This window comes from Stenotrophomonas sp. 24(2023) (genome assembly GCF_030913365.1).
GTDB lineage: Bacteria > Pseudomonadota > Gammaproteobacteria > Xanthomonadales > Xanthomonadaceae > Stenotrophomonas.
This window is the reverse complement of the sequence record NZ_CP133160.1, coordinates 1,759,314-1,816,984: the sequence shown is the minus strand read 5'-3', so window position 1 is coordinate 1,816,984 and position 57,671 is coordinate 1,759,314. Positions and strand designations below refer to the sequence as shown.

At 67.8% G+C, this 57,671-nt stretch carries 43 protein-coding genes, 2 rRNA genes and 1 riboswitch (2 of these 46 cut by a window edge); of the genes, 32 read left to right on the top strand and 13 right to left on the bottom strand.

The window, feature by feature from the left end:
• Both Q9R17_RS07995 and rrf read left to right on the top strand, forming a co-directional pair.
• Positions 1-2,653 (top strand): 23S ribosomal RNA (locus Q9R17_RS07995); it begins 225 nt to the left of the window's first position.
• Positions 2,654-2,779: 126 nt separating this feature from the next.
• Positions 2,780-2,894, top strand: a 5S ribosomal RNA gene (gene rrf, locus Q9R17_RS07990).
• A gap of 405 nt (positions 2,895-3,299) precedes the next feature.
• Here the strand turns inward: rrf and Q9R17_RS07985 are convergent.
• The 3 genes from Q9R17_RS07985 to hemH form a co-directional block, all read right to left on the bottom strand.
• Positions 3,300-5,381, bottom strand: a complete 2,082-nt coding sequence (locus tag Q9R17_RS07985) for a methyl-accepting chemotaxis protein (RefSeq protein WP_308157887.1) — start codon at positions 5,379-5,381, stop codon at positions 3,300-3,302.
• Between the two features lie 283 nt (positions 5,382-5,664).
• Positions 5,665-6,516, bottom strand: a complete 852-nt coding sequence (locus tag Q9R17_RS07980) for an alpha/beta hydrolase (RefSeq protein ID WP_308157886.1) — start codon at positions 6,514-6,516, stop codon at positions 5,665-5,667.
• Positions 6,513-7,475: a ferrochelatase gene (gene hemH / locus Q9R17_RS07975; RefSeq protein ID WP_308157885.1), complete on the bottom strand. Its 963-nt coding sequence runs from the start codon at positions 7,473-7,475 to the stop codon at positions 6,513-6,515. Before hemH ends, Q9R17_RS07980 begins: the two co-directional genes overlap by 4 nt.
• A gap of 165 nt (positions 7,476-7,640) precedes the next feature.
• On the opposite strand from hemH, the gene Q9R17_RS07970 reads away from it, so the two are divergent.
• From Q9R17_RS07970 to tatC, 4 genes are all read left to right on the top strand, one after another.
• Positions 7,641-8,516 (top strand): YSC84-related protein, encoded by an 876-nt coding sequence (locus Q9R17_RS07970; RefSeq protein ID WP_308157884.1) that lies wholly within the window; start codon positions 7,641-7,643, stop codon positions 8,514-8,516.
• A 76-nt stretch (positions 8,517-8,592) separates the two neighbouring features.
• Positions 8,593-8,820 carry a Sec-independent protein translocase subunit TatA gene (tatA, locus tag Q9R17_RS07965; protein WP_308157883.1) on the top strand — a complete coding sequence of 76 codons (228 nt, stop codon included), beginning with the start codon at positions 8,593-8,595 and terminating at the stop codon, positions 8,818-8,820.
• 14 nt (positions 8,821-8,834) lie between these two features.
• A complete protein-coding gene (gene tatB, locus Q9R17_RS07960; protein WP_308157882.1) occupies positions 8,835-9,275 on the top strand; it encodes a Sec-independent protein translocase protein TatB in 441 nt (146 codons plus the stop codon).
• Complete coding sequence (tatC, locus tag Q9R17_RS07955) at positions 9,272-10,036, top strand: twin-arginine translocase subunit TatC (protein ID WP_308157881.1); 765 nt, start codon at positions 9,272-9,274, stop codon at positions 10,034-10,036. Before tatB ends, tatC begins: the two co-directional genes overlap by 4 nt.
• Before the next feature lie 115 nt (positions 10,037-10,151).
• Here tatC and Q9R17_RS07950 read toward each other — a convergent pair whose 3' ends face one another.
• The 3 genes from Q9R17_RS07950 to Q9R17_RS07940 are packed head-to-tail and all read right to left on the bottom strand — an operon-like array spanning position 10,152 to position 13,653.
• Complete coding sequence (locus Q9R17_RS07950; RefSeq protein ID WP_308157880.1) at positions 10,152-11,054, bottom strand: BPSS1780 family membrane protein; 903 nt, start codon at positions 11,052-11,054, stop codon at positions 10,152-10,154.
• Positions 11,055-11,102: 48 nt separating this feature from the next.
• Positions 11,103-11,849 (bottom strand): glutamine amidotransferase, encoded by a 747-nt coding sequence (locus Q9R17_RS07945; RefSeq protein ID WP_308157879.1) that lies wholly within the window; start codon positions 11,847-11,849, stop codon positions 11,103-11,105.
• Positions 11,821-13,653, bottom strand: coding sequence for a GspE/PulE family protein (locus Q9R17_RS07940; protein ID WP_308157878.1), 1,833 nt, complete (start codon positions 13,651-13,653; stop codon positions 11,821-11,823). Before Q9R17_RS07940 ends, Q9R17_RS07945 begins: the two co-directional genes overlap by 29 nt.
• Before the next feature lie 84 nt (positions 13,654-13,737).
• Between Q9R17_RS07940 and glyQ the strand changes: the two genes are divergently transcribed.
• The 4 genes from glyQ (at position 13,738) to Q9R17_RS07920 (ending at position 22,812) form a co-directional block, all read left to right on the top strand.
• Positions 13,738-14,649, top strand: coding sequence for a glycine--tRNA ligase subunit alpha (gene glyQ / locus Q9R17_RS07935; RefSeq protein ID WP_308157877.1), 912 nt, complete (start codon positions 13,738-13,740; stop codon positions 14,647-14,649).
• A 72-nt stretch (positions 14,650-14,721) separates the two neighbouring features.
• Complete coding sequence (glyS, locus tag Q9R17_RS07930; RefSeq protein ID WP_308157876.1) at positions 14,722-16,893, top strand: glycine--tRNA ligase subunit beta; 2,172 nt, start codon at positions 14,722-14,724, stop codon at positions 16,891-16,893.
• A 286-nt stretch (positions 16,894-17,179) separates the two neighbouring features.
• On the top strand, positions 17,180-18,964 hold the full coding sequence (locus tag Q9R17_RS07925; RefSeq protein ID WP_308157875.1) for an autotransporter assembly complex family protein: 1,785 nt from the start codon (positions 17,180-17,182) through the stop codon (positions 18,962-18,964).
• A complete protein-coding gene (locus Q9R17_RS07920) occupies positions 18,961-22,812 on the top strand; it encodes a translocation/assembly module TamB domain-containing protein (RefSeq protein ID WP_308157874.1) in 3,852 nt (1,283 codons plus the stop codon). The genes Q9R17_RS07925 and Q9R17_RS07920 overlap by 4 nt, the downstream gene beginning before the upstream one ends.
• Positions 22,813-22,849: 37 nt before the next feature.
• On the opposite strand, the gene Q9R17_RS07915 is transcribed toward Q9R17_RS07920, so the two are convergent.
• Both Q9R17_RS07915 and Q9R17_RS07910 read right to left on the bottom strand, forming a co-directional pair.
• Positions 22,850-24,328: a molecular chaperone DnaJ gene (locus Q9R17_RS07915; protein ID WP_308157873.1), complete on the bottom strand. Its 1,479-nt coding sequence runs from the start codon at positions 24,326-24,328 to the stop codon at positions 22,850-22,852.
• On the bottom strand, positions 24,325-26,013 hold the full coding sequence (locus tag Q9R17_RS07910) for a molecular chaperone HscC (protein WP_308157872.1): 1,689 nt from the start codon (positions 26,011-26,013) through the stop codon (positions 24,325-24,327). Before Q9R17_RS07910 ends, Q9R17_RS07915 begins: the two co-directional genes overlap by 4 nt.
• A gap of 141 nt (positions 26,014-26,154) precedes the next feature.
• Between Q9R17_RS07910 and Q9R17_RS07905 the strand changes: the two genes are divergently transcribed.
• Positions 26,155-28,302: a S46 family peptidase gene (locus Q9R17_RS07905; protein WP_308157871.1), complete on the top strand. Its 2,148-nt coding sequence runs from the start codon at positions 26,155-26,157 to the stop codon at positions 28,300-28,302.
• Between the two features lie 135 nt (positions 28,303-28,437).
• A complete protein-coding gene (locus tag Q9R17_RS07900; protein WP_308157870.1) occupies positions 28,438-31,896 on the top strand; it encodes a PAS domain-containing hybrid sensor histidine kinase/response regulator in 3,459 nt (1,152 codons plus the stop codon).
• A 54-nt stretch (positions 31,897-31,950) separates the two neighbouring features.
• On the opposite strand, the gene Q9R17_RS07895 is transcribed toward Q9R17_RS07900, so the two are convergent.
• The 3 genes from Q9R17_RS07895 to acs form a co-directional block, all read right to left on the bottom strand.
• On the bottom strand, positions 31,951-32,526 hold the full coding sequence (locus Q9R17_RS07895) for a manganese efflux pump MntP family protein (protein WP_308157869.1): 576 nt from the start codon (positions 32,524-32,526) through the stop codon (positions 31,951-31,953).
• Between the two features lie 9 nt (positions 32,527-32,535).
• A riboswitch (yybP-ykoY riboswitch) is annotated at positions 32,536-32,703 on the bottom strand.
• 171 nt (positions 32,704-32,874) lie between these two features.
• Positions 32,875-33,540 (bottom strand): response regulator transcription factor, encoded by a 666-nt coding sequence (locus Q9R17_RS07890; RefSeq protein ID WP_308157868.1) that lies wholly within the window; start codon positions 33,538-33,540, stop codon positions 32,875-32,877.
• A gap of 72 nt (positions 33,541-33,612) precedes the next feature.
• Positions 33,613-35,556, bottom strand: coding sequence for an acetate--CoA ligase (gene acs / locus Q9R17_RS07885; RefSeq protein WP_308157867.1), 1,944 nt, complete (start codon positions 35,554-35,556; stop codon positions 33,613-33,615).
• Between the two features lie 291 nt (positions 35,557-35,847).
• Between acs and Q9R17_RS07880 the strand changes: the two genes are divergently transcribed.
• The 4 genes from Q9R17_RS07880 to xth all read left to right on the top strand — a co-directional run bounded on the left by Q9R17_RS07880 (position 35,848) and on the right by xth (position 41,515).
• Positions 35,848-37,269, top strand: coding sequence for a DcaP family trimeric outer membrane transporter (locus tag Q9R17_RS07880; RefSeq protein WP_308157866.1), 1,422 nt, complete (start codon positions 35,848-35,850; stop codon positions 37,267-37,269).
• A 93-nt stretch (positions 37,270-37,362) separates the two neighbouring features.
• Positions 37,363-39,027: an MFS transporter gene (locus Q9R17_RS07875; protein ID WP_308157865.1), complete on the top strand. Its 1,665-nt coding sequence runs from the start codon at positions 37,363-37,365 to the stop codon at positions 39,025-39,027.
• 151 nt (positions 39,028-39,178) lie between these two features.
• Positions 39,179-40,588 carry a coniferyl aldehyde dehydrogenase gene (locus Q9R17_RS07870; protein WP_308157864.1) on the top strand — a complete coding sequence of 470 codons (1,410 nt, stop codon included), beginning with the start codon at positions 39,179-39,181 and terminating at the stop codon, positions 40,586-40,588.
• Positions 40,589-40,747: 159 nt separating this feature from the next.
• Entirely contained in the window at positions 40,748-41,515 is a 768-nt protein-coding gene (gene xth / locus Q9R17_RS07865; RefSeq protein ID WP_308157863.1) for an exodeoxyribonuclease III, read from the top strand.
• Positions 41,516-41,552: 37 nt separating this feature from the next.
• On the opposite strand, the gene Q9R17_RS07860 is transcribed toward xth, so the two are convergent.
• Positions 41,553-41,804 (bottom strand): GlsB/YeaQ/YmgE family stress response membrane protein, encoded by a 252-nt coding sequence (locus Q9R17_RS07860; protein WP_308157862.1) that lies wholly within the window; start codon positions 41,802-41,804, stop codon positions 41,553-41,555.
• Positions 41,805-41,885: 81 nt separating this feature from the next.
• Here Q9R17_RS07860 and Q9R17_RS07855 point away from each other — a divergent pair, with 81 nt between their 5' ends.
• The 12 genes from Q9R17_RS07855 to Q9R17_RS07800 all read left to right on the top strand — a co-directional run bounded on the left by Q9R17_RS07855 (position 41,886) and on the right by Q9R17_RS07800 (position 55,087).
• Positions 41,886-42,485 (top strand): 4'-phosphopantetheinyl transferase superfamily protein, encoded by a 600-nt coding sequence (locus tag Q9R17_RS07855; protein WP_308157861.1) that lies wholly within the window; start codon positions 41,886-41,888, stop codon positions 42,483-42,485.
• 49 nt (positions 42,486-42,534) lie between these two features.
• Positions 42,535-43,173 (top strand): 16S rRNA (guanine(527)-N(7))-methyltransferase RsmG, encoded by a 639-nt coding sequence (rsmG, locus tag Q9R17_RS07850; RefSeq protein ID WP_308157860.1) that lies wholly within the window; start codon positions 42,535-42,537, stop codon positions 43,171-43,173.
• A gap of 112 nt (positions 43,174-43,285) precedes the next feature.
• A complete protein-coding gene (locus Q9R17_RS07845) occupies positions 43,286-44,083 on the top strand; it encodes a ParA family protein (protein ID WP_308157859.1) in 798 nt (265 codons plus the stop codon).
• Complete coding sequence (locus tag Q9R17_RS07840) at positions 44,083-45,000, top strand: ParB/RepB/Spo0J family partition protein (RefSeq protein ID WP_308157858.1); 918 nt, start codon at positions 44,083-44,085, stop codon at positions 44,998-45,000. The genes Q9R17_RS07845 and Q9R17_RS07840 overlap by 1 nt, the downstream gene beginning before the upstream one ends.
• Positions 45,001-45,085: 85 nt before the next feature.
• Positions 45,086-46,051: an NAD-dependent epimerase/dehydratase family protein gene (locus Q9R17_RS07835; RefSeq protein ID WP_308157857.1), complete on the top strand. Its 966-nt coding sequence runs from the start codon at positions 45,086-45,088 to the stop codon at positions 46,049-46,051.
• Positions 46,052-46,139: 88 nt separating this feature from the next.
• Positions 46,140-46,862, top strand: coding sequence for a glycosyltransferase (locus Q9R17_RS07830; RefSeq protein WP_308157856.1), 723 nt, complete (start codon positions 46,140-46,142; stop codon positions 46,860-46,862).
• Positions 46,862-47,209, top strand: a complete 348-nt coding sequence (locus Q9R17_RS07825; protein ID WP_308157855.1) for a lipid-A-disaccharide synthase N-terminal domain-containing protein — start codon at positions 46,862-46,864, stop codon at positions 47,207-47,209. The genes Q9R17_RS07830 and Q9R17_RS07825 overlap by 1 nt, the downstream gene beginning before the upstream one ends.
• 143 nt (positions 47,210-47,352) lie before the next feature.
• Positions 47,353-49,125 (top strand): DUF885 family protein, encoded by a 1,773-nt coding sequence (locus tag Q9R17_RS07820; RefSeq protein ID WP_308157854.1) that lies wholly within the window; start codon positions 47,353-47,355, stop codon positions 49,123-49,125.
• Positions 49,126-49,221: 96 nt separating this feature from the next.
• Positions 49,222-49,599 carry a hypothetical protein gene (locus tag Q9R17_RS07815; protein ID WP_308157853.1) on the top strand — a complete coding sequence of 126 codons (378 nt, stop codon included), beginning with the start codon at positions 49,222-49,224 and terminating at the stop codon, positions 49,597-49,599.
• A gap of 61 nt (positions 49,600-49,660) precedes the next feature.
• Complete coding sequence (locus Q9R17_RS07810) at positions 49,661-50,932, top strand: TolC family protein (RefSeq protein ID WP_308157852.1); 1,272 nt, start codon at positions 49,661-49,663, stop codon at positions 50,930-50,932.
• Positions 50,929-51,900 carry an efflux RND transporter periplasmic adaptor subunit gene (locus Q9R17_RS07805; protein ID WP_308157851.1) on the top strand — a complete coding sequence of 324 codons (972 nt, stop codon included), beginning with the start codon at positions 50,929-50,931 and terminating at the stop codon, positions 51,898-51,900. The genes Q9R17_RS07810 and Q9R17_RS07805 overlap by 4 nt, the downstream gene beginning before the upstream one ends.
• 19 nt (positions 51,901-51,919) lie before the next feature.
• Complete coding sequence (locus Q9R17_RS07800) at positions 51,920-55,087, top strand: CusA/CzcA family heavy metal efflux RND transporter (protein WP_308158309.1); 3,168 nt, start codon at positions 51,920-51,922, stop codon at positions 55,085-55,087.
• Between the two features lie 53 nt (positions 55,088-55,140).
• Here Q9R17_RS07800 and Q9R17_RS07795 read toward each other — a convergent pair whose 3' ends face one another.
• The gene (locus Q9R17_RS07795) at positions 55,141-55,530 is read right to left on the bottom strand and encodes a RidA family protein (RefSeq protein ID WP_308157850.1); all 390 of its coding nucleotides are present in this window, start codon (positions 55,528-55,530) and stop codon (positions 55,141-55,143) included.
• A 130-nt stretch (positions 55,531-55,660) separates the two neighbouring features.
• Between Q9R17_RS07795 and Q9R17_RS07790 the strand changes: the two genes are divergently transcribed.
• The 4 genes from Q9R17_RS07790 to cls all read left to right on the top strand — a co-directional run.
• On the top strand, positions 55,661-56,569 hold the full coding sequence (locus tag Q9R17_RS07790) for a LysR family transcriptional regulator (protein ID WP_308157849.1): 909 nt from the start codon (positions 55,661-55,663) through the stop codon (positions 56,567-56,569).
• A gap of 216 nt (positions 56,570-56,785) precedes the next feature.
• Positions 56,786-57,022 (top strand): 50S ribosomal protein L28, encoded by a 237-nt coding sequence (gene rpmB, locus Q9R17_RS07785; protein WP_005411638.1) that lies wholly within the window; start codon positions 56,786-56,788, stop codon positions 57,020-57,022.
• A 10-nt stretch (positions 57,023-57,032) separates the two neighbouring features.
• Entirely contained in the window at positions 57,033-57,200 is a 168-nt protein-coding gene (gene rpmG / locus Q9R17_RS07780; RefSeq protein ID WP_169411268.1) for a 50S ribosomal protein L33, read from the top strand.
• 157 nt (positions 57,201-57,357) lie between these two features.
• Positions 57,358-57,671, top strand: partial view of a cardiolipin synthase gene (cls, locus tag Q9R17_RS07775; RefSeq protein ID WP_308158308.1) — the 5' portion only. The gene runs 1,105 nt beyond the window's last position; 314 of the gene's 1,419 nt are visible here — the first part of the coding sequence; the start codon lies at positions 57,358-57,360; the stop codon falls past the right edge of the window.

Genomic DNA, 57,671 nt, shown 5'->3' with positions numbered 1-57,671 from the left:
AGATTCCGTCAGTAGCGACGAGCGAACGCGGACTAGCCCTTAAGCTGGATTGGTTCTAGGAAAACACTCTGGAAAGAGTGGCCATAGAAGGTGATAGCCCTGTATCTGAAAGGGCCATTCCAGTGAAGACGAGTAGGGCGGGGCACGTGAAACCCTGTCTGAACATGGGGGGACCATCCTCCAAGGCTAAATACTACTGACCGACCGATAGTGAACCAGTACCGTGAGGGAAAGGCGAAAAGAACCCCGGAGAGGGGAGTGAAATAGAACCTGAAACCGTGTGCGTACAAGCAGTAGGAGCCCGCAAGGGTGACTGCGTACCTTTTGTATAATGGGTCAGCGACTTACTGTTCGTGGCAAGCTTAACCGTATAGGGGAGGCGAAGGGAAACCGAGTCTGATAAGGGCGCATAGTCGCGGGCAGTAGACCCGAAACCGGGTGATCTAGTCATGCCCAGGGTGAAGGTGCGGTAACACGCACTGGAGGCCCGAACCCACTCCCGTTGCAAAGGTAGGGGATGAGGTGTGATTAGGAGTGAAAAGCTAATCGAACCCGGAGATAGCTGGTTCTCCTCGAAAGCTATTTAGGTAGCGCCTCATATGTATCCTCTCGGGGGTAGAGCACTGTTATGGCTAGGGGGTCATCGCGACTTACCAAACCATTGCAAACTCCGAATACCGAGACGGACTGTATGGGAGACACACGGCGGGTGCTAACGTCCGTCGTGAAAAGGGAAACAACCCAGACCCACAGCTAAGGTCCCAAATTTTGTGCTAAGTGGAAAACCATGTGGAAAGGCACAGACAGCCAGGAGGTTGGCTTAGAAGCAGCCACCCTTTAAAGAAAGCGTAATAGCTCACTGGTCGAGTCGGTCTGCGGGGAAGATTTAACGGGGCTAAGCACAGAACCGAAGCTTGGGGTGCATAACTTTGTTATGCGCGGTAGAGGAGCGTTCCGTAAGCCGTTGAAGGTGGATTGAGAAGTCTGCTGGAGGTATCGGAAGTGCGAATGCTGACATGAGTAACGATAATGCGGGTGAAAAACCCGCACGCCGAAAGCCCAAGGTTTCCTTGCGCAACGTTAATCGGCGCAGGGTGAGTCGGCCCCTAAGGCGAGGACGAAAGTCGTAGTCGATGGGAAGCAGGTTAATATTCCTGCACCTCGCGTAAGTGCGATGGAGGGACGGAGAAGGTTAGGTGTACCAGGCGTTGGTTGTCCTGGGGAAAGGCGGTAGGTTTGGATCTTTGGCAAATCCGGGATCCTTTAAGACCGAGCACCGAGACGAGCCTTTATGGCGAAGTCACTGATACCACGCTTCCAGGAAAAGCTCCTAAGCTTCAGCTTACGCAGACCGTACCGTAAACCGACACAGGTGGGTAGGATGAGAATTCTCAGGCGCTTGAGAGAACTCGGGTGAAGGAACTAGGCAACATGGCACCGTAACTTCGGGAGAAGGTGCACCCTTGATGGTGGCTCATGCGAGCACAAGCTATCGAGGGTCGCAGTAACCAGGCCGCTGCGACTGTTTATCAAAAACACAGCACTCTGCAAACACGAAAGTGGACGTATAGGGTGTGACGCCTGCCCGGTGCTGGAAGGTTAATTGATGGGGTCAGCCGCAAGGCGAAGCTCTTGATCGAAGCCCCAGTAAACGGCGGCCGTAACTATAACGGTCCTAAGGTAGCGAAATTCCTTGTCGGGTAAGTTCCGACCTGCACGAATGGCGTAACGACAGCGGCGCTGTCTCCACCCGAGACTCAGTGAAATTGAAATCGCTGTGAAGATGCAGCGTTCCCGTGGCAAGACGGAAAGACCCCGTGAACCTTTACTATAGCTTTACACTGAACGTTGAGTTCGTCTGTGTAGGATAGGTGGGAGGCTATGAAACTGTGGCGCTAGCTGCAGTGGAGCCATCCTTGAAATACCACCCTGTCGTGCTTGACGTTCTAACCTGGGCCCATTATCTGGGTCGGGGACCGTGTATGGTGGGTAGTTTGACTGGGGCGGTCTCCTCCTAAAGAGTAACGGAGGAGCTCGAAGGTACGCTCAGCGCGGTCGGACATCGCGCACTGTGTGCAAAGGCATAAGCGTGCTTGACTGCAAGATCGACGGATCAAGCAGGTAGGAAACTAGGACTTAGTGATCCGGTGGTTCTGTATGGAAGGGCCATCGCTCAACGGATAAAAGGTACTCCGGGGATAACAGGCTGATACCGCCCAAGAGTTCATATCGACGGCGGTGTTTGGCACCTCGATGTCGGCTCATCACATCCTGGGGCTGTAGTCGGTCCCAAGGGTATGGCTGTTCGCCATTTAAAGTGGTACGCGAGCTGGGTTCAGAACGTCGTGAGACAGTTCGGTCCCTATCTGCCATGGGCGTTGGAGATTTGAGAGGGGCTGCTCCTAGTACGAGAGGACCGGAGTGGACGAACCTCTGGTGTTCCGGTTGTCACGCCAGTGGCATTGCCGGGTAGCTATGTTCGGAAGCGATAACCGCTGAAAGCATCTAAGCGGGAAGCGCGCCTCAAGATGAGATCTCCCGGGGCACAAGCCCCCTAAAGGAACCATGTAGACTACGTGGTTGATAGGTCAGGTGTGTAAGTGCAGCAATGCATTGAGCTAACTGATACTAATGATCCGTGCGGCTTGACCATATAACCTCAAGTTGCCTTGGCTTTACGACAGCGTCGTAAGAGCATCCAAGTGCACGCTACGTCACAAGAACTATGCGAGGCTGGCGCCTTGTCCCATCGGGACGAGTGCGACTCTCCAAAAGCCTCCCTGGTGAAATTAGCGCTGTGGCCCCACCCGATCCCATCCCGAACTCGGAAGTGAAACGCAGCTGCGCCGATGGTAGTGTGGCTCAAGCCATGCGAGAGTAGGTCATCGCCAGGGTTTTCACCCAAAAACCCCGCTGCTCACGCAGCGGGGTTTTTCTTTGCCTGCCGAATATGGACACACCGCAGCCAGGCATGGCCTGGCACTACCGGTAACCGGCGCATCGCTATATCCCCCGCATGTGGATACGGGTGCCGGAATGTGGTCGGGTAGATCCACGCCATGCGTGGATGCGTGGATGCGTGGCGTGGGCCCCCGCATGATCGGCACACCGCAGCCAGGCATGGCCTGGCGCTACCCGTAACCGGCGCATCGGTAGCATGCGTGGAGACGGGGTGCACGGACCAATGCGGCATGCCGGCAACCCCACGCCACGCGTGCCTACCTGGTGCCTGCCACGACGCAAAAAAAGAACGCCGCGCTGCGCGCGGCGTTCTGATCCGGCAGCGATGGCAGGCGCGATCAGCGGTGCTGGAACACCGCGACGGCCTCCGTCAGCTGCCCCGCATGGCCCTGCAGTTCGCGGGCTGCCGCCGTGGCCTCTTCCACCAGCGCAGCGTTCTGCTGTGTCGCCTGATCCATCTGCACCACCGTCTGATTGATCAGTTCGATGCCACTGGCCTGTTGCTGTGACGCCGCAGAAATCTCCCCCATCAGGCGCGTCACATCCCCCACCCCTTCGACAATGACCCCCATGCGTTCGCCCGCGTCGGCCACCAGTTGCGCCCCCTCGCCGACCTGCGCGCTGGCGTTGTCGATCAGGCCCTTGATCTCCTTGGCGGCGCTGGCCGAACGCTGTGCCAGGGTGCGCACTTCGCTGGCCACCACGGCAAAGCCGCGGCCCTGCTCGCCGGCGCGTGCCGCTTCCACGGCGGCATTCAGTGCCAGGATGTTGGTCTGGAAGGCGATGCCATCGATCACCGTGGTGATGTCGCCGATACGGCGCGAGGCCGCCTCGATGGACTGCATGGTCTGCACCACCCGCTGCATGGCGGTGTTGCCATCGCTGGCCGCCTGCTGGGTCGCATCGGCCAGGCCGCTGGCCTGGCGCGCATGCGCGGCGTTCTGACGGACCGTGGCGGTGAGCTCCTCCATCGACGCAGCCGTCTCCTGCAGATGCGCCGCCTGCCGTTCGCTGCGTTCGGACAGTGCGCTGTTGCCGGCGGCGATTTCCTGCGCGGCGGTGTCGATGGCCTGCGCGCACTGCTGGATGTGCCCGACCATGCGCGCCAACTGCGCAGCGGTGGTGTTGGCGTCGCGCTGCATGTCGGCGAACGCGCCCTGGTAATCCCCCTGCATGCGCTGGTCGAGTTCACCATTGGCCAGGGCCGCCAGCATCCGCCGGGCTTCTTCCACGGTACCGCCGAACGTGGACAGCAGCTGGTTGATGCCGCCGGTCAGGCCGTCCAGGAAGCTGGCGCCCTCGGCCGCCTGCAGGCGCTGCTGCAGGTCACCCCGGGAAGCGGCTTCGACGATGCCGGCCACGGCGTTTTCCAGCTGCAGTTCCTCGGTGCGGTCGTGCCATTCCACCGCAAAGCCCAACCGCTGGCCCTGGCTGCCGAAGACCGGTGTCACCACCTGCGCGAAATGCACCTCGCCGATGCGGACCTTGCCATGGTGGGCACCCTGCAGGGTGTCGAGGATGCCGCGGATGCGGTCGGGATGGGCATGGAAGCGATGGATGCTGCTGCCCACCAGACGGTCGGCATCGAAATCCGGGAAGGCCTGGCGCAGCGTTGCCTGCTGATGCCGCAGCAGGGCCACCACCGAGCGGTTCACGTAGCGGATCACATGGTCGGTGTCGGCAATCATCATCGCCGTGCGCGAGGCATCCAGTGCCTGGCGGATCTGCGCGTTCTCCTGGTGGGTGTCCTGCTCGCGTTCGCGCTGCGCCTGCACGTGGCGCGCGGTATCGGCCAGGGCATGGGCCAGCGTGCCACGCACATGGCCGCCCGCATCGACGTGGCTGTCCAGCGCGCCGCCGGTGGCGATCGCCCGCGCCAGCGCCGCCAGGCGGCGTGGGCCCTGGCCCAGCATCTCGGTCTGCTGGTGCAGGCGCCGTGCGCCGCGTACCAGCAGTACCGCCAGTACCAGCAGCAGCACGACCGGCAGCAGGGATGCCACGACGACGGGCGAGAACGCGGCATGCGCGCACGCCGCGGCCATGCCCACGATGGCGGCCGCGTACAGTGGGCGGGGATCGCGGTAGCCCAGCAGCGCCGCCAGCAGCACGGTCACGGCCAGGGCCGGCGACTGCCCGGCGATCGCGCTCAGGGCGGCGACCTGCAGGCCCAGCAGCCCACCCTGGACAGTCCCCGTCCAGGCGCTGCCGGCCTGCCGCCAGGCCAGCAGCGCGGCCGGCAACAGCGGCACGCCCACCACGGCCAACAGCCACGGAGCGCGCTGGCCGGACAGGCCCAGTGCTAGGCCGGCAACAGCCAGCAGCACGCTGGCCAGCAGGGCGACACGATCGGCACGCCCTGCCAGTTGGCGCAGGTAGGGCAGGGGCGTGCGGTCAAGGGAAGGGGCGGGCACGGCGGACATCGGCAACTCCTGGATCAACGAGCGGGCACGACCGCACGCAGCAGCGGACCTGCCGGGGCTGCGTGGCATCGAAACGGGCAATGGGGGAGGGGACGCAAGCGGTCCCGAAGAAGCGGTGCACCGGTCCCCTTCCTGGGGCCACGGTGTGATGCAGCGGACATGCGGTCTTCCTTGCCTGGCCTGGAACGGGCAGGGCAGCCAACAGCCACCCCGGCGGCGCGCAGGGCACCCCGCTACTCGGTTATCGGCCGCAGGCGGGCAGGATGAAGGTCCGCGGCCGCGCTCAGGCGGCGGGGGTGTCCAGGAAGGGCCGGATGACGGCGGCGACTTCGGCCGGGCCTTCCATGTGCAGATGATGGTTGCCGGGGAACACGGCCACGCGGCCATCGCGCAGATGGCGCAGTCGCTCGCTGCGCAGGGGTTCGGGGTAGTACGGCTGTGCGGGCGTGGCGTAGATCACCTGCACCGGGCAGGCGATGGCCTGCAGCAGGTTGTCGATCTGCGCTTCGCTGAGGCGGATGGCGGTGGGCAGCATCAGGCGCGGATCGCTGCACCAGCGGTAGCCGCCGTCCACCGGTTCCACACCGCGTTCGACCAGCAGGCGGGCGCTGGCCTCGCTGAGCTGGTTGGCCATCATGCGTGCACGGATCGGCGCGGCCAGGTCGGGGAACACGCGCAGTTGCTTGCGCGCCAGTGCACGGCTGGACTGCACGTGGTCGCGCAGGCGCTGCGCGGTTTCTTCTTCCGGGCCGCGCAGGCCACCGAGGGCTTCGATCGCGATCAGGCGCTCGATGCGATCGGAGACCGCCGCGGTCAGGCTGGCGATGCCGGCACCCATCGAATGGCCGAGCAGGGTGAAGCGCTCCCAGCCCAGCGCGTCGGCCACATCAAGCACATGGCAGATCGCCGCTTGCGTGGTGTAGCTGGCGCCGGCGGGCAGGTGTGCGCTGTGGCCGTGGCCGGGCAGGTCCAGCAGTACCAGGTCCGGGCCGGGCAGGTGCGGCGCCAGCGGAACGAAGCTGGCGGCATTGTCCAGCCAGCCGTGCAGCGCCAGCACGCGGGGCCCCGGACCCGGCCGGCGCAGGCCGCAGGCCCGGGCACCGGCCACCTGCAGTTCAAACGGCTGCAGGCTCATGTCAGGCTGGCGACGGCCAGCCGCGCCAGTGCGCGCGCATGTTCCGGGTCGGCATTCAGGCAGGGGATGTAATGCATGCTGGCGCCGCGTTCGGCCAGCGTTTCGGTGAAACCGAGGGCCACTTCTTCCAGCGTTTCCAGACAGTCGGTGGCGAAACCGGGGCAGACCACGTCGATCCGCTTTACGCCGGCCTCGGCCAGCGCCCACAGGCTGGGCTCGGCATAGGGCTGCAGCCAGCGTTCGCGGCCGAACCGCGACTGGTAGCCCAGCTGCCAGTCCTGTTGGCCCAGGCCGAGCGCCGCGGCGATCGCCTGCGCACTGGCTTCGCAGCGCTGCGGGTACGGATCACCGGCATCGGCCAGCCGCTGGGGAATGCCGTGGAAGGAAAACACCAGCCTGTCGCCGCGGCCATGCTGCTGCCAGTAACGGCGGATCGAATCGGCCACCGCGCTGACCCAGTCCGGGTCGGTCGCGTAATCACGGACCAGGGTGACGGTCACCTGCGGATGGCGCATCTGCCAGTCGCGCACGCGGTCCTCGACCGATGCGGTGGTGGTGGTGGAGTACTGCGGGTACAGCGGCAGCACCACGATCCGGCGCACCCCCTCGGCCGCCAGGCGGTCCAGTTCGGCGGCCAATGCCGGCTGGCCATAGCGCATGGCCGGGCGCACGATCATTTCCGGCACCAGCGTCTGCATGGCCTGCGCCAGCTGGCGCGTATGCACCATCAGCGGCGAGCCGTCGGGCAGCCACACCTGGGCGTACTTGGCGGCCGAGCGGCCGCTGCGCAGCGGCAGGATCAGCCCGCGCAGCAGGGGCTGCCAGAGCAGGGCCGGAATCGAGACCACGCGGGGGTCGGACAGGAATTCAGCCAGATAACGACGCACGGCCGGAGCCGTTGGCGTGTCGGGCGTGCCCAGGTTGACCGCGAGCACAGCGGTATCAGGTGCGTCGAGCATGGCGGCCATTGTCGCCGATCCCATGGCATGACGGCGATGCCGTTCTGAATAGGGGCCATCGTCTGCACCTATCCGAACAGGCGATGCTCATTGGCGATTCATGCCAACGCTACTAATTTCAGTCACTTGCTATATCTTCCTATGGACTGACATCTGGAGCCTGACATGCGTCGCCCGATCTTTGCCCTGCTGATCGCCGCCAGCCTGCTGTCCAGCCAGGCCATGGCCGGACCCCAGGAAGACCAGCGCGCCCGCAACGCGGTACGCGTGCTGGCCGAAATCCAGGGCATTCCCGAGCAGGGAATCCCCGACAAGCTGCTCGACGAAGGCCGCGCGGTCATCGTCATTCCCGACACGATCAAGGCCGGTCTGGTCATCGGCGGCCGCCGCGGCCATGGCCTGATGTCGGTCCGCATGGCCAACGGCGAGTGGTCCAACCCGGTGTTCATCAAGCTTACCGGCGGCAGCATCGGCTTCCAGGCCGGTGTGCAGTCGTCCGACGTGGTGCTGGTGTTCCGCAACGACCGCAGCCTGGACAATCTGGTCAACGGCAAGTTCACCCTGGGCGCCGATGCCGGCGTGGCCGCCGGCCCGGTGGGCCGCAACGCCGCGGCCGCCACCGATGGTCAGCTGAAGGCCGAAATCTGGTCCTGGTCGCGTGCCCGTGGCCTGTTCGCCGGTGTCGCCCTGGACGGCGCCGTCCTGCAGATCGACGATGCCGCCAACCTTGATGCCTACGGCAGCAACACCACGCCGCGGATGATCTTCGAAGGCCGTGCCCCGGGCACCCCGTCGATGGACGTGGTGGCCTTCCGTGACCGCCTGGAAGAGGCGACCTACGCCGCGCGCAACAGCCGCGGCGGCACGCCGGCCCCGGCCGCGCGCCAGAGCGCTCCGGCGCCTGTTCAGGCGCCGCCGCCGGCCGCCGAGGCCACCACCGCGCCGCTGCAGGCCGCGCCGCAGGGCCAGCCGGCGCAGCAGCAGGGCTTCCAGCCGGTGGGTGAAGGCGAGGTCCGGACCGAGCAGCTGGGCGGGAACTGACTTCCGACATGCGCGCCGGTACAGCACCGGTGCGCTATGCTCGACAGCCTGACCACTACGTAACGCGAGCGATCCCATGGGCAGTTTCAGCATCTGGCATTGGTTGGTCGTCCTGGCCATCGTCCTGCTGGTGTTCGGCACCAAGCGACTGACCAGCGGCGCCAAGGACCTCGGCTCGGCGGTGAAGGAATTCAAGAAGGGCATGCGCGACGACGACAAGCCCGCCGCGCAGCTGGGCGATGAATCGCGCAGCCAGGATGCCGCGCGCAGCACGCAGGACGAGCACGACCGCAACCCGCGCTGATTGGAGCGGGTGCGGTGTTCGATATTGGTTTCAGCGAACTGCTGGTCATTGCCGTGGTCGCCCTGGTGGTGCTCGGCCCCGAGCGCCTGCCCAAGGCGGCGCGCTTTGCCGGGCTGTGGGTGCGCCGCGCGCGCAACCAGTGGGATTCGGTCAAACAGGAACTGGAACGCGAACTGCAGGCCGAGGAATTGAAGCGGCAGATGCAGGACGTGCGCCAGGGCATGCAGGATACCGAGGCACAGCTGCGCGCCAGCGGCGAAGCCGTGCGCCGGGAGATGCAGCGTGCCGATGCGCACGGCCAGGCGCTGGCCGAGGACGTGCGCGCACCGGCAGCGGCCGAGGCCCCGCCGCACACGACGGCCCCGCATGACACCCCGCTGGCCACCGGCCCGTTGCCGCCCGGCGCCGAGGCGCCACCACCGGCCCCGACGACCCCCACGGAGCGCCAGCCATGAGCGGGCATGATTTCGGCGAAAGCTCGCTGGTGGAACACCTGATTGAACTGCGCGCACGGCTGGTGCGCGCGCTGCTGGGCCTGGGCGTGGTGCTGCTGGCGCTGCTGCCGTTCACCCAGAAGCTGTACACGCTGCTGGCCGAACCGCTGATCTCGCAGCTGCCCAACGGGCAGACGATGATCGCCACCAATCCGGCCGGCGCGTTCTTCGCGCCGTTGAAGCTGACCTTCTTCGTGGCCCTGTTCGTGGCCGTGCCGTGGTTGCTGTACCAGCTGTGGGCGTTCGTGGCACCGGGCCTGTACGCGCGCGAGAAGCGCCTGGCCGTGCCGCTGCTGGTGTCCTCGGTGCTGCTGTTCTACCTGGGCTGTGCATTCGCTTACTTCCTGGTACTGCCGGCGGTCTTCCATTTCCTGACCACCTTCCGCCCCGAGGTGATCGCGATCACGCCGGATGCGAACGCCTACCTGGATTTCGTGCTGGCGATCTTCTTCGCCTTCGGTGGCAGCTTCGAACTGCCGGTGGCGATGGTGATCCTGGTGCTGCTGGGCTGGGTGACGCCACAGCAGTTCAAGGAAGGCCGTGGCTATGCGATCGTCGGCATCTTCATCCTGGCGGCCGTGCTGACGCCGCCGGATGTGGTGTCGCAGCTGATGCTGGCGATCCCGATGTGCCTGCTCTACGAGCTGGGCATCCATGCGGCGCGCTGGCTGGTGCCGTCCTCGGCTGCCAGGCCGGTCGCGCACCACGACGGCCAGGACTGACGCGCCTGTAGATCCACGCCATGCGTGGATGATGGGCTGGTGGCGCAGCCAGGCATGGCCTGGCTCTACCTTGGGGCGAGTGATGCCTGTAGATCCACGCCATGCGTGGATGGGGTCAGGCGTGGAAGATGTCGCTGCGGCCGCTTTCCGGCAGCTCCGGGGCGCGCCCGCGGTGGGCGAACATCTGCTTCCAGGCCGCGTAGACCGCGCCGACATACAACGGCATGAACACCGTGTAGGTGATCAGCTGCCCGAGGAAGGCGGCCACGACCGGGCCACCGACCAGGATGGCCACGCCGGTGACCAGGGTCAGGCCCAGGTAGGTGAAGAAGCCGGTGATGAGGCCAAGCACGGTGAACACCAGCACCGCGCCGATGTTTTCCATGCAGCCCTGCAGGCTCAGGCGCAGGGCATGCATGCCGCTCTGGCGGTCGAACACCACCAGCGCCGGCTGGGTGAACATGGCCATGATCAGCGCGACCATGGTGCACATCACCAGCACCACCCACAGCAGGATGCGCTTGACCGGCAGGTCGGCCATCAAGGTCATGGCCTCGTCCTGGCTCATCGGCTGGCCGCTCTGCGCCAGCACCTGCATCTTGTTCCAGACGTTGCCGAAGGCCGCAAAACCGGCCTGGCCGATCATCGTGTACAGCAGTGCGCCCAACAGGATGATGGCCAGCAGGTAGATGGCCATCGGCACCAGCAGGTGGCTGACGCGGTGGTTGCGGATCGGCTGCAGCAGGTGTGCGGGCAGGCCCTGGCGGCCATGGTCGATTTCACCGATGGCGTAGAGCATGCCGCCGAACAGCAGGGGCGTGATGGCCAGTGACAGCACCTGCACCACCAGGCCCATGAAGGTGGGAAGCACCACGGCCAGCAGGGTGGCCAGCCAGGTGACCATCAGCCCGACCAGGCCGAGCCGGGCCAGCTGCAGCGGCGCACGGCCGTACATGGTGAAGGTGTCGAGCAGCCATTGGGCGCCCGCCGTGGCCGGCAGCTTGCGAATCTCTTTCATGGACATCCGAAGGGGACAGGGGGAGGGCACGCGGCCCGCTCCGGCGGATTATCCCTGTTTTGCGGCGTCTGCACCTGAAGCAAGCCGGGCCTGGCGCACGAAACGCCGCAGCAGCTGCCGGGCCAGCGGTGCGGCGCTGACCGCACGCTCCACGCTGCGCGCGCAGCCGCCGTGGCGGCCGATGCAGTCCGCGCGTGCACGCACGTAGCCGCGCATGTGGTGGGTGGCGAATTCGGGGTGGAACTGCACGCCCCAGGCCTGCCGGCCCCAGCGGAAGGCATGGCAGGCATCGAGCGAGGAACGGGCCAGCACGGCGGCCCCGTCCGGTGCGCGCAGCACGGTCTGCAGGTGGGTGGCATGGGCGGGGAAATGGTCGGGCAGGCCACCGAACAGCGGGTCTTCGGCCGCGGCCGGGTCCAGCGACAGCTCGATCGTGCCCGACTCACGCCCGGCCGGGTTGTAGGCCACCTCGCCGCCCAGCGCGTGGGCCAGCAGCTGGTGGCCGTAGCAGATGCCGAACACCGGCACGCCGGCATGCACGGTTTCGCGCAGCCAGGCGGCGCTGCGTTCGCTCCAGTCCGCGCGGTCGGTGACGAAGGCGGCCGAGCCGGTCACCAGCACGCCGGCAAAGCCGGTGGCATCGGGCAGCGCATCGCCATGCTCGACATCCACCACCACGGTCTGGGCTTCCTCCAGCCCGGCGGCCACGCGGATCCAGTGCGGGAAGCGCCCGTAGCGGCGCAGCGACTGCACGGGGCGGCCGGTTTCAAGGATCAGGAAGGGCGCTGGATTCATCCGGAGGGGGAAGGACAGACAGGACTTCCTCGATTGTAGTCAGCCCCAGCGCCACCTTTTCAAGCCCGGCCTGGCGCAGGGTTCGCAGCCCTTCAGCCCGCGCGGCGCGGCTGAAACCGGCCAGGTCCATGTCCGCGCGGATCTGCCCGCGCAGCCGCGAACCCAATGGCAGCAGCTCATACAGGCCGACGCGGCCGAGGAAACCGGTGCGCCGGCACTCCAGGCAGCCCACCGGCCGACAGGGCGTGGCGGCATCTGGATATGCCCCATCGCTATCAGCCAGCACCGCCCAATCGGCCGCGCCGAGGGGGTGCGGCTGCTTGCAGTGCGGGCACAGCGTACGCACCAGGCGCTGGGCCAGGATGCCGTTGAGGGTCGAGGCCAGCAGGTAGTGCGGTACCCCCAGGTCGAGCAGGCGGGTAATGGCCGAGGGGGCGTCGTTGGTATGCAGGGTGGACAGCACCAGGTGCCCGGTCAGCGAGGCCTGCACCGCCATCTGCGCGGTTTCCAGGTCGCGGATCTCGCCGATCATGATGATGTCCGGGTCCTGCCGCAGCAGGGTGCGCACACCACTGGCGAAATCCAGGTCGATGTTGGCCTGCACCTGCATCTGGTTGAATTCCGGCGCGATCATTTCGATCGGGTCTTCCACCGTGCACACGTTCACGTCCGGCGTGGCCAGGCGCTTGAGGGTGGAATATAGCGTGGTCGTCTTGCCCGAGCCGGTCGGCCCGGTGACCAGCACGATGCCGTGCGGGCGCTCGACCAGGGCATTCCAGCCGGCCGCCTCCTGCGGGCTGAAACCGAGCTGGTCGATGCTCTTGAAGGCGGCATCCGGGTCGAAGATGCGCATCACGCACTTCTCGCCGAAGGCGGTGGGCATGGTCGACAGGCGCATCTCGACCTCGCGGCCGCCCGGCGAGCGGGTCTTGATGCGGCCATCCTGCGGGCGCCGGCGCTCGGCCAGGTCCATGCGGCCGAGCACCTTGATGCGGCTGACCACGGCGGTCATCACCGCCGGCGGTACCTCGAACACCTTGTGCAGTACCCCGTCGATGCGGAAACGCATGCGCCCCATGTCGCGGCGCGGCTCCAGGTGGATGTCCGAGGCGCGCTGTTCGTAGGCGTACTGCAGCAGCCAGTCGACGATGTGGACGATATGGTGGTCATCGGCGTTGACGTCGCCGGCGCGGCCCAGTTCCACCAGCTGCTCGAAGCTGGGCAGGGTGCCGCTGGGTTCGCCACGGACATCGCCCCGGGCGCCGCGCACCGAGCGGGTGACGCCGTAGAACTCCATCGTGTAGCGGTGCAGGTCCAGCGGGTTGACCATCGCCAGCTCGATCACCCGCCGGGTCAGGTGCTGCAGGTCGCGTCGCCATTCCTGTGCCAGCGGCTCGCTGGTGGCCACCAGCACGCGCTCGCTGTCCACCGCCAGCGGCAGGAAGCGGTGGCGGCGCGCATAGGCGTGCGAGGCCAGCGCGGTCACCGCCGGTACGTCCACGCGGGTCGGGTCGATGCGCAGGTAGCGGGTGGCGGTGCGTGCGGCCAGCCATTCGGTCAGCCGCTCCAGGCCCAGTTCGCCGCCGTCGCTGGCGGCCAGCTTGAGGTTGGCCAGCAGCACCAGCGGGTGCACCTCGCTGGCATTGCGTGCGCCCTGGGCGGAAAACCGCACCCGCTCGCGCTCATGCGCGGCCACCAGGCCATCGGCCATCAAGGCGGCGGCAACCTGTTCGAAATGCAGGCGGCCCGGTGGCAATGACACCCCCTGGCCAGCGTCCGGCGTGGCCGGCAGCCGATGTTCCATCCGCCTGCTCCTCCCGGGTACGGAATGCCCCGCAGGTCGGTCGCTATACTAGCGCACCCCCTTTGCCGGCCAAGAATCGTCCGAATGTCCGCGACCCCGACCGTTCCGATCACCTTCCAGGGCCTGATCCAGACCCTGAACCAGTACTGGGCGCAGCAGGGCTGCGTGCTGATCCAGCCGCTCGACCTGGAAGTGGGCGCCGGTACCTTCCACCCGGCCACCTTCCTGCGTGCGATCGGTCCGGAAACCTGGAACGCGGCCTACGTGCAGCCCTCGCGCCGTCCCACCGACGGCCGCTACGGCGAAAACCCCAACCGCCTGCAGCGCTACTACCAGTACCAGGTGGCGATGAAGCCGGCGCCGGACAACATCCAGCAGCTGTACCTGGATTCGCTCAAGGCACTGGGCATCGACCCGCTGGTGCACGACCTGCGCTTTGTCGAGGACAACTGGGAATCCCCGACCCTGGGCGCCTGGGGCCTGGGCTGGGAAGTCTGGCTCAACGGCATGGAAGTGACCCAGTTCACCTACTTCCAGCAGGCCGGTGGCCTGGAATGCCGCCCGGTGCTGGGCGAGATCACCTACGGTCTCGAGCGCCTGTGCATGTACCTGCAGAACTGCGACAACGTCTACGACCTGGTGTGGACCTACGGCCCGGATGGCCAGCCGGTCACCTACGGCGACGTCTACCACCAGAACGAGGTGGAGCAGAGCACCTACAACTTCGAGCATGCCGACGTGGCCGAGCTGTTCCACCGCTTCGATGCCTGCGAGCGCGAGGCGCAGAAGCTGGTGGAAGTGAACCTGCCGCTGCCGGCCTACGAACAGGTGATGAAGGCCAGCCATACCTTCAACCTGCTCGATGCGCGCCGCGCGATCAGCGTGACCGAGCGCCAGCGCTACATCCTGCGCGTGCGCGCGCTGGCCCAGGCGGTGGCCAAGGCCTACTACGAGCAGCGCGAGAAGCTGGGCTTCCCCGGCGCGAAGAAGGCCTGACGGCCGCTTTCCACCATCACTTCGGGGCGCCGGCCGCGTTGCGCGCTGCGCCCCCACCACAGGATCGAACCGATGAGCCAACTGTCCCCCCTGCTGATCGAACTGGGCACCGAGGAGCTGCCGGTCAAGGCGCTGCCGGGCCTGGCCCAGGCGTTCTTCGACGGTGTCGTCGAGGGCCTGCGCACGCGCGGCATTGCCCTGGAACTGGGCGATGCGCGCCCGCTGTCGACCCCGCGCCGGCTGGCCGTGCTGCTGCCGGGCGTGGGCCTGGAACAGCCCGAGCAGCGCAGTGAAGTGCTGGGCCCGTACCTGAACATCGCGCTGGACGCCGAAGGCCAACCGACCAAGGCCCTGCAGGGCTTTGCGGCCAAGGCCGGGATCGACTGGACCGCGCTGGAAAAGACCACCGACAACAAGGGCGAGCGCTTCGTGCACCGCGCCGTGACCCCGGGTGCGCGCACCGCAGCGCTGCTGCCGGAGATCCTGCGTGAGGCCATCGCGGCCATGCCCATTCCCAAGCCGATGCGCTGGGGTGACCACAGCTGGGGCTTCGCCCGCCCGGCGCACTGGCTGGTGCTGCTGCACGGCCAGGACATCGTCGAGGCCGAACTGTTCGGCCTGAAGGCCGACCGCATGAGCCGCGGCCACCGCTTCCACCACGACAAGACCGTGTGGCTGAGCCAGCCGCAGGACTACGTCGAATCGCTGCGCGCGGCCAAGGTGCTGGTCGACCCGACCGAGCGCCGCGCGCGCATCGTGGCCGAGGTGCAGGCCGCCGCCGCCCAGGCCGGTGGCAGCGCCCGCATCACCGATGACAACCTGGAGCAGGTGGTGAACCTGGTCGAATGGCCCTCGGCGGTGCTGTGCAGCTTCGAGCGCGCGTTCCTGGCCGTGCCGCAGGAAGCGCTGATCGAGACGATGGAGATCAACCAGAAGTTCTTCCCGGTGCTGGATGACAGCGGCAAGCTGACCGAGAAATTCATCGGCATCGCCAACATCGAATCCAAGGATGTGGCCGAAGTGGCCAAGGGCTATGAGCGCGTGATCCGTCCGCGCTTCGCCGATGCCAAGTTCTTCTTTGACGAAGACCTGAAGCAGGGCCTGGAATCGATGGGCGAGGGCCTGAAGACGGTGACCTACCAGGCCAAGCTGGGCAGCGTGGCCGACAAGGTGGCACGCGTGTCGGCGTTGGCCGAGGTGATCGCGTTGCAGGTCGGTGCCGATCCGGTGCTGGCCAAGCGTGCCGCACAGCTGGCCAAGAACGACCTGCAGTCGCGCATGGTCAACGAGTTCCCGGAACTGCAGGGCATCGCCGGCCGCCACTACGCCGTGGCCGGTGGTGAATCGCCGGAGGTGGCGCTGGCCATTGATGAGGCCTACCAGCCGCGCTTCGGTGGCGATGACATCGCGCTGTCGGCGCTGGGCAAGGTGCTGGCGATCGCTGAACGCGTGGACACGCTGGCCGGTGGGTTCGCCGCCGGCCTGAAGCCGACTGGCAACAAGGACCCGTTCGCCCTGCGCCGCAACGCGCTGGGCCTGGCCCGCACGATCATCGAAAGCGGGTTCGAGCTGGACCTGCGCGCGCTGCTGGATCAAGCGTTTGACCAAGCGCTGCTTGCCCTCACGCGCACTAATGTCGGCAAGATTTCTGACGCTGCAGAGCAAGCGCGGGACGCCGGTGTCAAGGTTGGAAACTCTGTGGTTGGTGGCGCGTCGCTGCCTCGTGCAGTACGTGAGGAGGCTTACGACTTCATCCTGGACCGCCTGAAGGGCTACTACAGCGACAAGGGCGTGCCGGCCACGCACTTCAACGCCGTGGCCGAGCTGAAGCCGGCCTCGCTGTACGACTTCGACCGCCGCCTTGATGCCATCGGCACCTTTGCCGCGCTGCCCGAGGCCGAGGCGCTGGCCGCGGCCAACAAGCGCATCCGCAACATCCTGCGCAAAGCCGAAGGCGACATTCCGGGGCAGATCGATCCGGCGCTGCTGCAGGAAGACGCTGAGCGCGCGCTGGCCGAAGCGGTCACTGCGGCCATCGACGACACCGGCGCCAGCCTGCAGCAGAAGGACTATGTGGCCGTGCTGGCGCGCCTGGCCCGCCTGCGCCCGCAGGTGGACGCCTTCTTCGATGGCGTGATGGTCAATGCCGAAGACCCGGCCCTGCGTGGCAACCGCCTGGCCCTGCTGACCCTGCTCGGCGAACGCCTGGGCAAGGTCGCCGCGATCGAGCACCTGTCCAGCTGACCGGAACGGGGCCGGATCCACGCATGGCGTGGATCTACAGGCACGCCCACGCATGGCATGGATCCAGCGGACCGCGCCCTGCGGGGCCTGCACCCTCGGGTAGTGCCGGGCCATGCCCGGCGCGCGCGCAGCGCGGCACCGGGAAAAGTCGCCGGGCATGGCCCGGCGCTACCGGTATCATGCAGACAACGCGCACACAGGCGCGCATTTTGACTGCCACTTAACAACCGATCGCGAAGAACGGGGTGCATTTCGCATCGTCACGTTCGCTGGGTATGCTGTGGCCATGCAAGCAAAGAAACTCGCCCTCCCCCTGCTGGTTCTGTCGCTGGTTGCCGCCACTGCGGCCCAGGCCCGCGGAACCATCCAGAAGGTGGACATCAAGGGATTGGACAAGGGCGACGACGCCGAGATCATCGAGAACATCCAGGTCTCGCTGTCGCTGTACGACACCGTCGGCAAGGAACAGGGCGAATCACGCCTGGAGTACCTGCTGTCCCAGGCCGAACGGCAGACCCGCCAGGCGCTGGAGCCGTTCGGCTACTACAACCCGGTGATCAAGGTCGAAGCCCCGCGCGAGGGGGAGACCGTGCGGGTGCTGATCCACGTGGACAAGGGCGAGCCGGTGAAGGTGCGCCGCGAGCACATCGACATCACCGGCCCGGCGATGTACGACCAGTACCTGCAGGACGACCTGACCGCGTTCAAGCCGCGCAAGGGCCAGCATTTCGAACATACCCAGTACGAAGCCAGCAAGATCACCATCACCCGGCGCCTGGCCGAGCGCGGTTACTTCGATGCCGACTACACCCAGCGCAAGGTGGAGATCACCCGTGCCGACAACGCCGCCGACATCGACCTGACCTGGGACAGTGGCCGCCGCTACAACATGGGGCCGATCCGCTTCCACCAGGACTACTTCGTCGACAGGCTGTTCGACCCGCTGGTGTACTGGGAGGAGGGCAGCTACTTCCACGAAGGCAAGCTGGACCGCCTGCGCGAATCGCTGACCAAGCTGGATTACTTCAGCGTCATCGACATCCAGCCGCACCCCGAGCAGGCCGATGACAACGGCGATGTGCCGGTGGACGTGAACCTGACCCGCGCCAAGCGCAGCATCTACACCTACGGTCTGAGCTACGGCAGCGAGAGCGGCCCGGGTGTGCGCGGGGGCGTCGAGCGGCGCTACCTGAACAACCGCGGCCACAAGATGAACACCCAGCTGGACTATGCGCAGAAGCGCAAGAGCCTGATCACCAGCTACCGCATCCCCGCCTTCAACTGGCTCGATGGCTGGTACACCTTCGCCGCCAGTGCCTACGACGAGCAGACCGATTACATCGACCTGCGCAACTTCAAGCTGATCGCCAGCCGCAGCGGCGAAATCAACGAACACTGGACCGCGATCGCCTCGGTCAACGCACTGCGCGAGCGCTGGCGCTATGCCTCCGGCACCGAGTTCACCAACGCGGTCTACAACACCTCCACGCTGGTCTATCCGCAGCTGGTGGCCGACTACGTGAACGTGGATGACAACCTGTTCCCGCGCAAGGGTGTCAGTGGCAGTGCCACGCTGCGCACCGGCGTGGACGGCGTGGGCTCGGACACCAGCTTCGTGCAGGCCAACGTGGTGCTGCGCTGGTATGTGCCGGTGGGCCAGAGCAACCGCCTGATCCTGCGCGGCGAAGGCGGCACCACCTGGACCAGCGACCTGGTGGCGATGCCGCCGAGCCTGCGCTTCTTCGCCGGTGGCGACCGCAGCATCCGCGGCTACGCCTATCGCGAAGTGGGCCCGCGCACGCCGGCCCCGGACAAGTACGCCCTGGGTGCCAAGCACCTGGTGATCGGCTCGGCCGAGTATGAGCATTACTTCAACGGCGGTCCCTGGGGCGCGGCGGCGTTCGTCGATACCGGCAGCGCCTTCGACCGCAGCATCGACCTGCATACCGGCGTCGGCCTGGGCGTGCGCTGGAAATCGCCGGTCGGCCCGGTGCGCATCGACGTCGCCCATGGCCTGAACAACCCCGATTCCAAGTTCCAGCTGTACCTCAACATCGGAGCGGACCTGTGAGCGCGAACGGACCCGCCGCCACGCCGCCACGCGTGCGTTTCTACCGCCGCCGCCGCTTCTGGGCATGGTCCGGGGCCGGCGTGGTCGGCCTGGGGCTGGTGCTGCTGCTGGCCGTGTACTGGCTGCTGCAGACCGTGGCCGGCCGCGATGTGCTGCTGGCGCAGGTGGTCGCGCGCCTGCCGGTCGGGGCCAGCTTCACCTGGGACAAGGTGGACGGCCCGGTGGCCGGTCCGCTGACCCTGTACAACGTCGATTTCCGCTACGACGACATCCACTTCCACGCCGAACGCGCACACCTGGAACCGGACCTGCGGCCGCTGCTGGGCCGCAAGCTGATGCTGGACAAGCTGGAACTGACCAACGCGACGCTGAACCTGGCCAAGAGCGATGAGCCGTTCACGCTGCCGTCGTGGCCCGATTCGCTGCCGCAGATCGAAATGCCGCTGGCGATCCAGGCCGATGCGATCGCCATCGATGGCTTCCGCATCACCTCCGGCGGCGAGCCGCTGATCGACATCGCGCGCGCACGCGGTGGCGTGGAAATCGCCAACGGCGAATTCAAGGCCACCCAGCTGGTGGCCGACACCGACATGGGTGACTTCCGCGTGGACGGCAAGTACCTGCCGCGCAACGATTACGAAACCGATGTGACCGCCACCGCCGTACTGCCGCCGCCGCGTGGCCGCACCGCCGCCACCGTGGGCCTGGTGGCGCGTGGCAACCTGGGGCATATGGAAGTGGCCGTGGCCGGGCGCGCGCCCAAGCCGCTGCGTGCACTGCTGGTGTTCGACGGCCGCACCGATCCCACCTGGTCGGCCTCGGTGAAGAGCGACGCGCTGGAACTGGCGCTGCTGGGCCCGGCGCTGGCCGGTACCACCATCGCCCCGTTGTCGCTGGACCTGCGTGCCGAGGGCAAGGGCGGCCATGCCACCCTGCAGGGCCGCGCCGAGCAGGGCGAGTACGTGGTCGAACTGGCCCCGTCCAGGGTCAGCCTGGAAGACCAGGTGCTCAACGTCGATCCGCTGGTGGTCAAGGCGCTGGGCGGCGACGTACGCCTGCAGGGCAGTGCCGACCTGCGCGATGCCGACAACCAGAAGATCAACTTCTCGGTGGTGGCCAACCACCTGACCTGGACCCCGGCACCGGACCCGAACACCAGCAGCGCACCGCCGGTGCCGGTGACGCTGAAGGAAGCCCGCCTGGGCCTGGCCGGTACGCTCAAGGCGTGGGCGGCGATCGGCCGCGCCGATGTCGAGCGCGAGAAGCAGAAGGCGCAGCTGCGCTTTGACGTGCGCGGCAACGACCAGGCGGCCTCGATCCGCGAGCTGCAGGCGGACACGCCCGGCGGCCAGCTGCAGGTCGAAGGGCAGGTGGCCTGGGCACCGCAGCTGGTGTGGGATGCCAAGGCCAAGCTGCAGGATTTCGACCCGGGCTACTTCGCCCCGGGCTGGGATGGCCGCCTGTCCGGTTCGCTGGCCTCCACCGGCCGCCAGCAACCGCCACCGGCCAACGCCGCGGCCGGCAGCAGCGGTGACATCCAGGCCACGGTTGACCTGCCTTCGCTGAAGGGCAGCCTGCGCAAGCGCGCGCTGGATGCGCAGGGCAGGTTCGCCCTGCAGGGCAGCCAGGGCGAAGGCCAGCTGAAACTGGCGCTCGGCAACAGCCATGTGACCGCCTCGGGCAAGGTGGGTGACCGCCTGGACATCGATGCGCGCTTCGAGCCGCTGCAGCTCAGTGACCTGCTGCCCGGCGCCGATGGCGGCCTGCGTGGCCAGGTGCAGGTGAAGGGGCCGCGCGATGCGCCGGACATCACCGCCGACCTGGTCGGTGACCACCTCAGCTGGGACGGTTACGGCGCCGAGGCGATCAGCATCAAGGGCCGGCTGCCCTGGCGCGGTGACAGCGGCACGCTGGCCGTGCAGGGCCAGCAGGTCAACGCCGGCATGCTGCTGGAACGCCTGAACGTGGATGCCCAGGGCAGCGTGTCCAACCTGCGCCTGGCGGCGCAGGCGCGCAACGAGATGGGCGCGGTGGACCTGCAGGGCAGCGTGCACCAGCAGGGGGCGCAGTGGCGCGGTGAGCTGGCCACCCTGCGCATCGCCCCGGTGAAGGGCGATGCCTGGGCACTGCGTGCACCGGCCAGCTTCGCCATCAACGGCGGCGCCTTCACTCTCACCGATACCTGCCTGGCGCCCGGCACTGGCGGCGCGCTGTGCGCGCAGGCCAACTGGCCGCGCGAAGGCCTGACGGTGCGGGGGGATGCCCTGCCGCTGTCGCTGGTGCAGCCCTGGCTGCCACCACAGTCCGGCCGCCGCATCTACCTGCGTGGCGAGCTCAACCTCGATGCGCAGATCCGCCCGCGTGGCAACGCCTGGGAAGGCAAGGTGGACATCCGCTCCCCCGAAGGTGGCGTCCGCCTGGGCACCAGCACCCGCAGCGATACCGACGCGCAGCGTGGCGAACTGGTGCGCTACGACCAGTTCTCGATCAAGCTGGACATGACCCCGGCGGCAATCAACGGCTACCTGGGCATGGGCTTCCAGGGCAACGGCTTCGTCGATGCCAAGGTCAAGACCGGCTGGGAGGCGGGCGCGCCGCTCAACGGCGAGCTGTACCTGAACATGGCCCGCCTGTACTGGCTGGAGCTGTTCTCGCCGGACATCGTGCGCCCGACCGGGTTGATCGAAGGCCACGTCAGCCTGCGTGGCACGCGCGGCCAGCCGTCACTGGGCGGCGAGGCGAACCTGAGCAACTTCAAGACCGAGCTGCCGGCGCTGGGCCTGACCCTGGACCAGGGCAAGGGCAGCTTCGTGGCCCAGCCCGACGGCTCGGCCAAGATCGTGGCGCAGGCCAATTCGGGCAAGGGCACGCTGCACGTGGACGGCGGCCTGTCCTGGTTCGGCGATGCGCAGCCGCTGCAGCTGAAGATCCACGGTGAGAACGTGCTGGTGTCCAACACCAGCGAGCTGCGCATCATCGCCAACCCGGACCTGGACTTCACCCTGGCCAAGGCCGCGATGGAACTGCGCGGCACCGTGCACGTACCCGAGGCGGACATCGACCTGGAACGCCTGGACCGGGGTACCTCGGTCAGCGAGGACGTGGTGGTGCTGGACCCGGCCGACCCGGAGGAGAGCCGCACATCGCCGCTGGACATGGATCTGGCCGTGAGCCTGGGTGACAAGGTGAAGATGGCCGGCTTCGGCCTGAAGGGCGCGCTGACCGGCAAGATGCAGGTCTGGGCCAAGCCCGGCCGCGAGATGACCGCCAATGGCGGCCTGGAAGTCAGCGGCCGCTACAAGGCCTATGGCCAGGACCTGACCATCACCCGCGGCAACCTCAACTGGAACTACAACGTCGTTTCCGATCCGCGCATCAACATCCGTGCCGAGCGGCGCATCGGGGATGTCACCGCCGGCATCGATGTCACCGGCCGCGCGCAGCAGCCGCGTGCCGATGTATGGTCCGACCCGGCGATGTCGCAGTCCGAAGCGCTGGCCTACCTGGTGCTGGGCCGCAGCCTGACCAACGCCAGTACCGACCAGACCCAGCAGGTCACCGCGGCCTCGGCCGCGCTGTCGGCCGGCAGTGGCCTGCTGGCCTCGCAGCTGGGCGCCAAGCTGGGCCTGGACGATGCCGGCGTGAGCCAGTCGCGTGCGCTGGGCGGGTCGGTGATCGGCTTCGGCAAGTACATTTCGCCGAAGCTGTATGTCGGCTATGGCGTGTCCATGGTGGGCGCCGGTTCGGTGCTGACGCTGAAGTACCTGCTGCGCCGGGGCTTCGACCTGGAAGTGGAATCGAGCACGGTGGAAAACCGTGGGTCGCTGAACTGGCGGCGGGAGAAGTAACCCGCCGCCCTGGGCTGCCCGGCGCGAGGCCCCGGCCTCAGTACTGCCCGGGCTGCCTGCGCCGCAGCAACAGCCCGTAGGCCCAGTAGCCCAGCGCGATCAGCAGCCCCAGCCAGGGCAGCACCATGCCGGGGAAGAACGCGAACCGGTCAATGGTGTGTTCGTCGGCCTTGCCCAGCCGGTGGCGCTGGCCGTTGACCCCGGCCAGTGCCAGCATCACCAGCGCGAACACCAGCCCACGCCCCAGCACCACATCCAGCAATGGCGCCACGCTGGCGTAGCCGAGCCCCAGCAGCACGCCGGCGATGGCCAGGACCAGCAGGGGAATCAGCGCGATCCGCCGCCCGTCCCCCGATGGCGCCGGCTCGGACTGCCAGAGGATCAGGCGCCGCAGGCCGCTCCACAGGTACCACCCGGCCGGTATCAGCACCGTGCCGATGGCCAGCACCAGTGCGGCGACGCTGCTGCCCGGCAGCCCGCCTTCCGAGGGGGCCAGTGGCCAGCTGTTGACCACGCCCAGCAGGCAGACCAGGCCGCAGAACACCCCTGCCAGCCAGGCGCGCAGGCTGCCGATGCGGAAGCGCATCGGGTCGTCGCGGCTGCCGAAGCGGGACCAGAACGCCACCTGTGGCGCGGACAGGCCCGGTGGTACCTGCCGCTCCGGCCAGTAGCCGAGTACGGCCAGGGTGAACACGGTGGTGTCCGGTCGTGATCGCGGCAGGGCCTGCAGCACGTTGCGCCACCGGCTGCGGGGCCGGCGCAGGCGCTCCAGCACTGCAGGCATGTCGGGCAGCGTGACCGTTCCCTGCCGCTGTGACACCTGCCAGGCCAGGGTCCGCTGGCCAGCGGGCGACATCAGCCAGGCCTGTTCGCAGCGGTGGGCGATCCATTGCAGCTGCATGGCGTCGATGCCGCTGTGCACGTCATCCCAGCCGAAACCGGTGGCCAGCGCGTCGAAGACGTCCCGATGCACGGGCGGTGCCTGTTCCTGCAACTGCTCCAGCACGCCCCAGCCGATGCGCGGCTTGCCCTGCAGTGACCACAGCTCCGGCTGCGCCTGCAGCCATGCCGCCAGATCGGCAGCGGGCACCACGCCATCGGGCGTGCGCAGCTTCTGCAGGATGTCCGCCACCATCGTTTCGATGCTTCGCAACGGGGCTTCGGTCGGGGTGGAGGCATGCGCGGGCACGGCGAACGACGTCCCCCTGTCTTCCACCAGGCGCACCGGATCATGCCCGTGCATGACGGCATCGTGTACCGCTGGCGGGTCCGGCAGCGGTACATCCTGCCCCGCCTCCACCGACGGCTCCCATGGCATGCCGGGATCGTCGCCGCTGGGCGCGCGTGGGTGCTGCTGCACCCATGACAGCGCCGCCTGGTAGGCCTCGTGCAGCTGCTGGAACGCTACCGGGTCGTCATCCGGGCGGGTGACGCGCAGGCGCTTGGCGTAGGCGCGCTTGATGCTGCGCTCGTCAGCATCCTGGCCCAGTTCCAGTACGTCCAGGCCCCAGCTCACGGGCTGCGCTCCAGCGTATCCAGCGCCTGGCTGAGTTCGTCGCGATCCCGCGCGATGCGTGGCAGGTCCTGGCTGTCCAGCGCGCTGCGGAACTGCGCCAGCCATTCCTGCAGCGTCTGGCGCTGGTCGATGTATTCGGCGTAGAGGCGTTCCAGGCGCGCCACCACGGCCAGATTCTGCTGGGCATCGCGCGGGTGGATCTTCAGGTTGCCCAGCGCCGCAAGACGCTGCTGGATCTGCACCGGCGAGAGCAGGCCAGGGTTCTGCTCCAGGATCAGCTCGTGGCGGGTGCCGCTGGCATGTTCGGTCACCTCCACCTGCAGCAGCCCGTTGACGTCATAGGTGAAGCGCGTGGTCACGCCCTTTTCCGACGCCGGGCCTTTGCCGGGCAGGGGAATGCGCAGCTCGCCCAGCTTGATGTTGCGGTCCACCGTAGGGCTTTCGCCCTGGTAGATGTCGATGATCAACAGGGTCTGGTGGTCGTGCATCGGGAAGAAATTGTCTTCCCGGCTGACCGGCACCACGCTGTTGCGCTGGATGATGGGGTGGAAGTAGCCCGTGCGTTCGCCACCATCGGCGCCGCGCCGCGATACCTGCGTGCCCAGGGTGTACGGGCAGACATCGGTCAGCACGGTTTCCTGCAGCGACTGGTCGCGGGCCTTGAGCCCGGCGGCGACGGCCGCGCCCAGTGCCACGGCCTGGTCCGGATTGATGTGACGCAGCGGCAGGCGACCGAACATGCGGGTCACCAGGCGGCTGATCATCGGCATGCGCACCGCACCGCCCACCAGCACGATGTCATCCAGTGCATCCGGCTGCAGGCGGGCATCACGCAGGGCCCGTTCGATCGGCGTGCGCATGCGCTGCAGCAGTGGTTCGCACAGCTGCGCGTAGCGTGCCTCGTCCAGCTGCCAGGCCCGCGACTGGCCGGCCAGGGTGATGTCCAGGCTGCACTGGCCCTGCTGGCTCAGTTCGCGCTTGAGCCGTTCCAGGCGGCGCAGCAGCTGGGCGCGCTCGGCCGGGCTGATCCTGTCGGCACGCAGCCCATGCTCGGCCAGGAACGCCTGCTCAAGCACCTGCAGGAAATCCTCGCCGCCCAGGAAATTGTCACCGGCGCTGGCGTGGACTTCGACCACGCCCTCGAACAGCTCCAGCAGGGACACATCGAAGGTACCGCCCCCCAGGTCCAGCACCAGCACCCGGCCTTCTTCGTCGCGCTGCTGCAGGCCATAGGCCAGCGCGGCGGCGGTGGGCTCGTTGATCAGGCGCTCGACGCGGATGCCGGCCAGTTCGCCGGCGGCACGGGTGGCCTTGCGCTGGGCGTCGGAAAAGTAGGCCGGCACGCTGATCACGGCTTCCTCCACCTTCTGGCCGAGCGCGGCTTCGGCATCGGCCAGCAGCGAACGCAGCACCAGCGCCGACAGTTCCTCGGCGCGGAACACACGGTCACCGAGCCGGGTTTCCCGGTCGCTGCCCATCCAGCGCTTGAAATGGGCCACGCTCTGGCCGGGGCGGCTGACCAGGCGTTCGCGGGCGGGGGCACCCACCAGCACCGCATCGCCATCAAGGCTGACCACCGAGGGTGTCAGCAGTTCGCCGTGGGCATTGGGAAACAGCCGCGGCCCGTCCGGGCCGTGAACACCGATGAGCGAGTGGGTCGTCCCCAGGTCGATGCCGACGATCATGCTGCGTCCTTGCCTGCGCGTGATGAAGCGCGATTGTAGGCATGGAAGCGGCCCGGATGTGCCTGCCCCAACCATCGGCCGTTGCCCCGTCCGGCCCCAGCGGCTATGGTCCCGGGCTGTTCTGACGTACCGGATGCACCCATGTCGCCACGCAAAGCCCTTCCCACCGCCCTGGCCCTGGGCCTGACCCTCGCTGCGGGCGCCCATGCCGACGAAGGCATGTGGATGCCGACCCAGCTGCCGGACCTGGCCAAGCCGCTGCAGGCCGCCGGTTTCCAGGGCAACCCGGCCGACCTGGCCAACGTGACCGCACCGCCGCTGAGCGCGGTGGTACGTGCCGGCGGTGGCACCGGTTCGTTCGTGTCCAGCGACGGCCTGCTGCTGACCAACCACCACGTGGCGATGGGCGTGATCCAGTACAACAGCTCGCCCGAGCACAACCTGATCGATGAAGGTTTCATTGCCCGGGGCCGTGCCGACGAACGTCCGGCCAACCCCGATTTCCGCGTGCTGGTCACGGTGGGCTTCGACAAGGTGACCGACCAGGTGCTGGCCAAGGCCCGTGGCAAGACCGGTCGCGCCTACTTCGATGCCGTGGATGCGGCCCGCAAGCAGATCGTGGCCGACTGCGAGCGCCCTGGCAACGTGCGCTGCTCGGTGGCGGACATGTACTACGGCACCGATTTCTACCGCATCACCCAGCTGGAACTGAGTGACGTGCGCCTGGTCTACGCGCCGCCGCGCGCGATCGGCAACTACGGTGATGAGATCGACAACTTCATGTGGCCGCGCCACACCGGCGATTTCACCCTGCTGCGTGCCTACGTCGGCAAGGACGGCAAGCCGGCCGCGTACAGCAAGGACAACGTGCCCTACCAGGCACCGGCGCACCTGCAGATGTCGGTGGAAGGCCCGAAGGAAGGCGACTACGCGATGCTGGCCGGTTACCCGGGCATCACCTACCGCCACCGTACCGCGGCCGAATTTGCCGGGCAGATCGATGCCGTGCTGCCGCGCCGCGTGGCGGTGTTCCAGCAGATGATCGACACCATCGAGGCCGCCAGCGCCAAGGATGCGCAGGCGCGCACCCGCTATGCCTCGCAGCTGCAGTCGCTGAAGAACAACCGCAAGCGCGCCGCCGGTGAACTGGAAGGCCTGCTGCGCAGCGATGCCAAGGCCCAGCGTGCCGCTGATGAAAAGGCCATGCTGGCCGCGACCGACCGCAAGTACCAGGGCGACATCACGGCGCTGCTGGCCAACCTGTCGCAGGGCGCAGCGGTGGGCGAGCGTGACCTGCTGCTGGACCAGCTGGCCGCCCAGAGCCAGCTGCTGCGTTCGGCCCTGCTGCTGGAGCGGCTGCGCCTTGAATCGGCCAAGCCCGATGCGCAGCGTGAAAGCGGCTACCAGCAGCGTGACCAGGCCTTGATCGAGGGCGTGCTCAAGCAGGTGCAGCGCCGCTATGCCCCGGCGGTGGAAAAAGCCCTGCTGACCACCCTGCTGACCCGCTACCAGCAGCTGCCCGACGCGCAGCGCGTGGCCGAGTTCGACGCGGCCTTCGGCCGTACCCCGGAGCAGCTGGCCAAGGCGCTGGACACCCTCTATGCCAGCACCCAGCTGGGTGACGAGGCGCAGCGCCTGTCGCGCTTCGCCGCCGCACGCGAGGGCAAGCCGCTGGCTGCCGATCCGCTGATCGCCGTCGCCGGCCCGCTGGTGGTGGCCCAGCTGCGCATCGAGAACGAGAGCAAGACCCGCGAAGGCGAGCAGCTGCGCCTGCGCCCGGCCTACATGCAGGCGCTGTTCGCCTGGCGTGCCAAGCAGGGCCGCGCCGTGTACCCGGATGCCAACCGCACCCTGCGCATCAGCTACGGCAAGGTCGAGGCACTGCACCCGCGTGATGGTGTGACCTACGCGCCGGTGACCACCGTGGCCGGCATCGTGGAAAAGAACACCAACGCCTATCCCTTCGACGCGCCCAAGCCGCTGCTGGCGGCCATCGCCAAGGGCGACTTCGGCAGCACCGCCGATCCTGCGCTGAAGACCCAGACGGTCAATTTCCTGACCAACCTGGATACCACCGGCGGCAACTCCGGCTCGCCGGTGCTCAATGCCAAGGGCGAACTGATCGGCCTGAACTTCGACAGCAACTGGGAATCGGTCAGTGCCAGCTGGTGGTTCGACCCGCGCTACAAGCGTGCGGTGCACGTGGACATGCGCTACCTGCGCTGGCTGCTGGCCAAGGTCTACCCGGCGCCGGAACTGCTGAAGGAAATGGGCGTGCCCGCCCAGTAAGGCGCCGGCCACGACCGCCGGTCGTGGCCCGCACCGCGCAGGCCCCCACGGCGGTGGGGGTAGCTGCCCCCACCGAGCCCGTACACCCGGCCATGTCTGGCCTACACTGCGGGTTCCTTCGACGGAAGCGCGCGCGTGGTCTCCAGCTGGATCCTGCTGCTGGTCTCGGTTGCCTATGCGGCGCTGCTGTTCGGCGTGGCGTGGTGGGGTGATCGCCGGCCGATGTACCCGGACCGCCCGTGGCTGCGCCCGGTGGTCTACAGCCTGGCGCTGGCGGTGTACTGCTCGTCATGGACCTTCTACGGTGCGGTGGGTACCGCCGTGCGCAACGGCGTGGGCTACCTGCCGATCTACCTGGGGCCACTGCTGCTGCTGCTGTTCGGCTGGCGCATCATCGAGCGGCTAGCGCTGATCGCGCGCAGCGAGAACGTGGTTTCCATCGCCGACTTCATCTCCTCGCGCTTCGGCCGCTCGCGCCGGCTGGCCGCGCTGGTGGCGATCATCGCCCTGATCGGCATCGTTCCCTACCTGGCCCTGCAGTACAAGGCCGTGGCGATGAGCCTGCAGGTGCTGACCGGCAGCAGCGGGCCCACCGGCTACTTCAGCGACCCGGCGCTGTACGTGGCCTTGCTGATGGCCCTGTTCGCCACGCTGTTCGGCACCCGCCAGGTCGATGCCACCGAGCACCACCACGGCATGATGCTGGCCATCGCGCTGGAATCGGTGATCAAGCTGGTGGCGATGGTGGCCGTGGGCGTGTTCGCCTACGTCTGGCTGAGTGACCGCAGCGATGCGGTGGTCGAGTCGGTGCACACCCTGTTCACCGGCCTGCCGCCGGTGGGCTTCATCTCGCAGACACTGCTCAGCTTCCTGGCCATCGTCTGCCTGCCGCGGCAGTTCCACGTGGCCGTGGTCGAATGCGGTGACGTGCGTGATGTGCGCCGCGCGCGCTGGATGTTCGGCGGCTACCTGGTGGTGATCTCGGCGATGGTCATCCCCATCGCCACCGCAGGCGTCACCCTGTTCGGCAGCGGCGGGCCGGTGGCCGATGATGCGATGGTGCTGGCCCTGCCGCTGGCCGAGGGCCGCAATGCGCTGGCGCTGGTGGCCTACGTGGGCGGTTTCTCCGCCGCCACCGGCATGGTCATCGTCTCCTCGATCGCGCTGGCGACGATGGTCAGCAACGACCTGGTGATGCCGGTGCTGCTGCGGCGCAGTGGCGACCACCAGGAAGCGGCCGACGTGGCCTCGCGCGTGCTGTGGATCCGCCGTCTGGCGATCCTGCTGCTGGCCTTGATGGCCTACAGCTACTACCGCAGCAGCAGCAACGACAGCACCCTGGCCAGCTATGGCCTGATGGCCTTCGCGGCGGTGGCGCAGTTCGCGCCGGGCCTGATCGGTGGCCTGTACTGGCGCGGTGCCAGCCGCCGTGGCGTCGAAGCCGGCATGCTGGCCGGCTTCGCCACCTGGCTATACACGCTGCTGCTGCCGGCGATGACGTTGGCCGGCTGGGTGGAAACCAGCTGGGTCGAGCAGGGCCCGTTCGGCATCACCTGGCTGCGCCCGCAGCAGCTGTTCGGCATGTCCGGCTGGGACCCGCTGACCCACGGTACGTTCTGGTCGCTGCTGGTCAATGCCGCGACGATGATGCTGGTGTCCGCGCGCTGGCGCCCGGGCGTGGACGAGCGCCTGCGCGCGGCCCCGTTCCTGGACCCGTATGCGCGGCGGCCCTCGGTGGCCGGTGGCTGGCCGGGCCATGTGCACGTGGGCGACCTGCTGGCGCTGGCGGCGCGGGTGGTGGGCGAGCGCCATGCACGCCGTTCCTTCTTCGAGCAGGCGCAGTCGCTGGGCCGCGAACTGCAGCCTTCCGCCCCGGCGGACCGTCCCTGGGTGCAGTTCACCGAGCGCCTGTTGGCCGCATCCATCGGTGCGGCCTCCGCACGCCTGCTGCTGACCAGCCTGCTGCGCGGCTCGGGCATGGACCTGGGCGAAGTGGTGGCGGTGCTGGACGAGGCGGGGCAGGAGCTGCGCTTCAACCGCGAAATCCTGTCCACGACGCTGGAAAACATCAGCGCCGGGGTCAGCGTGATCGACCCGGACATGCGCCTGACGGCCTGGAACCGCCGTTACCAGGACATGTTCGGCTATCCCGACGGCATGCTCTACGTGGGCCGGCCGGTGGCCGACCTGATCCGCTACAACGCCGAGCGCGGCGAGCTGGGCGAGGGTGACATCGAGGTGCAGATCAACCGCCGCATCGGTTACATGCGTGCCGGTTCGCCCCATGTGTTCGAGCGCACCCGCAGCGACGGCAAGGTGATCGAGATGCGCGGGCAGGCGCTGCCCGGCGGCGGCTACGTCACCAGCTACAACGACATCACCGATTACAAGCGCGCGGAACGGGCGTTGCTGGAGGCCAATGAAACGCTGGAGCAGCGCGTGGCCGAGCGCTCGCACGAAGCCGAAGTCGCACAGCAGTCCAAGACCCGCTTCCTGGCGGCGATCAGCCATGACGTGCTGCAGCCACTGAACGCGGCGCGCCTGTTCGCTTCGGCACTGCGCGACAGTCACCAGAACAGCGATGAGCAGCGCCACCTGGCCGAACGCGTGGATGCCTCGCTGCGTGCGGCCGAGGAGCTGCTCGATGGCCTGCTGGACGTATCGCGCCTGGATGCCGGCGGCCTGCACCCGGTGATCGGTGAGTTCGATGCCAGTGCACTGATGCGCGAACTGGCCGCGCAGTACTCCCCGGTGGCGGCCGGCCGTGGCCTGCGCCTGGACCTGTTCGCGCGCCCGGCCTGGGTGCGCAGCGACCGCCGCCTGCTGCGCCGCGTGCTGCAGAACTTCCTGGCCAACGCCCTGCGCTACACGCGCCAGGGCCGCATCGTGCTGGCGGTACGCCACCGCGGTGACGAAGTGGAACTGCAGGTGTGGGATACCGGGCCGGGCATTCCCGAGCATCACATGCAGCAGATCTTCGATGAGTTCCACCGCTACCAGCAGCCCTTCGACTGGGGCGAGCAGGGGCTGGGGCTGGGCCTGTCGATCTGCCAGCGCATCTCGCGCCTGCTCGACCACCGGCTCAATGCGCGCAGCCGCGTCGGCAGCGGTTCGATGTTCTCGATCATCCTGCCGCGGGTAGCGCCGCTGCCGGGTTACCTGGACGTGCCGCCGGCCCCCAGCACCACGCCGGCGCCGGCGGTACGTGGTGATTCGCTGGCCGGGCTGCGCGTGCTGTGCGTGGACAACGACGAGGAGATCCTTGATGGCATGCGCGCGCTGCTGGGGCGCTGGCAGGCCGAGGTGATCACCGCGGCGACCGTGGACCAGGCGCTGCAGCAGGTGGCCCGGCGCCCGCACGTGATGCTGGTGGATTACCACCTGCATGACCGCATGGATGGCCTGGATGCGCTGGTCGCATTGCGCGAGGCGGCCGGCTATCCCCTGCCGGGCGCGCTGCTGACCGCCGACGGCCGCGACGAACTCAAGCGCCTGGCGCGCGAGCGCGGCTACCGCGTGCTGACCAAGCCGATCAAGCCGGCCTCGCTGCGTGCCTTCCTGGCGGCGCTGCGTGATGCGGCCGGCCGCGGGTAGCGGCCAGCTGCCGGGCGGCTACCTGCAGGTCACAGCCCGGCGTGGGTGCCGGCCTTACCCCACCGCGTGCAGGTGCTCGTACAGGATCGTGGCGCCGATGATCACCAGGATCACGCCACCGATGATCTCCGCGCGCTTGCCGACCATGCTGCCCAGCACGCGGCCGAGCATGATGCCGGCGGTGACCATGGTCAGCGTGCACAGGCCGATGACGGCGGCCATCACGCCGATATGCACATCCATGAAGGCCAGCCCGATACCGACGGCCATCGCGTCGATGCTGGTGGCAAAGCCGGTCAGCGCCAGCTTCCAGAAGCCATGGTGCTGGGAAGGGTCTTCATCATCGCCGGCACTGTCCGGGCGTACACCATTGATGATCATGTGCACGCCCAGCGCGGCCAGCAGGCCGAAGGCGATCCAGTGGTCGAAGGCTTCCACGTACTGCAGCGCGGCGCGGCCGAGCAGCCAGCCGATGACCGGCGTGATGGCTTCGATGACGCCGAAGATGAGGCCGGCGCGCAGTGCATCACGGAACACGGGCTTGCGCATGGCAGCGCCTTTGCCGATCGCCGCAGCGAAGGCATCGGTGGACATGGCAAAGCCGATCAGGAGGATCGAAACAGGAGACATGGGGCAATCGAAGGCCGGGCAAGGACGGACGCACGGCCCACGCTCGCGCCCAACCTGATGTTGCGCGCGCGGGCCGCTGGTCTCGCCAACCATCATGGTTGTCCACGCCACGGCGCACTGGCCGAGTATGTTGACGTGGACGATTCCTGCGAAGGAATCCGGCTACTCCCCAAGGGGACGCGAAGCTTAGCACCGCGGTTTGTACGTGGCGCATTTCCGGGTAAACGCGCAGGTCCGGCTGGTTTTCATAGCGCAGGCTATATCAGGGCGAAGCAGACGCGTGCCGGGCAAGCGTGGCACCTGCCGGGACGGTTGCAGGCGATTGCCGGCCAGCGGCCGGCGCTACCCTCAATCTTCTTCCGGCGGCAGCACGATGGCGTCGTCGTCGATGGCCAGCTTGCCGGCCATCAGCACCGCCTGGGTGCGGTTGGTCACGCCGAGCTTGCGCAGGATCGCGGTGACGTGCGCCTTGATGGTCGCTTCGGACACGTTGAGGTCGTAAGCGATCTGCTTGTTCAGGCGGCCGGCACCGAGCATCTGCAGGACGCGGAACTGCTGCGGGGTCAGTTCACGCAGGCGCTGGCCCACCTCGCGCTCCTCGCGCCCGGTCGGCGGTACGTTGTGCGCTTCCGGCGGGGCCCAGGTCTCGCCATCGAGGATGGTGCCCAGGGCGTGGCCGATGGTGTCCGAATCGGCGGATTTGGGAATGAAGCCGAATGCACCGTGGTCCAGCGCACGCCGCATCACCGTCGGTTCTTCGCGCGCGGACACCACCACCACCGGCAGGTGCGGGTGCAGCGAGCGCATGTGCACCAGGGCATTGAAGCCCTGGGCGCCGGGCATGTTGAGGTCCATCAGGACCAGGTCGGCATCGTTGTGCTGGTCGGCCAGCGCGTACAGCGCTTCCACGCTGTCGGCTTCAAACAGCTGCACGCCGGGGATGACCCGCTGTACGGCGCCGCGCAGGGCTTCGCGGAACAGCGGGTGGTCATCGGCAATCAGGAGGGTGGTCATGGGGGGCAACCGTGGGGGAAACCGGTCGGGGTGGGCCTGTCCTGGTGGCAAGGCCTCACCCCGGGTGTTGCGTCAGCGTACCTTGCGTTCCTCCACCAGCGAGGCCACCACCGACGGGTCGGCCAGGGTGGAGGTGTCGCCGAGCTGGTCCGGTGCGTTCTCGGCGATCTTGCGCAGGATGCGGCGCATGATCTTGCCCGAGCGGGTCTTGGGCAGGCCCGGCGCCCACTGCAGGTGGTCGGGCGTGGCGATCGGGCCGATCTCCTTGCGCACCCATGCCACCAGTTCCTTGTGCAGTTCCTCGCTGGGTGCCTCGTCGGCCACCAGGGTCACGTAGGCATAGATGCCCTGGCCCTTGACGTCATGCGGGAAGCCCACGACCGCCGCTTCGGCCACCTTCGGGTGCGAGACCAGCGCGCTTTCCACCTCGGCGGTGCCGATGCGGTGGCCGGACACGTTGATCACATCGTCCACGCGGCCGGTGATCCAGTAATAGCCATCCTCGTCACGGCGGCAACCGTCGCCGGTGAAGTAGCTGCCCGGGTAGGTACGGAAATAGGTATCGATGAAGCGCTGGTGGTCGCCATAGACCGTGCGCATCTGGCCCGGCCAGGAATCACGGATGATCAGGTTGCCCTCGGTGGCCCCGTCCTTGATCTCGCCATCGGCGTTGACCAGCGCCGGCTGCACGCCGAAGAAGGGCAGGGTGGCCGAGCCCGGCTTGAGGTCCATCGCGCCGGCCAGCGGCGAGATCAGGATGCCGCCGGTTTCGGTCTGCCACCAGGTATCGACGATCGGGCAGCGGCTGTCGCCGACCACCTCGTAGTACCACCGCCAGGCTTCCGGGTTGATCGGTTCGCCGACGCTGCCGAGCAGGCGCAGCGACGCGCGCGAGGTCTTCTTCACCGGCTCCTCGCCTTCGCGCATCAGGGCACGGATGGCGGTGGGCGCGGTGTAGAAGATGCTCACCTTGTGCTTGTCGATCACGTTCCAGAAGCGTGAGGTGTCCGGGTAGTTGGGCACGCCTTCGAACATCAGCGAGGTCGCGCCGTTGGCCAGCGGGCCGTACACGATGTAGCTGTGGCCGGTCACCCAGCCCACGTCGGCGGTGCACCAGTAGATGTCGTCCTCGCGCAGGTCGAACACCGCTTCATGGGTGTAGGCCGCGTACAGCAGGTAGCCGCCGGTGGTGTGCAGCACGCCCTTGGGCTTGCCGGTGGAACCGGAGGTGTAGAGGATGAACAGCGGGTCTTCGGCGTTCATGGGCTCCGGTTCGCAGGTGGCCGGCTGGCTGTCCACCACATCATGGAACCAGCGGTCGCGCGGGGCCTGCATGTCCACCGCGCCGCCGGTGTGGCGCACCACCAGCACGGTTTCCACGGTATTGGTACCGGGAAGCTTCAGCGCGGCATCGACGTTGGCCTTCAGCGGCACCTTGCGGCCACCGCGCAGGCCTTCGTCGGCGGTGATGATCAGCTTGCTCTGGCAGTCGCTGACGCGGTCGGCGATCGAGTTCGGGGCGAAGCCGCCGAACACCACCGAGTGGATGGCACCGATGCGCGCGCAGGCCAGCATGGCCACGGCCGCATCGACGATCATCGGCAGGTAGATGGTGACCCGGTCGCCCTTCTTCACGCCCAGGTTGCGCAGGGCGTTGGCCAGGCGGCAGGTGCGTTCGTACAGTTCGCGGTAGGTCACGTGCTGGGCCGGCGCGTCCGGACTGTCCGGCTCGAACAGCAGCGCGGTCCTGTCGCCACGGGTCGCCAGCTGGCGGTCCAGGCAGTTCACGCTGGCGTTGAGTTCGCCATCCTCGAACCACTTGATGCGGAAATCAGCCAGGTCGTAGCTGACGTTCTTGATCCGGGTCGGCTTGCGCATCCACTGCAGCCGTTCGGCGGCCTTGCCCCAGAAGGCATCAGGATCGGATACCGAGGCCTGGTACTGCTGTTGGTACGTCGTCTTGTCGATGCGCGCCTTGGCGGCGAACTGCGGATCGACGGGATAAAGATCAGCCATGGCACCCTCACTCGCACGTTGACTTTGTATGTGCGGTCGCAGCATCGCGGCGACCGATCCCCACCAGTTTGCCCCATCCACCCCCGGTCGCGTCACCACCCTGCTTAGACGATGGTCGAAAGGCCTGCAGTGGCAAGGCAGGCGCAGCCGTGGCCGCACCGTGCGCAGGCCCCTGCGGCGCGCCAGGCGTTCGACCAATGGCCAATAGCCGGTGCGCGCGGACGCGCCGCAGTCTCGGCCCGACCGTGCCCCACGCGCGGCATCACCTTGCCACTTGGGAGAGAGGGCAACATGAGCCACCGTACGTTGAAAGCCGTGCGCAACCCCTTGGCGGCCTGCCTGCTGGTCGCCCTGGTCGCACCGGGCATGGCATTGGCCGACACCGCCAAAGAGAAAGCGCTGGAAGCACGCGTTGCCGAGCTGGAACGCCAGGTCCAGCTGCTGCTGGGGGCGCAGCAACAGCAGCAGACCCAGATCACGCAGACCCAGCAGGCCGTCACCGAAGTGAGGACGGTGCAGGCCGAACAGAAGCCGGCCGTGCCGGCGGGCAAGCAGCCGATCCAGATCACCACCCTGACCCCAGGCGCCGCACCGGGCACCACGGTCAAGATCGGTGGTTTCATCAAGGCCGATTTCCTGGCCACCCAGACCAGCGATGGCCAGCTGGCCGACGACGCCACCGGCCGCGCGCTGTACCTGCCCGGACAGACGCCGGTTGCAGGCGCCGGCGGCAACGGCCGCCGCTCGGGCACCGATTTCAATGCCCACGCCAAGTTCTCGCGCTTCAACCTGGGCATCGACACCGTCACCGAAGGCGGCAACAAGGCCGGTGCGCTGTTCGAAATGGACTTCTTCGGCAATTCGCTGGGCAACCAGACCGCCACCAACACCTATGGCGTGACCCTGCGCCACGCCTACATGTACTGGAACAACTGGCTGGCCGGCCAGACCTGGTCCAACTTCATGGATGCGGCCGCGCTGCCGGAGGCGGTGGACTTCGTGGGCCCGACCGACGGCACGATCTTCGTGCGCCAGGCACAGATCCGCTACACCCAGGGCGGTTTCAGCGTGGCCCTGGAAAACCCGGAAACCACCACGCTGACCGGCACCCGCAACCCGGTCACCGGTGCCTGGACCAACGCCAGCGCCAACTCCGACCGCGGTGGCCTGCCCGACCTGACCCTGCGCTACGGCTGGAAGGGCGGCTGGGGCACCTTCGGGGTCGGCGGCCTGGTCCGCCAGCTGAAGGTGGACAACCAGGCCACCGGCGCCAAGGCCGACAAGGTGGCCGGCGGCCTGACCCTGGGCGGCAAGTGGGTGATGGGTGACAGCGATACCCTGCATTACCAGCTGACCGGCGGCGAAGGCATCGCCCGCTACATCGGCCTGGGGGTCACCGCCGATACCGCCTATGACATCGCCCGCGACGAACTGAACCCGACCGGGGTGATCGCCGGCTATGTCGGCTGGCGCCATGCCTTCACGCCGAAGCTGCGCACCAACCTGATCTACGCGCGCAGCGACTACGACAACGATGGCAGCCTCGGCCCGCTGGTCACCAAGAGCGTGCAGAGCATCCGCGGCAACATCTTCTATTCACCCTTGCCCAAGGTCGACGTGGGTGCCGAGCTGATGTTCGGCCGCCGCGAGATCGAGAACGGCACCAAGGGTGACATCACCCGCCTGCAGTTCACCACGAAATACAGCTTCTAGCCGAGTGCCGGCCAAGGTCGGCACCTACAGAAACACGGGTGTCGGCCCATGCCGGCACCTGCCAACAACGATTGCTTCGGAGGGGAAGCGTCCATGTCCAGCACACCCAGCACCGCGCACAACGCCGCGGGCACCCTGACCAAAGGCCACAAGAAGGTCATCTTCGCGTCGAGCCTTGGCACGGTGTTCGAATGGTATGACTTCTTCCTGTATGGCTCGCTCGCGGCCATCATCGCCAAGCAGTTCTTCAGTGGTTTCAATGAAACCACCAGCATGATCTTCGCGCTGTTGGCCTTCGCCGCCGGCTTCTTCGTGCGCCCGTTCGGCGCGGCCTTCTTCGGCAGCCTCGGCGACCGCATCGGCCGCAAGTACACCTTCCTGGTGACCATCCTCATCATGGGCATCTCGACCTTCCTGGTCGGCGTGCTGCCCAACTATGCCTCGATCGGCTTCGCCGCCCCGGTGATCCTGATCATCCTGCGCCTGGCCCAGGGCCTGGCGATGGGCGGCGAGTACGGCGGTGCGGCCACCTACGTGGCCGAGCATGCGCCGGATGACAAGCGCGGCCTGTACACCAGCTTCATCCAGTGCACCGCCACGCTGGGCCTGTTCATGTCGCTGCTGATCATCCTGGCCTGCCGCTACTTCCTGGGCAACGAAGCCTTCGAAGCCTGGGGCTGGCGCATTCCGTTCCTGGTCTCGATCCTGCTGCTGGGCATTTCGGTGTGGATCCGCCTGCAGCTGAGCGAGTCGCCGCTGTTCCAGCAGATGAAGGCCGAGGGCAAGGGTTCCAAGACCCCGTTCCGTGACAGCCTCAAGGGCGGCAACCTGAAGCTGATGCTGCTGGTCCTGCTCGGCGCGGCTGCCGGCCAGGCCGTGGTCTGGTACGGCGGCCAGTTCTATGCGCTGTTCTTCCTGAGCAGCATGCTCAAGGTGGATGCCACCACGTCCTACCTGCTGATCGCCGGCGCGCTGGCGCTGGGCGTGCCGTTCTTCATCTTCTTCGGCTGGCTGTCCGACCGCATCGGCCGCAAGAAGATCATCCTGGCCGGCTGCCTGCTGGCGGCCATCACCTACATCCCGATCTTCAAGGGCCTGACCCACTTCGCCAATCCGGCCATCGAAGAAGCCCGCGCTTCCTCGCCGGCACTGGTCATCGCCGATCCGGCCACCTGCTCGTTCCAGTTCGATCCGGTGGGCATGCGCAAGTTCACCAGCTCCTGCGACGTGGCCACCGCCGCGCTGACCAAGGCTGGCGTGCCCTACGACGTGCAGCCGGCCGCCCCGGGTTCGCTGGCCGTGGTGAGCGTGGGCAGCAGCCAGGTCACCTCGTATGAAGCCGCTGGCCTGACCAAGGACGAAGGCAAGGCCAAGGGTGATGCCTTCGGTGCCGAGCTGAAGGGCGCCCTGACCAGCGCTGGCTACCCGGCCAAGGCCGACGGTGCCCGCATCAACTACGCCGGTACGATCTTCATGCTGTGGCTGCTGGTGCTGTACGTGACCATGGTCTACGGCCCGATCGCCGCCTACCTGGTCGAACTGTTCCCGACCCGCATCCGCTACACCTCGATGTCGCTGCCATACCACATCGGCAACGGCTGGTTCGGTGGCTTCCTGCCGGCGATTTCCTTCGCGCTGGTGGCCGGTACCGGCAACCTGTACTACGGCCTGTGGTACCCGATCATCATCGCGCTGATGTCGGTGGTGGTGGGCGGCCTGCTCCTGAAGGAAACCAAGGACGTGGACATCACCAAGTAACCGGTGGTTGCAGAGGATGAAGGAAAGGCCGCGGTGCAGACCGCGGCCTTTCTGTTTGTTTCCGGGGTCAGATCCCTTTCGCGTGCGGAAGGCATCCGACCCCGGTGCGCGCGTCAATCGCCGTCAACGCGGCACGCCGTATAGTCGACCCATGACGACCCCCTTCCCGGCCGACCTCCCTGCCGTCCTGCAGGCCCTGCGCCATGCCTGGCAGACGCAGCGTCCCTCGCTGGACCAGCGCGACGACGACCTGCGCCGCCTGCGTGCGGCCCTGCAGGCGCGCCTGGATGAGATGGCCATCGCCATCGCCGATGATTTCGGCCATCGCTCACACGATGAATCACGCATCGCCGATGGCATGAGCGTGCTGTCGGCCATCGACCACCTGCGCCGCCACCTGCGCCGCTGGTCGAAGCCGCAGCGCGTATCGGCAGGCTGGAAGCTGTGGCCGGCGCGCGCGCAGCTGCGACCGTCGCCGCTGGGCGTGGTCGGGGTGATCTCGCCCTGGAACTATCCGGTCACGCTGGCACTGGTGCCGCTGGCGACCGCCATCGCCGCCGGCAACCATGTGCTGCTCAAGCCGTCCGAACACACCCCGCGCACCAGTGCATTCCTGGCCGATCTGCTGGCCAGTGTGTTTCCGCCTGATCGCGTGGCGGTGGTGCAGGGCGGGGCGGATGTGGCCGCTGCGGTGGCGGCCCTGCCGCTGGACCATCTGCTGTTCACCGGCTCCACCGCGGTCGGGCGCAAGGTGATGGCCGCCGCGGCCGAACACCTGGTACCGGTCACGCTGGAGCTGGGCGGCAAGTCGCCGGCCATCGTCTGCCGCGGTTTCCCCCTGGACAAGGCGGCCGCGCGGCTGGCCACCGGCAAGTGGTTCAATGCCGGGCAGACCTGCATCGCACCGGACTACGTGCTGATCGACACCGCACGCCAGCGCGAATTCGTGCAGGCGCTGCAGCAGCAGGTACGGCAACGCTACGGCGATTTCAGCGATGCCACCGACTACACGCGCATCATCAACGACGGCCAGTACCGGCGCCTGCAGGGCTATCTGGCGCAGGCGCGCGAGCGTGGCGTGCCGGTCATCCCGCTGGCCCAGGTCGATGCCGCGCGTGCCGACCGGGAGCGGTTGCTGGTACCGACCGTGGTGCTGGACCCACCGGACGACCTGGACCTGATGCGCGAGGAGATCTTCGGGCCGATCCTGCCGGTCCGCGCGTATGCGGATCTGGAGGCGGCGCTGGCGCAGGTAGTGGCGCGTGACCGGCCGCTGGCGCTGTATCCGTTCAGCGATGACCGCGCCACGGTCGAGCGCATCCTCGGCCAGGTGGTGGCCGGTGGGGTTACGGTGAATGACACGCTGCTGCATTTCGCCGCCGACGGCCTGCCGTTTGGTGGCGTGGGGGCCAGTGGCATGGGCGCCTACCATGGCCGGGCCGGGTTTGATCGCATGAGCCACCTGCTGCCAGTGCTGTGGCAGCCGCGCTGGGCGGTGACCGACCGGCTGCGACCGCCGTATACGAAGATTGCGGGGCTGTTGCGGTTGTTGGTGCGCTGAAGCGACGCGAAGCCACGCATGGCGTGGCTCTACCGACGGGACCAGGTTCCGGTAGGTGCCAACCTGGGTTGGCACGCGTGGGGCCTCGGCGCCAACCCAGGTTGGCGACTACCGGGGTGCATGGGCGCCCAGCCCCGCCCACCCGGGTAGAATGCCCCCATGAAAATCGCCTCGTGGAACGTCAATTCGCTCAATGTCCGCCTGCCGCACCTGGAGCAGTGGCTCAAGGACTTCGGCCCGGACATCGTCGGCATCCAGGAAACCAAGCTGGAGGACCACAAGTTCCCCGATGCGGCGCTGATCGCCGCCGGCTACCGCAGCGTGTTCGCCGGCCAGAAGACCTACAACGGCGTGGCACTGCTGTCGCGCGAGCCGGCGCAGGACGTGCAGATCGGCATTCCCGGCTTCGAGGACGAGCAGAAGCGCGTCATCGCCGGTACCTTCGGTGACCTGCGGGTGATCAACCTGTACGTGGTCAACGGCCAGGACATCGGCACCGACAAGTACGATTACAAGCTGCGCTGGCTCGAGGCCGTGCATGGCTGGATCGCGCAGGAACTGCAGCGCCATCCGAAGCTGATCGTGCTGGGCGACTTCAACATCGCCCCGGACGCGCGCGATGTGCACGACCCGGCGGTGTGGGATGAAAACCATATCCTGACTTCCACCGCCGAACGCGCGGCGCTGGACAAGCTGCTGCAGCTGGGCCTGCACGATGGCTTCCGCCTGCACAACGAGGAGGCCGGCGTGTTCAGCTGGTGGGATTACCGCGCCGCCGGCTTCCGCCGCAACCTGGGCCTGCGCATCGACCTGACCCTGGTGTCCGACGCGCTCAAGGCCAGTGCCGTGGCCTCGGGCATCGACCGCGAACCGCGCACCTGGGAACGGCCCAGCGACCACGCCCCGGCATGGGTGCAGATCGGCTGACGACCACGCCGGGCCACGCCCGGCGCGGTCGCTCGGTTCACCGTATGCTCTTGCGGGTGAACAGGTTGACGATCGCCAGCAGGATCACCGCGCCGATCAGCGAGAACAGGAAGGTGCGGATGGTGATGGCCTCGTTGATGCCGCCACCGAACAGCCAGCCGGCGATCAACGCGCCGACGATGCCCACCACGACGTTGAGGATGATGCCCTGCTGGGCGTCGCGCCTCATGATGATGCTGGCCAGCCAGCCCACGATGCCGCCGACGATCAGCCAGATGATGATGCCCATGGTCACGCCTCCGGGTTGGAACCACCGACAGTTGACGCGCAGCGCCGTGAACCCCCTGTGCAGCCTGCCCGGGAGGGCGGGGTGAGCCTGCCGGCCACGCTGGCCGGGCCCTGGCGTTTCGGGCCGGTGACGGTCTGGCGCTGCCCGCATGTCCCGGGCCAGCGCGGCGAGCCGCAGGCGCGGGTGGTGCTGGCGCAGGCGCTGGGCGGCGAACCGCTGGACCTGCCGCTGCAACGCGATGCGCGCGGCCGGCCGTTGTTCACCGGGGCCCTGGCCGAACAGGGCGTGGGCTGGAGCCACAGCGGCAACGTGCTGCTGGTGGCCACCGGCACCGGCGTGCGGCTGGGGGTCGATCTGGAACTGCTGCGGCCACGGCCGCGCCAGCTGGAAATCATCCGCCGGTTCTTCCATCCGGCCGAGATCCAGTGGCTGGAGGCGCTGCCGGAGGCCGAGCGCGACCATTGGTTCTTCCGCGTGTGGTGCGCCAAGGAAGCCGTGCTCAAGGCCCAGGGCCAGGGCCTGTCGTTCGGCCTGCACCGGCTGCAGCTGGCCCCGTTGGCCGATGGCGCGCTGCACCTGGCCTGGTGCGATCCGGAACTGGGCGCGCCGGCGCGCTGGCACCTGCACGAATGGCAGGCCAGCGACGAGTTCCGCGCCGCACTGGCCTGGCACACGCTGTAATGCATGCAGCAATGCCGGTGTGCCGGGCAAAACCGGCGATAATGCCGGCATGAGCGAACACACCCTCCCGCCCGGCGTGGCGGCCACGCTGGAACAGGGCCTGGCCAGCATGGGCCTGGACGCCGCGCTGGCCCCGCCGCTGCTGCGTTACCTGGCCCTGCTGCACCGCTGGAACCAGACCTACAACCTCACCGCCATCCGCGACCCGCAGGAGATGGTCACCCGCCACCTGCTCGATTCGCTGGCCATGCAGCCCCATGTGGCCGATGGCACGCTGGCCGACCTGGGCACCGGCCCCGGGCTGCCGGGCATTCCGCTGGCCATCGCCTGCCCGGGATTGCAGGTCACCCTGGTGGAAAGCAACGGCAAGAAGGCGCGCTTCATGCGCGAAGCCGTGCGCCAGCTGGGGCTGGGCAATGCGCGGGTGGCCGAATCGCGTGCCGAGGCGCTGGACGAGGCTGGCCGCTACGACCAGCTGACCGCCCGCGCGATGGATACCCTGGCCGGCATCGTCCGTGTCGGCGGCCATCTGCTGCGCCCCGGTGGCGTGCTGCTGGCGATGAAGGGCGTCTACCCGCATGAGGAGATCGCCGAGCTGCCGGCCGGCTGGCAGGTCCAGCAGGTGCAGCCGCTGGTGGTGCCCGGACTGGCCGGTGAACGCCATCTGGTGACCGTTCGCGGCCCCTGAACCCCCGCGCCGGCCCCTTATGGAACAACGGGTTGGCGATTGATGATTTCCGCCCGGGGCCGGTTGTACGCATAATGACCGGTCCCAGCAACCGTCGACGAGGCTCACCTGCATGGCCCGCATCATCGCCATCGCCAACCAGAAAGGTGGCGTCGGCAAAACCACGACAGCCGTCAACCTGGCCGCCGCTCTCGCCAACGCGCCCAAGCGCGTGCTGCTGGTCGACCTGGATTCCCAGGGCAACGCCACCATGGGCAGCGGCGTGGACAAGCGCGAACTGGCCGCGTCCACCTATGACCTGCTGCTGGGCGAAGCGCTCGCCGCCGACGTGCGGGTCAAGACCGCCGAAGGCTACGACCTGCTGCCGGGCAACATCGACCTGACCGCCGCGGAAATCCAGCTGATGGCGCAGGGCGAGCGCGAGCAGCGCCTCAAGCGCGCGCTGGCACCGGTGCTGGGTGACTACGATTACATCCTGATCGACTGCCCGCCGGCGCTGTCGCTGCTGACCCTCAACGCCCTGGCCGCGGCCGATTCGGTGCTGGTGCCGATGCAGTGCGAGTACTACGCGCTGGAAGGGCTGAGCGCGCTGGTGGAAACCATCGAAGCGCTGCGCACCAACCTGAACCCGGTGCTGGAAATCGAAGGCGTGCTGCGCACCATGTTCGATGTGCGCAACAACCTGGCCAATGCCGTGTCGGCCGAGCTGACCGAACACTTCGGTGACCGCGTGTTCCGTACCATCGTGCCGCGCAACGTACGTCTGGCCGAAGCGCCCAGCCATGGCCAGAGCATCGTCGGCTATGACCGGACCTCGCGCGGTGGCGTGGCGTACCTTGGCCTGGCCGGTGAGATCATCCGCCGCAACAACGAACGCAACAAGGCCACCAAGGCCGTGGAGACCGTCTGATGACCACCAAGCCGGCAGCGAAGAAGCGTGGCCTCGGCCGGGGCCTGGACGCACTGCTGGGCCCGAAGGGCGCGGTGAGCCAGGTGCAGGCATCGGCCGTGATCGAACCGCTGCCCGGTGAAGTGCTGCGCAAGCTGCCGGTGGGCCAGCTGCAGCCCGGCAAGTACCAGCCGCGCCGCGAGATGGACGAATCCAAGCTGGGCGAGCTGGCCGATTCGATCAAGTCGCAGGGCGTCATCCAGCCGATCCTGGTGCGCCAGCTGCCCGCGGGCAACTACGAAATCGTCGCCGGCGAACGCCGCTGGCGCGCTTCGCAGCTGGCCGGCCTGACCGAAGTGCCGGTGGTGGTGCGCGAGCTGGAAGACCGCACCGTCATCGCGATGGCGCTGATCGAGAACATCCAGCGCGAAGACCTCAACCCGCTGGAAGAAGCCGAAGCGCTGCAGCGGCTGATCAGCGAGTTCGCGCTGACCCACGCCGAAGCCGCCGAAGCGGTCGGCCGTTCGCGCGCGGCGGTGTCCAACCTGCTGCGCCTGCTGGAACTGCCGGTGGCCATCCGCGTGCTGCTGGAATCACGCCGGCTGGAAATGGGCCATGCCCGCGCGCTGCTGACCCTGGCCCCGGAACTGGCCGGCAAGCTGGCCCAGGAAGCGGCCGATGAGGGCTGGTCGGTGCGCGAGGTCGAGCGCCGCGCGCAGGCCTTTGCCGCCGGCAAGGTGCCCAGCAACCGCCCGGTGGCCGCACCGAAGGTGCTGCAGGCCGACATCGCCTCGCTGCAGAACGAGCTTTCCGAGACCCTCGGCACCGCCGTGGCGATCAACCATGGCCGCGGCGGCAAGGGCAAGCTGATCATCCACTACGCCAACCTGGACGCCCTGGACGGCGTGCTGGAAAAGCTGCGCGCGCGCCAGGGCTGAGCCGGCCGCGCCGCGGGCGCCGGCCGACGCTTCCCCGCGACGTCGGCCGATGGTGAAAGCGGGGCGTACCCGCCAGGACCCTGCAATGACCCTGCTGCTCACCGGCGCCGCCGGCTTCATCGGTGCCTACACCGCCCGCGCCCTGCTCGATGCCGGCCACGCCGTGGTCGGGCTGGACAACTTCAACGATTACTACGACCCGCAGATCAAGCGCGACCGCGTGGCAGCCCTGTGCCCGGACCTGGACCTGCGCACGCTGGACCTGACCGACCGCGACGGCCTGGCCGCGCTGTTCGACGAGGTGCGGCCGACGGCGGTCATCCACCTGGCCGCCCAGGCCGGCGTGCGCTATTCGTTGGAAAATCCGCATGCCTATGTCGACAGCAACCTGGTCGGCTTCGTCAACATGCTTGAACGGTGCCGGCACGGCGGCGTGCAGCACCTGGTATATGCCTCCAGCAGCTCGGTCTATGGTGATTCGGCCACCCCGCCGTTCTCTGAAGACCAGCGCGTGGACCAGCCGCGCTCGCTGTATGCGGCCACCAAGGCCGCCAACGAGCTGATGGCCCATACCTATGCGCAGCTGTACGGCCTGCATGCCACCGGCCTGCGCTTCTTCACCGTGTACGGCCCGTGGGGCCGCCCGGACATGGCACCGCTGCTGTTCTCGCGCGCGGTGCTGGCCGGGCGCCCGATCGAGGTGTTCAACGAAGGCCGCATGCAGCGCGATTTCACACATGTTTCCGACATCGTGGCCGGTATCCTCGGCGCGCTCGCGCACCCCAGCGCCGAGCCGGTACCGCACCGCGTGTTCAACCTGGGCAACCATACCCCCGTTGAACTGGAGCGCTTCATCGGCGTGATCGAACAGGCCGCCGGCCGCCCTGCGCAGAAGGTCTACAAGCCGATGCAGCCGGGCGACATGGTGCGCACCATGGCCGATACCCGTCGCGCCCGCGATGCGTTCGGCTTCGATCCGGCCACGCCCATTGAACAGGGCCTGCCACCGGTGGTGCAGTGGTGCCGCGAGTATTTCGGTGACCGCGCCTGAGGCGTGATCCTCACACGGTCGAATTCATCTTCGGATAACCTCGGCTTCGGAGAATGCGCGGTCGTTGTCCCCCCTGGCCGAGTGAGCCATGAGCGAACCCCTGCTTTCCGTCGTCGTCCCGGTATTCAACGAGCGCGACAATGTCGCGCCGCTGGTGGCGGAGATCACCGCCGCCCTGCGTGGGCACATTCCGTTTGAAATCCTCTACGTTGACGACCACTCGCGTGATGACACGCTGGCCGTGCTTGATGGCCTGAAGGCCAGCACGCCGGAACTGCGCGTGCTGCACCACGTCAGCCAGAGCGGGCAGAGCACCGCCGTGCGTACCGGGGTCAAGCACGCGCGCGCGCCGTGGATCGCCACCCTCGATGGCGATGGCCAGAACGATCCGGCCGATATTCCCAGGCTGCTGGCCGCACGCGCCGCCGCCGCTGCCGGGGTCAAGCTGTTCGCCGGCTGGCGGGTCAACCGCCAGGACAGCGGCAGCAAGCGCTGGGCCAGCAAGTGGGCCAACCGCATCCGCGCGCGCATGCTGCGCGATGACACGCCCGATACCGGCTGCGGCATCAAGCTGTTCGAGCGCGCCGCGTTCCTGGACCTGCCGTATTTCGACCACATGCACCGTTACCTGCCGGCCCTGATGCAGCGGGCCGGCTGGCAGACCACCAGCGTGCCGGTGAACCACCGCCATCGCACCGCTGGCGTGTCCAAGTACAACAACCTCGGCCGCGCGCTGGTCGGCATCCGCGACCTGCGCGGTGTGGCGTGGCTGATCGTGCGCAGCAAGCGCACCGCCGTGGAGGAGCGTTGATGGACATGGAACTGCACTGGCTCGACCAGCCGTTGACCTGGCTGTTCTGGACCGGCCTGCACGTGACCGGCTGGAAGCTGATCGGCTACACCGGCGCGATCATGTTCGGCGGCCGCTGGCTGGTGCAGTTCATCGCCTCCAAGCGTGCCGGCAAGCCGGTCATCCCGCGCCTGTTCTGGTACATGAGCGTGGTCGGCAGCCTGATGACGCTGAGCTACTTCCTGTTCTCGGCCAAGCAGGATTCGGTGGGCGTGCTGCAGAACCTGTTCCCGGCGTTCACCGCTCTGTACAGCCTGCACCTGGACATCAAGCACCGCGGCTGGAAGCGGGATCGCGCCAGCCACTGAGGCCAGGCGGCGCCGGAGCATGCCAGGCAGCGGGTATGGGCGCCTTTGCCGGTCCTGTCCGCTGCGCGGACAGGACCTTCGTCCCATGCCATCGGCGATGGGGGGTGCGATGATCGGAACCTGCCTTCCCGGGAACCCCGCACGTGAAAACCCGTCTTGCCGTTGCCCTGCTGCTTGCCCTGTCCGCCCCCGCCGTGGCTTTCGCCGCGCCCCCGGCGACCGCCGCCCCGGCCAGCGTGGCCAGCGAATCGCCGGCCGATGCCGCTTTCCGCGCCATCTACGAGAAGGAATGGGCCTGGCGCCAGACCGGCGGTGGTGAAGCCAGCGAAGACGAGGACGCACCGGCCAACGCCACCCGCATGCCCGATGTCTCCCCGGCCGCGCAGCAGGCGCGCCTGAAGGTGTGGGACAGCGTGCTGGCCGAGCTCGGCCGTGTCGATGTGAAGGCGCTTTCGCCGGACAACCAGGTCAATTACGCCATCTACCGCGACCAGGTCTTCAACCTGGCCCAGGATGTGCGCCTGCGCGGCTATGAGATGCCGTTCAACTCCGATTCCTCGTTCTGGTCGAACCTGTCCTTCATGGCCCGCCGGGAAATGAAAACGGTCAAGGACTACCAGAACTACATCGCCCGACTGGACGATGTGCCGCGCTACTTCAACCAGCAGACCGCGAACATGCGCGCCGGCCTGAAGCGTGGCTTCAGCGTGCCGCGCGCGGTGCTCGATGGCCGCGAAGTGTCCATCGCCACGGTGGCCGAACTGAAGGACCCGACCGAGTCGCCGCTGTATGCACCGTTCAAGAAGCTGCCCAACAGCATCCCGGCGGCCGAACAGGAGCGCCTGCGCACGCAGGCGGCCGCTGCGATCAGCGGCAAGGTGGTGCCGGCCTTCCAGCAGCTGCGCGTGTTCTTCGTGAAGGAATACGTCCCGCAGGCGCGCACCACGCTGGCCGCTGAAGCCATGCCGGACGGCAAGGCCTATTACCACCAGCAGATCCACGAATACACCACGCTGGACCTGTCGCCGGACGAGATCCACGCGATCGGCCTGGCCGAGGTGGCGCGCATCCAGAAGGAGATGAACGGGATCATCACCCAGGTGGGCTTCAAGGGCAGCTTCGCCGAGTTCCTGACCTTCCTGCGCACCGATCCGCAGTTCTACGCCAAGACGCCGCAGGAGCTGCTGTCGCGTGCGGCGTGGATCTCCAAGCGTGCCGATGGCCAGCTCGGCAAGTACATGACGCTGCCGCGCGCGCGCTTCACCATCGTGCCGGTGCCGGCCGACATCGCCCCGTTCTGGACGGCCGGCCGTGGCGGTGGCGGTACCTACTGGCTCAATACCTACGATCTGCCATCGCGCCCGCTGTACAACCTGCCCGCGCTGACCCTGCATGAGTCCGACCCGGGCCATGCGCTGCAGGGTGCGCTGGCGGCCGAGCAGAAGAACCTGCCGGAGTTCCGCCGCAACGCCTACATCTCCGCCTATGGCGAGGGCTGGGCGCTGTACTGCGAGAAGCTGGGCGTGGAAATGGGCATCTATGAAACCCCCTACGAGGACTTCGGGCGCCTGACCTACGAAATGTGGCGCGCTGCGCGCCTGGTCATCGATACCGGCGTGCACAGCAAGGGCTGGACCCGCGACCAGGCGCTGGCCTACCTGCGCGACCACACCGCGCTGAGCGAGCACGAAGTGACCACCGAAGTGGACCGCTACATCTCCTGGCCGGGCCAGGCGCTGAGCTACAAGCTGGGCGAGATCGCCATCGTGCGCCTGCGCGCGCAGGCGGAGAAGGAACTGGGCGACAGGTTCGACATCAAGGCCTTCCATGATGCGGTGCTCAAGCAGGGCTCGGTGCCGCTGCCGGTGCTGGAGCAGCAGATCCAGCAGTTCATCGCCGACAGCAAGAAGGCGTGACGCCTGCCGTGCAGGGGCCGGTACGGCTGAACGCCGCACTGGCGCTGCCGGCACCTGCGATTGTGTAACGGGGTCAGGCCCCGTTACGCTTCGCCCATGATCCGCGCCCTGCGCCGCCGCCCGCCGTACCTGCTCCGCCTGCTGATGCTGGTGGTGGTGGCGATCGGCACCGTGGGGGGGGCCACTGCATCGGCGCTGGGTGAGCTGCATGCCATGAGCCACCTGGACCACCCGGCCACGTCCCAGGGCATGGCCGACGAGGCCCCCGGCCACGACGATGAAGACACCGGCGCGCGCCTGCTGCACGCGCTGCTGCACTGCGCGCACTGCCACGGGCAGGGCAGCGTGCTGCCTTTCGCCAGTGCCGGCTGGGAACTGCCGGCCCCCCCTGCGTCGGTACCGGCCCCCGCCGTTGATACGAACTGGCGTCCGGCCCCGCTGGAATCGCTGCTGCGTCCTCCGATCCAGGCCTGATCTGCCGGCCCGCACCCTGCGGGCGTCCTGATCCTGTCCTGCGTTTTCCGGAGTACTTCCCATGTGGATCCGCCTGGCCGCCGTCGCGGCCCTGGCGATCGCGCCGTGCGTGCACGCACAGGCGCCATCGCCGCTTGACCCGTTGACCCTGGATGCGGCCGTCGACCGCGTCGCCCGTACCCATCCCGACCTACGCCTGCCCACGCTGCAGCGGCAGGCCGCACAGGCCCGCCTCGACGGCGCCGGCCTGAAGCCTGCGCTGGTGTTCGGCGTGGACATCGAGAACGCGCTGGGCACCGGCGCCAACCGCGGCTTCGATGCCACCGAGACCACGGTGACGCTGGCCGGCGTGCTGGAGCGCGGCGGCAAGCTCGACGCGCGCCGTGCCGTGGCCCAGGCCAACCTGGACGCACTGGCACCGCAGCGCGAGATCACCCGCCTGGACCTGATGGCCGAAACCGCGCGCCGCTACCTGGCCATCACCGCTGCCAGCGAGCAGCACCGCATCGCGCTGGACGATATCGAGCAGCGCCGCCGTGCGGTGTCCGCCGCCCGCCTGCGCCTGCAGGCCGGTGCCTCACCGGCCTCGACCCTGATGACCGCCCAGGCCGCGCTGGCCCAGGCCGAACTGGACCGCGACCGTGCCGAACAGGCTGGGCGCGCGGCGCGCATGGCGCTGGCCGCCCTGTGGAACGCACGCCAGGTCGATTTCGATGCGGTCACCGGTGACCCGATGCAGCTGCCGGCCCTGCAGGATTTCCAGGCGCTGGCCACACTGCTGGAGCGCACGCCGGAACTGGCGGTGATCGCCAACGAGGCGCGCGTGCGCGAAGCACAGCTGCAGCTGGCCCGCAGCCAGCAGCGCAGCGATGTGTCCTGGCAGCTGGGCGTACGCAACCAGCGCGAGAGCGGCGACAACGCCTTCGTGGCCGGCTTCAGCGTGCCGCTGGGCAGTGCCCGCCGTGCCGAGCCGGAGATCCGCGCCGCGCAGGCTGACCTGGCAATGAGCGCCGTGGAGCGCGAAGCACGTGCACTGCAGCTGTACGCCACCCTGGCCGAAGCCCATGGCCGTTATGTCACCGCCCGCCTGGAAGTGCAGCGCATGGGCAGCGATGTGCTGCCGCAGTTGCAGAAGGCGGAAAAAGCCGCCGAAACCGCGTGGCGCGCCGGCGCCATCAGCTACCTGGAGTGGGCACAGCTGCAGGCCATGCGCATCGAGGCACGCCAGCGCCAGCTTGACGCCGCCCTGTCGGCACAGACCGCCCTGATCGAAATCCAGCGCCTGAGCGGGCAGCCGCTGCTGGCCACCACTGCCGAAGGAACCCAGCCATGAAGGCCACTGATACCCTGATCCGCCTGGCCACCGTGTCGCTGCTGCTGGCGGCGTTGACAGCCTGTGGGGGCAGCACGCCGCCCCAGGCAGCGGCCGCCGGCGATGGCCATGACCATGCCGAGGGCGAAGCCGGGCAGGATGAAGATGCCCCGGAGCACACCACCATCACGGCCGCGCAGGCCAAGGAGGCCGGCATCGTCAGTGCGGCGGCGGGGCCGGGCACCATCGCCGACGAACATGATGTGCAGGGCCTGCTGGCGCCGGTGGATGGCCGCAGTGCACAGGTGACCGCACGTTTCCCCGGCCCGGTGCGTGCGCTGCGCGCCAACGTCGGTGACCGCGTGCGCGCCGGCCAGCCGCTGGCCAGCATCGACAGCAACCTCAGCCTGACCACCTACAGCGTGCCCGCACCGATCAGCGGCGTGGTGCTGTCGCGTCTGGTGCAGGTTGGCTCGGTGGCGGGCGAAGGGCAGGTGCTGTTCGAGATTGGCGACCTGTCGCAGCTGTGGGTGGACCTGCACATCTTCGGGGCCGATACCCAGCACATCACCGCCGGCGTGCCGGTCACCGTCACCCGCATGACCGATGGTGTCAGCCAGACCACCACGCTTGAGCGCGTGCTGCCGGGTACCGCCACGGCCAGCCAGAGCACGGTGGCGCGGGCAACGGTGGACAACAGCGATGGCCTGTGGCGCCCCGGCGCGGCGGTGCGCGCGCGCATCGTGGTGGCCAGCACGCCGGCCGACATCGTGGTGCCGCTGGCAGCCCTGCAGACGCTCGATGGCAAGGACGTGGTGTTCATCCGCGATGGCGATACCTACACCGCGCGCCTGGTCACGCTGGGCGCGCGCGATGCACGCCAGGTCGCCATCAGCGAGGGCCTGCGTGCCGGCGAGCAGGTGGTGGTCGAACAGAGCTACACGGTGAAGGCCGATATCGGCAAGGCGGGGGCGGGCCATGAGCACTGACCTGACGCCGCGCGCCGGCCTGCTCGAACGCATCATCGGCGGTGCCATCGCCCATCGCTGGCTGATGCTGGCGCTGACGTTGGCGCTGGTGCTGGTGGGCGCCTGGAGTTTCACCAAGCTGCCCATCGACGCTACCCCGGACATCACCAACGTACAGGTGCAGGTGAACACCGCCGCACCAGGCTATTCGCCGCTGGAAAGCGAACAGCGCATCACCTATGCGGTGGAAACGGCGATGGCCGGGCTGCCGAAGCTGGACCACGTGCGCTCGCTGTCACGCTACGGGTTGTCGCAGGTCACGGTGGTCTTCAAGGATGGTACCGACCTGTACTTCGCCCGCCAGCAGGTGGCCGAGCGCCTGCAGCAGGTGCGTTCGCAGATTCCGGCCGGGCTCGACCCGCAGCTGGGACCGATCGCCACCGGCCTGGGCGAGATCTTCATGTACACCATCGATGCCGACCCCAAGGCGCGCAAGGCCGATGGCACGCCGTACACCTCCACCGACCTGCGCACCCTGCAGGACTGGGTGATCCGCCCGCAGCTGCGCAACGTACCGGGTGTCACCGAGGTCAACACCATCGGTGGCTTCCAGCGCCAGGTGCACATCACCCCCGATCCGGCGCGGTTGCGCGCACTGGGCTTCACCCTGGAGGATGTAGCCGCCGCGGTGGAGGCCAACAACCAGAACGTCGGTGCCGGCTACATCGAGCGCAACGGCCAGCAGTTCCTGGTGCGCATTCCCGGCCAGGTGGCCGACCTGCAGGAGATCGGCAACATCGTGCTGGACCGCCGCGAAGGCGTGCCGATCCACGTGCATGACGTGGCTGAGGTGGCCGATGGCCCGGAACTGCGCAGCGGCGCGGCCACCCAGGATGGCCATGAAGTGGTGATGGGTACCGTGGTGATGCTGGTCGGTGCCAACAGCCGTGAGGTGGCACAGGCTGCAGCGGCCAAGCTGCAGCAGGCGCAGGCCAGCCTGCCCAAGGGCGTGACCGTCACCGCCAGCTACGACCGCACCGCGCTGGTGGACCGCACCATCCAGACCGTGGCGCGCAACCTGCTGGAAGGCGCGCTGCTGGTGATCGTGGTGCTGTTCGTGCTGCTGGGCAACGTGCGCGCGGCGCTGATCACTGCGGCGGTCATTCCGCTGGCGATGCTGTTCACCCTGACCGGCATGGCCCGGGGGGGCGTGTCGGCCAACCTGATGAGCCTGGGCGCGCTGGACTTCGGCCTGATCGTGGACGGTGCGGTCATCATCATCGAGAACTGCCTGCGCCGGTTCGGTGAGCGCCAGCATGCGCTGGGCCGTGACATGACCGTGGCCGAGCGCTTCGCCGAAACCGCCAGCGCCACCGCCGAAGTGATCCGGCCCAGCCTGTTCGGCCTGGGCATCATCACCGCGGTGTACCTGCCGATCTTCGCGCTGACCGGCGTGGAAGGAAAAATGTTCCATCCCATGGCGATCACCGTGGTGCTGGCCCTGACCGGTGCGATGCTGCTGTGCCTGACCTTCGTGCCGGCAGCGATCGCGCTGTTCCTCGGTGGCCGCGTGCAGGAAAAGGAAAACCGCCTGATGGCCTGGCTGCGCCGCCGCTACCAGCCGCTGCTGGCGTTCACCCTGCGCCGTGGGCGCTGGGTGGCCGTTGGCGCGGTGGCGCTGGTGCTGGGGTGTGGTGTGCTGGCCACGCGCCTGGGCAGTGAGTTCGTGCCCAGCCTGGATGAAGGGGATGTGGCCATGCATGCCATGCGCATCCCCGGCACCAGCCTGGCGCAGTCGGTGCAGATGCAGGTGCAGATCGAACGCCGCCTGCTGCAGGTGCCGGAAGTGGCCAAGGTGTTCTCCAAGATCGGCACGCCGGAAGTGGCCTCCGACCCGATGCCGCCGTCGGTGGCCGATACCTTCATCATGATGAAGCCACGCAGCCAATGGCCCGACCCGCGCAAGCCACGGGCCACGCTGCTGGCCGAACTGGAGAAGACCGCCGAGCAGCTGCCGGGCAACAACTACGAGTTCACCCAGCCGATCCAGATGCGCATGAACGAGCTGATTTCCGGCGTGCGCGCGGATGTGGCGGTGATGCTCTACGGCGATGACCTGGACACCCTGCGCCAAGTTGGCCAGCAGCTGGAAAAGGTGGTGTCGGCCGTGCCCGGCGCGGCCGATGTACGGCTGGAGGAAACCAGTGGGCTGCCGCTGCTGACGGTGCTGCCGGACCGGCAGAAGCTGGCCGGTTACGGGCTCAACCCCGGCCAGGTGCAGTCCACCGTGTCCGCCGCCGTCGGCGGCCAGGTGGCCGGGCAGCTGTTCGAAGGCGATCGCCGCTTCGACATCGTCGTGCGGCTGCCGGAGAACCTGCGCCAGGACCCGGCCGCGCTGGCCGACCTGCCCATCTCGCTAGAAACCGCGCTGGCGGGTGGCAATGCCGATGAGCTCAGTCGCGGCCAGGCAGCCGGCAGTGGCATGCCGCGGACGGTACCGCTGCGCGAACTGGCGCGTATCGAGAACAGCGAAGGCCCGAACCAGATCAACCGCGACAACGGCAAGCGCCGCATCGTGGTCACCGCCAATGTGCGCGATCGTGACCTGGGCAGTTTCGTGGCCGACCTGCAGGCGGCCGTGCAGGCCAAGGTCGCGCTGCCGGCCGGTTACTGGATCGACTACGGCGGCAGCTTCCAGCAGCTGATCTCGGCCAGCCAGCGCCTGGCCGTGGTGGTGCCGGTCACGCTGGTGCTGATCTTCGCGCTGCTGTTCTGGGCGTTCGGTTCCGGCCGTGATGCGGCCATCGTGTTCACCGGCGTGCCGCTGGCACTGACCGGTGGCGTGCTGGCGCTGGCCCTGCGCGGGCTGCCGCTGTCGATCTCGGCCGGGGTGGGTTTCATCGCCTTGTCCGGCGTGGCCGTGCTGAACGGACTGGTGATGATCAGCTTCGTGCGCCACCTGCGTGAACAGGGCCGGTCGTTGTCCGATGCGGTGCGCGAAGGCGCGCTGGGCCGCCTGCGCCCGGTGCTGATGACCGCGCTGGTGGCCTCGCTGGGCTTCGTGCCGATGGCATTCAATGTCGGTGCCGGTTCGGAAGTGCAGCGCCCGTTGGCGACCGTGGTGATCGGCGGCATCGTGTCGTCCACGCTGCTGACCCTGCTGGTGTTGCCGGTGCTGTACCGCTGGCTGCACCGTCGCGATGCCTGACCGCCCAGGGGCCAGATCCCGGTTTCCGCACCGGGATCTGGCCCCGCCCTGGTTTACGGCAGCTTCGCGATCACCTTGATCTCGAACTGGAAGCCGTACAGCCAGGTCACGCCGATGCCGGTCAGGGTCGGGTGCGGCGCCTGGCCCCAGTACTCGGGCACGATCGCCCAGGCTTTCTCGAAATTCGTTTCCGGGTCCACCAGAAACACGGTCACGTCCACCACGTCATCGAACGTGCAGCCGGCGGCGGCCAGCACCGCATTGAGATTGTCGAAGGCGCGGCGCACCTGCGTTTCGAACACCGGCTCGGGCGAGCCGTCCTCGCGGCTGCCGACCTGGCCGGACACGAACAGGAAACCATTGGAGCGGATGGCCGGGGAGTAGCGGTTGCGCTCGTACAGCGCCTGGCGGCCGGCAGGGAAAACGACATCACGGTGCGACATGGGAAGGGTCCAGAAGGGCCGGCGCAGGGGGCGCCAGCGGCAGCGCCATGCTCCGCCGGGCTGCTGTCTGGATAAACCGCGATTATCCTTCTAGATTGTTTCCAATTACCAAACAATCAGGTGCGCCCCCATGGACCGCTTCGACGCGATGCAGGCCTTTGCCCGGGTGGTGGAAACCGGCAGCTTCACCCGTGCCGCAGAAACCCTGCGGCTCAGCCGCACCACCGTCACCCAGCTGGTGCAGCAACTGGAAGCGCGGCTGCGCGTGCGCCTGCTCCACCGCACCACGCGCCGGGTCAGCGTCACCGCCGAGGGGGCGGCCTGCTACGAGCGGGTGGTGCGCCTGCTGGCCGACCTGGAGGATGTGGAGGGTGGGCTGGCCGAGGCCGCCGCCCAGCCGCGTGGCCGCCTGCGCATCGACGTGCCCAGCCCGTTCGCGCGCCTGCTGCTGGTGCCGGCCCTGCCGGCCTTCCATGCGCGCTACCCGGATATCCGCCTGGACATCGGCGTCAGCGATCGCGAAGTGGATGTGATTGCTGACAACGTGGACTGCGTGATCCGCGGCGGCATCCCCGCCGACCCTGCACTGGTCGCGCGCCCGCTGGGTACGCTCGGCATCGGCTTCCATGCCAGCCCGGCCTATCTGCAGCAGCACGGAACACCAACCCACCCCCGCCAGCTGGACGGCCCGGACCATCACGCAGTGGGCTTCCTGAGCCCGCGCAGCGGCCGGGCGCGGGTGTTCGTGGCCCGCCGCGGCGACGAGCAGGTGGAAGTGCAGGGCCGGCACTGGGTCGCGCTGGATGATGGCAATGCCTATCTCGCCGCCGGCCTGGCCGGGCTGGGCGTGGTCGTGCTGCCTGACTACATGACCGCCGCGCACGTGGCCCGTGGCGAACTGGTCCCGCTGCTGCCGGACTGGCAGCTGCCGGCGATGCCGATGCATGTGATGTTCCCGCCGAACCGGCACATGAGCCACCGCCTGCGGGTGTTCATCGACTGGGTGGTGGACGTCCTGGGCCCCGCAGACGCGGCGTGACCGCCCTGCCTGTGGGTAACTTGCGCAAGTGCTTGATCGGGTGCATAATGCGCGGCTCGCTGTGTCCGGTTTCGTGCCGGGCGGCGCCCCCGGGAACACGTCCCCGGCCGCCCAACGCCAGCGTAACCCTTTGATTCTCTTGACGTGTGGTGGGCAACCATCGAGGCCGCCGTCGCCCGGGCTACGGGCTGACAACTACTACCATCGAGGTGCGCAATGTCCCGCGTATGCCAGGTTTCCGGCAAGCGAGTGCAGACGGGTAACAACGTCTCGCACGCCAACAACAAGACCCGTCGTCGTTTCCTGCCCAACCTGCACGAGCGCCGTTTCTGGGTCGCCAGCGAGAACCGCTGGGTCAAGCTTCGTGTTTCCGCGCATGCACTGCGCACCATCGACAAGAACGGCATCGATTCCGTTCTGGCTGAGCTGCGTGCGCGCGGCGAAAAGGTCTGAGGAGTAAAGCATCATGGCAGGCAAGCGCGATAAGGTCCGTATGATTTCCTCGGCCGGTACCGGCCACTTCTACACCACGGACAAGAACAAGAAGAACACCCCGGGGAAGATGGAATTCCTGAAGTACGATCCGGTCGTGCGCAAGCACGTCCTGTACAAGGAAGGCAAGATCAAGTAATCCGCACGGATTGCTGGTCCCCGCGAAGAAACCCGCCCCTGTGGCGGGTTTTTTCATGGGCGCGGTTCCACCCTGGAGGGGGCAGGGGCGGGGCCCTCACTTTCCTGTGCCTGCCCGGCTGGGCAGAATGGCCGCTCCCCTCCCGACGGGCGACGCGATGCTGTTCGAGTGGCTGCTGGGTTCCTACCTGCTGTTGATCGACTGGTTGATCCGGTTGGTCGCGCTGTGCTGGATTCCTACCCGCACCACGCCGGGGGCCGCACGCAGCTGGCTGCTGCTGGTCGGTTTCGTGCCGTTGCTGGGGTTGCCGCTGTACCTGCTGTTCGGCCATCCCTGGCTGTCGCGCGAGCGTATCCGCCGGCAGGCCGAGGCCTCGCAGGTCATCCGCGAAGAACAGGCGCTGCAGCGCGCCCTGCGCTGGCGGCCACCGGGCGATACGGCCAGCGCCGAGATCGTGCCGCTGGTGCAGCG

Excerpts from the sequence above, each read along its gene's own strand:
- Q9R17_RS07985 (WP_308157887.1), bottom strand. The coding sequence starts at position 5,381 with ATGTCCGCCGTGCCCGCCCCTTCCCTTGACCGCACGCCCCTGCCCTAC.
- Q9R17_RS07980 (WP_308157886.1), bottom strand. The coding sequence starts at position 6,516 with ATGAGCCTGCAGCCGTTTGAACTGCAGGTGGCCGGTGCCCGGGCCTGC.
- hemH (WP_308157885.1), bottom strand. The coding sequence starts at position 7,475 with ATGCTCGACGCACCTGATACCGCTGTGCTCGCGGTCAACCTGGGCACG.
- Q9R17_RS07970 (WP_308157884.1), top strand. The coding sequence starts at position 7,641 with ATGCGTCGCCCGATCTTTGCCCTGCTGATCGCCGCCAGCCTGCTGTCC.
- tatA (WP_308157883.1), top strand. The coding sequence starts at position 8,593 with ATGGGCAGTTTCAGCATCTGGCATTGGTTGGTCGTCCTGGCCATCGTC.
- tatC (WP_308157881.1), top strand. The coding sequence starts at position 9,272 with ATGAGCGGGCATGATTTCGGCGAAAGCTCGCTGGTGGAACACCTGATT.
- Q9R17_RS07950 (WP_308157880.1), bottom strand. The coding sequence starts at position 11,054 with ATGAAAGAGATTCGCAAGCTGCCGGCCACGGCGGGCGCCCAATGGCTG.
- Q9R17_RS07945 (WP_308157879.1), bottom strand. The coding sequence starts at position 11,849 with ATGAATCCAGCGCCCTTCCTGATCCTTGAAACCGGCCGCCCCGTGCAG.
- Q9R17_RS07940 (WP_308157878.1), bottom strand. The coding sequence starts at position 13,653 with ATGGAACATCGGCTGCCGGCCACGCCGGACGCTGGCCAGGGGGTGTCA.
- glyQ (WP_308157877.1), top strand. The coding sequence starts at position 13,738 with ATGTCCGCGACCCCGACCGTTCCGATCACCTTCCAGGGCCTGATCCAG.
- glyS (WP_308157876.1), top strand. The coding sequence starts at position 14,722 with ATGAGCCAACTGTCCCCCCTGCTGATCGAACTGGGCACCGAGGAGCTG.
- Q9R17_RS07925 (WP_308157875.1), top strand. The coding sequence starts at position 17,180 with ATGCAAGCAAAGAAACTCGCCCTCCCCCTGCTGGTTCTGTCGCTGGTT.
- Q9R17_RS07910 (WP_308157872.1), bottom strand. The coding sequence starts at position 26,013 with ATGATCGTCGGCATCGACCTGGGGACGACCCACTCGCTCATCGGTGTT.
- Q9R17_RS07905 (WP_308157871.1), top strand. The coding sequence starts at position 26,155 with ATGTCGCCACGCAAAGCCCTTCCCACCGCCCTGGCCCTGGGCCTGACC.
- Q9R17_RS07895 (WP_308157869.1), bottom strand. The coding sequence starts at position 32,526 with ATGTCTCCTGTTTCGATCCTCCTGATCGGCTTTGCCATGTCCACCGAT.
- Q9R17_RS07890 (WP_308157868.1), bottom strand. The coding sequence starts at position 33,540 with ATGACCACCCTCCTGATTGCCGATGACCACCCGCTGTTCCGCGAAGCC.
- acs (WP_308157867.1), bottom strand. The coding sequence starts at position 35,556 with ATGGCTGATCTTTATCCCGTCGATCCGCAGTTCGCCGCCAAGGCGCGC.
- Q9R17_RS07880 (WP_308157866.1), top strand. The coding sequence starts at position 35,848 with ATGAGCCACCGTACGTTGAAAGCCGTGCGCAACCCCTTGGCGGCCTGC.
- Q9R17_RS07875 (WP_308157865.1), top strand. The coding sequence starts at position 37,363 with ATGTCCAGCACACCCAGCACCGCGCACAACGCCGCGGGCACCCTGACC.
- Q9R17_RS07870 (WP_308157864.1), top strand. The coding sequence starts at position 39,179 with ATGACGACCCCCTTCCCGGCCGACCTCCCTGCCGTCCTGCAGGCCCTG.
- xth (WP_308157863.1), top strand. The coding sequence starts at position 40,748 with ATGAAAATCGCCTCGTGGAACGTCAATTCGCTCAATGTCCGCCTGCCG.
- Q9R17_RS07860 (WP_308157862.1), bottom strand. The coding sequence starts at position 41,804 with ATGGGCATCATCATCTGGCTGATCGTCGGCGGCATCGTGGGCTGGCTG.
- rsmG (WP_308157860.1), top strand. The coding sequence starts at position 42,535 with ATGAGCGAACACACCCTCCCGCCCGGCGTGGCGGCCACGCTGGAACAG.
- Q9R17_RS07845 (WP_308157859.1), top strand. The coding sequence starts at position 43,286 with ATGGCCCGCATCATCGCCATCGCCAACCAGAAAGGTGGCGTCGGCAAA.
- Q9R17_RS07840 (WP_308157858.1), top strand. The coding sequence starts at position 44,083 with ATGACCACCAAGCCGGCAGCGAAGAAGCGTGGCCTCGGCCGGGGCCTG.
- Q9R17_RS07835 (WP_308157857.1), top strand. The coding sequence starts at position 45,086 with ATGACCCTGCTGCTCACCGGCGCCGCCGGCTTCATCGGTGCCTACACC.
- Q9R17_RS07830 (WP_308157856.1), top strand. The coding sequence starts at position 46,140 with ATGAGCGAACCCCTGCTTTCCGTCGTCGTCCCGGTATTCAACGAGCGC.
- Q9R17_RS07825 (WP_308157855.1), top strand. The coding sequence starts at position 46,862 with ATGGACATGGAACTGCACTGGCTCGACCAGCCGTTGACCTGGCTGTTC.
- Q9R17_RS07815 (WP_308157853.1), top strand. The coding sequence starts at position 49,222 with ATGATCCGCGCCCTGCGCCGCCGCCCGCCGTACCTGCTCCGCCTGCTG.
- Q9R17_RS07810 (WP_308157852.1), top strand. The coding sequence starts at position 49,661 with ATGTGGATCCGCCTGGCCGCCGTCGCGGCCCTGGCGATCGCGCCGTGC.
- Q9R17_RS07805 (WP_308157851.1), top strand. The coding sequence starts at position 50,929 with ATGAAGGCCACTGATACCCTGATCCGCCTGGCCACCGTGTCGCTGCTG.
- Q9R17_RS07795 (WP_308157850.1), bottom strand. The coding sequence starts at position 55,530 with ATGTCGCACCGTGATGTCGTTTTCCCTGCCGGCCGCCAGGCGCTGTAC.
- Q9R17_RS07790 (WP_308157849.1), top strand. The coding sequence starts at position 55,661 with ATGGACCGCTTCGACGCGATGCAGGCCTTTGCCCGGGTGGTGGAAACC.
- rpmB (WP_005411638.1), top strand. The coding sequence starts at position 56,786 with ATGTCCCGCGTATGCCAGGTTTCCGGCAAGCGAGTGCAGACGGGTAAC.